This window comes from Burkholderia paludis (assembly GCF_000732615.1).
Classification (GTDB): domain Bacteria; phylum Pseudomonadota; class Gammaproteobacteria; order Burkholderiales; family Burkholderiaceae; genus Burkholderia; species Burkholderia paludis.
On the sequence record NZ_JPGL01000078.1, the window covers coordinates 1 to 46,010 of the forward strand.

A 46,010-nucleotide genomic window follows, 5' to 3' on the forward strand; every position below is an offset into this window, starting at 1 on the left:
CTGACCATCTCGTGCAGCAGCGTCACCAGGATCCGGCAGCCCGACGCGCCGATCGGGTGACCGATCGCGATCGCCCCGCCGTTCACGTTCACCTTCGACGTGTCCCAGCCCATCTGCTTGTGCACCGCCAGCGCCTGCGCCGCGAATGCCTCGTTGATCTCCATCAGGTCCAGGTCGCCCGGCGTCCAGCCCGCGCGCTCCAGGCATCGCCGCGACGCCGGCACCGGGCCCATCCCCATCACGCTCGGATCCACGCCCGCGTTCGCGTACGCCTTGATCTTCGCCAGCGGCGTCAGCCCGAGAGCCGCCGCCTTCTGCGCCGACATCACCAGCACCGCCGCCGCGCCGTCGTTCAGCCCCGACGCATTCGCCGCCGTCACCGAGCCGTCCTTCGAGAACGCCGGCTTCAGCCCCGCCAGCGACTCCGCCGTCACGCCGTGACGCACGAACTCGTCGGTCGCGAACTGCAGCGGCTCGCCCTTGCGCTGCGGGATCGACACCGGCACGATCTCCGCGTCGAAGCGGCCGGCCTTCTGCGCGGCTTCCGCCTTGTTCTGCGACAGCGCCGCGAACGCGTCCTGCTCCTCGCGCGTGATCCCGTACTCCTTCGCCACGTTCTCCGCCGTGACGCCCATGTGGTACTGGTTGTACACGTCCCACAGGCCGTCGACGATCATCGAGTCGACCAGCTTCGCGTCGCCCATCCGGAACCCGTCGCGCGAGCCCGGCAGCACGTGCGGCGCGGCGCTCATGTTCTCCTGCCCGCCCGCAATCACGATCTCCGCGTCGCCCGCGACGATCGCGTTCGCCGCCAGCATCACGGCCTTCAGGCCCGAGCCGCACACCTTGTTGATCGTCATGCCCGGCACCGCCGTCGGCAGCCCGGCCTTGATCAGCGACTGCCGCGCCGGGTTCTGCCCGGAACCGGCCGTCAGCACCTGCCCCAGAATCACTTCGCTGACCTGCTCGGGCTTCACGCCCGCGCGCTCCAGCACCGCGCGAATCACCGTCGCGCCCAGCTCCGGCGCCGCAATCTTCGCAAGCGAGCCGCCGAATTTGCCGACCGCGGTCCGCGCGGCCGATACGATCACTACGTCCGTCATTTCCCTTTCCTCCAGGCCCGCACGACACGGCGCATCGTTACCGGCCCTGTTAAAAAAACTGCGGTGCGCCGGACAGCGTGCGCCGCTGCCCGGTTTTCGTCAATCGCGCTGCAACACGTAGCGTCCCGGCGCCGGCTCGATCGCCGGAAACTGCGCGGAGCCGGGCCCGGCGGGCGGCGCCACCTTGCGGCCGCCGTACTGGTCGAGCCACTCGACCCAGGTCGTCCACCAGCTTCCCGGCTGCTCCGTCGCACCGGCGAACCAGTCGTCCGCCGATTCGGGCAGATCGGTGTCGTTGACCCAGAAGCTGCGCTTCTTCTTCGCCGGCGGATTGATCACGCCCGCGATGTGCCCCGACGCGCCGAGCACGAACTTCAACGGGCCCGACAGGATCGACGTCGACGCATAGGCCGTCTGCCACGGCACGATGTGATCCTCGCGCGAGCCGTAAATGAAGGTCGGCACGTCGATCAGCGACAGGTCGACCGGCTCGCCGCACACGGTCAGCGCGCCCGGCTCGCGCAGCTTGTTCTCGAGATAGGTATGGCGCAGGTACCACGCGTACATCGGGCCCGGCAGGCTCGTCGAGTCGCTGTTCCAGTACAGCAGGTCGAACGGCGCCGGCGTACGGCCCTTCAGGTAGTTGTCGACGACATAGTTCCACACGAGGTCGTTCGGCCGCAGGAACGAGAACGTGTTCGCGAACTCGACGCCGCGCATCAGCCCCGGCTGCGCGCCGCTCTTGCCGCCGATGGTCTGCTCGCGCATCTGCACGTGCGTCTCGTCGACGAACACGTCGAGAATGCCCGTGTCGGCGAAGTCGAGCATCGCGGTGAGCAGCGTCATCGATGCGGCCGGATGTTCGCCACGCGCGGCAAGCACCGCAAGCGCGGTCGCGAGCATCGTGCCGCCGACGCAGAAGCCGAGCGTGTTGATCTGCTCGCGGCCGCTGACCTGCTGCACGGCGTCGATCGCCGCGAGCAGCCCTTCGTTCATGTAGTCGTCCCACGTCTTGTGCGCGACCGAGGCGTCCGCATTGCGCCACGACACCAGGAACACCTGATGACCGTTCGACAGCGCGTGCGCGACGAGCGAATTCTCGGGCTGCAGGTCGAGGATGTAGAACTTGTTGATGCACGGCGGGACGATCAGCAGCGGCCGCTCGAACACCGGGTCCGTTTTCGGCGTGTACTGGATCAGCTGGATCAGGTCGTTCTCGTAGACGACCGCGCCTTCGGTACACCCGAGGTTCTTGCCGACCACGAACTGCGTTTCGTCGGTCTGCGAAATCTTGCCGCGCTGCAAGTCGCCGAGCAGGTTCATCATCCCCTGCCGCAGGCTTTCGCCCTGCGTCTCGAGAATCGATTTCTGCGCGTCGGGATTGAGTGCGAGGAAGTTGCTCGGCGCGGTGGCCGCCGTCCATTGCTGGACCGTGAAACGGATGCGTTCGCGCGTCTTGGGGTCGGTCTGAAGCGCGTCGGCCAGCTCCTGCAGGTACCGCGCGTTGAGCAGGTACCAGGCGGCCGCGAACGCGTGGGCGGGCGACGCCTTCCACGCATCGCCGCTGAAGCGGCGGTCCTTCAGCTCCGGGGCCTCGAGCTTCGCGGCAGCCGCCTGCTGCATCAGCGTCATGCAGTCGCGTGCGTAACCGGCCTGCAGCGTCTGCAGCCGCTCGGGCGGAATCGCGGCGGCCGGCAGCTTCAGCCCGGCGAACGGCGACGCCATCGCGCCGAGATCGGGCATCGACGGCACCTGAAACGGAAACGATGTCGGGAACTGGAATGTCGCGAACGGGTTCACGGTGGCCGACGCGGTCGCGGCGCGCGCCGGATCCGCAAAACCGCGCCACGCGTTCAACCACGATTCGAACATCTGCTGCATCGGCTGGGCGGCCGGGTCGAAACCGATACTGCCCGTGGGAGTGCCCGCCTGCGCGGACGTCGACGATTTTTTCGATGCTGTCATTACCTGCCTTACCGGTGATTCGTGAGCGTCTATCGTGAAATCCTGCTCGCGCGCGGCGTGCCGGCTGCGAGCCGGGCCGTCATGCTCTGGAGAGGCGTCTCCAGATTCTGCCGCAGTGCGGTATTTTTATCATTATCGTTTTCCCCATGTGAAGCGCCATATCAAACCGCAGAACATTTCCGCACGGAGATAATCCTCGCGAAACAGACGGGACAAGGGTTCCGGCGAAACATAAAACATTTTGATTGACTTGACTTCGCGATTTTCCATTCAGTCGCGCATGCCGCGCGGCATGCGCGCCTCAATATCGAGATAAGGTGATTTTGCGACGCAATAAAACGTCGTGCGCATGCGCATCATCGTCAATCGGCCAGCCAGATCGCCGCCGCCATGCGGCCCGTCACGCGGTCGCGCCGGTACGAATAGAAGCGCGCCTGCCCGGCGACCGTGCAGGCCGTCCCGCCGCTCACGCGCACGACGCCCGCACGCGCGAGACGCAGGCGCGCGAGCGCGGGGAGATCCGCGAGAAACTTGCCCGGCGCGCCGTCGATCGCGACGAATGCAAGCCGGGTTTCATCATGCTCCGACTGCGGGGCCGTGTCGAGGAACGCGTCGCGCACGTCGGCGCCGACCTCGAACGCCTGCGGACCGATCGCCGGCCCGAGGTACGCGTGAAGCGCGTCCGTCGCGCCGCCCGCGAGCGCCGCGACACGCGCCGCGGCCTGCTCGACGATGCCGGCCGCGAGCCCGCGCCAGCCCGCATGCGCGGCGCCGACCGCCCGCCCTTGCGTGTCGCACAGCAGCACGGGCAGGCAATCCGCGACCATCACGACGCAGACGGCGCCCTCCCGGTCGGTGACGCTCGCATCGGCCTGCACCGGCGCCGCGGCGGCGGGCGCCGCCGCGATCACCTCGTCCGCGCGCACGATCCGCACGCCGTGCACCTGGTCGAGCCAGGCGGCGCTCGACTGGCCCGTCAGCGCGAGCAGGCGCGCGCGATTCTCGGCGACATGGGCGGGATCGTCACCGGTGTGCAGGCCGAGATTCATCCCGCCCGGCCGCGCCCCGCCATCCTGCCAGCGCCCATACGGGCCTTCGCTCACGCCGCCGTCGCGCGTCGTGATCAGCGCGCGCACGCGCGGCGACACCTGCCAGTCGGGCTGCACGCAGTCCTGCCACGCCAACGGCGTCAGGTTCGTCATCGGCACTCACTCCTCCTCATCGTCGTCCGGGTACGGCGCATCGTCGTGATACTCGCCGCCGAAATCGTCATCGTCGTAGACACCGTCGTCGTCGTCGAATTCCTCGTCGCCTTCTCCGAACCCGAGTGCCGCGATGAGCGCATTCATGTCGTCCGGCAGCGGGCAGCGCCATTGCATCGCCTTGCCCGTGACGGGGTGCACGAGACCGAGCCGCCATGCATGCAGCGCCTGCCGCGCGAAACCGCCCGGCAGCGGCGCGACCGAGCGCTTGCCGCGCGCGCGCCCGTACACGGGGTCGCCGAGCAGCGGATGCCCGGCGTGCGCGCAGTGCACCCGAATCTGGTGCGTGCGGCCGGTTTCGAGGTCGCACTGGATCGCCGAAACCGGCTGACGTTGCCACAGGCATGTGTCAACCGTACGGAAATGCGTGCGCGCGGGCTTGCCAGACGCGCCCGTGACGACGGCCATGCGCGTGCGTTCGCGCGGATCGCGGCCGATCGGCGCGTCGATCGTGCCTTCCTCGGGCATCGTGCCCCACACGAGCGCGAAATAACGGCGCTTCACCGTGCGGGCCTGCAACTGGCGCACGAGATCCGTCTGCGCGGCCAGCGTGCGCGCCACCACCATCAGGCCGGAGGTTTCCTTGTCGAGCCGGTGGACGATCCCCGCGCGCGGCAGGCCGGCCGCCGCGTCGCCGTAGCGATGCAGGAGCCCGTTGAGGATCGTGCCGCTCCAGTTGCCGGCGGCCGGATGCACCACGAGGCCGGCCGGCTTGTTGATGACGACCAGCGCATCGTCCTCGTAGATCACGTCGAGCGGCACCGGCTCAGGCGTGAACGCGAGCTGCTCGGGGAGCAGATCGGGCACGAGCTCGATCTTCGCGCCGAGCGGCACCGGCTGGCGGATCTTCGCCGGCGCGCCGTCGACGAGCACGCGCTGCGCCTCGATCCAGCTTTGCAGGCGGCTGCGCGAGAATTCGGGGAACAGCTGGGCGAGCGCCTTGTCGAGGCGCTCGCCCGCGAGCGACAGCGGCACTTCGACGACGCGCGGCGCGTCATCGCCGGCCGCGGACGGCACGACGGGCGCCTGCATTGCGTCGCCGGTCAGATCATCATCGAGGGAATCCCCCGACGCAGCGTCGGCGGGCCGATCGCTTGGGCTATAATCTTCGCGATTTGGTGTGCCCGGCTGGGCATTCTGCGAACTTGAACGGGTCATTTAGACTGGGTCACCGAGACTTGAAGCTAGGACATGCGAGCATGATGAATTCGACCAAACGCACGGCCAGAACCGTCGCCGCCCGGGCTGCGGCGGTAGCGGCCGCGGCCCTCATCGCCGGCTGCCACGGCTTGCCGCAGAAGCAGGACGAGACGGCTACCTGGTCGAACAACAAATTATACTCAGAGGCCCAGGACGCACTGTCCGGCGGCGACTGGGGCAAGTGCGCGAAATACTTCGAATCGCTGCAAGGCCGCGATCCGTTCGGTCACTTCGCGCAACAGGCGCAGATCAACGTCGCGTACTGCAACTGGAAGGACAACGAAGCGGCCGCCGCCGACCAGGCCGTCGATCGCTTCATCCAGCTCCACCCGGATCATCCGGATATCCCGTACGCGTACTACCTGAAGGGGATGATCCACTTCAACGACGATCTCGGCCTGTTCGGGCGCTTCTCCGGCCAGGACATGAGCGAGCGCGATCCGCAGGCACTGCGCGAATCGTACGATGCGTTCAAGGTCGTCGTCGACCGCTTCCCGAAGAGCAAGTATGCGCCCGACGCCGCCGCACGGATGCGCTACATCGTCAACGCGCTCGCATCGCACGAAGTGCACGCGGCCGACTACTATTACCGGCGCGGCGCGTACGTCGCGGCCATCAACCGCGCGCAGCTGGCGATCAAGGATTACAAGGGCGCACCGGCGATCGAGGACGCGCTGCACATCATGATCCTGTCGTACGGGAAGCTGAACCAGCCGCAACTCGCCGAGGACACGAAGCGCGTGCTCGCGGGCACGTTCCCGGACAGCCCCTACGTCACGGGCCACTCGCGCCCCGGCACCAAGAAGTCGTGGTGGCAGTTCTGACGCAAGAACCGCGCGGCGCCCGCCGCACGAACGAAAAACCCGGCCATCGAGCCGGGTTTTTTGTTGGCGCCGCATTCGGGCGGCGCCGGTGCGATCGCGCGACGATTGCCGCGCGCCGTCACACGCGCTTTGCCGATCGGTGCTCGTCGAAGAAATCCTGGACGACCGCGATTTCGCGGGTACGCTTGAACGGCGGCAGGCTCTGCCAGATCCGGCGCCCATAGGGCTTGTCGACCAGCCGCGTGTCGCAGATCATCAGCACGCCGCGATCCGTCTCCGCGCGGATCAACCGGCCCGCGCCCTGCTTCAGCGTGATCACGGCCTGCGGCAACTGGTGCACGGCGAACGGGCTCAGCCCCTTCTTGGTCAGCGCATCGAGCCGCGCGGCCAGCACCGGATCGTCCGGCGGCGCGAACGGCAGCTTGTCGATCACGACGAGCGACAGCGCGTCACCGCGCACGTCGACGCCTTCCCAGAAACTCTGGCTGCCGACCAGGATCGCATTCCCGTATGCACGGAAGCGATCGAGCAGTTCGGTGCGGCTCGCATCGCCCTGCACGAGCAGCGGCGTGTTCCAGCCGCGCGACTCGATCACGTCGCGCAGCTTCGATGCGATCCGGTCGACCGCGCGCAGCGTCGTGCACAGCATGAACACGCCGCCGCCGGACGCCTCGATCGCCGGCAGCGCCGCCTCGAAGACGGCATCGGTAAACGCCGGCGAAGACGGTTGCGGCAGGTTGCGCGGCACGTACAGCAGCCCCTGCGACTGGTAGTCGAACGGGCTCGCGAGCGTCATCGAGCGACGCGAGCTGAGCCCCATCTGCGCGGCATAGTGCGTGAAATCGCCGCGCACCGACAACGTCGCCGACGTGAACACCCACGCACGCGGCACGCCCGCCCGCTGCTTGGCGAAGATCGGCGCGACCGACAGCGGCGTTTCGTGCAGCTGCACGGTATGCGCGAACACCTCGACCCAGCGCACCTTTTCATTCGGGTCGCCGTCGGTCGCGGCCTTGTCGCCGGCCGCCGCCGCATCGGCCTTGGCGGCCGCATCCGCCGCGCCGGGCGCGACCCAGCCGGCCAACAGGTCCTGCAGCTCACGCGCGCGCCGCAGGCATGCGCCGAGCGATTCCGCCCGTTCGGCCTGGCTCGCGAGCGCCGATGCCAGCGCATCCAGCGCCACCTCGAGCGCATCGAGCGCGCCGAACATCGGGTGATCGTCGCCGAGCTGCGCGAGCGACATGCGGACGATCTGGTCGTTCGCGAACGCGAGGCGCAAGTCGCGCGCCGCGCGCTCGAGATCGCCGCCGAGCTTGACCCACTCGACCGCGTCGCGTGCTTGGCTCAGGCCTTCGGCCACCGTGTCGCGCGCGAGTTCGAGAATCTGTGTCGTCGACAGCGTCTCGCCGAAGAACAGCGTCGCGGTTTCCGGCAACTGGTGCGCTTCGTCGAAGATGACCGTGTTCGCGTTCGGCAGCAGCTCGGCCATCCCGGTGTCGCGCAGCATGATGTCCGCGAAGAACAGGTGATGGTTGACGACGACGACGTCGGCCTGCTGCGCCTCGCGCCGCGCCTGCATCACGAAACAGTCCTTGTAGTGCGGGCATTCCTGGCCGAGACAGTTGTCGCGCGTCGACGTGACCATCGACCACACGGGCGCGGTTTCCGGCACGCTTGCGAGCTCGGCCTTGTCGCCGCTCTTCGTGATCTTCGCGAAGCGGACGATTTCCTGCAGATAGGCGGTGTCCTGCCGTGACGGCAGCCGGCCGTTGTCGGCCGTGCGTTGCAGATAGTAGTGGCACAGGTAGTTGGCGCGCCCCTTCAGCATCGCGACCGACACCGGCACCGCGAGCGCGTTGCGCACGGTCGGAATGTCGCGCTGGAACAACTGATCCTGCAGGTGCTTCGTGCCGGTCGACACGATCACCTTGCCGCCCCACAGCATCGCGGGCACGAGATACGCATAGGTCTTGCCGGTACCCGTGCCGGCCTCGACGATCAGCGTGTTGTCGCCGGCATCGCCGTCGGGCCCGGCCGCCGCGGCGTCCGCCGCCGGTTCGGCCGTCTTGTCGCCGTCGCCGAGGCGTCGCGCCGGCCGCTTGCGGGTTTCGAAGATCTCGGGTTCGGGCATCCGGCGGGCGGACGCCTCCATCGCGGACGCGACGGCACGCGCCATCTCGATCTGCGACGTACGCGGCCGATAGCCGTCGAGCGCACGCGCCAGCAATCCGCCTTCGCCGAAGATCGTGTCGAGTTCGTCGACGCGCTTGCGGCTCAGCTCGAAGGTGCCTTCGCGCGCACGAACGCGCCCGGCGGACGATTCGTCGCGCCGGGCATCGGGGGTGGCTTCAAGCGGTGAATTCAAGGCAAGCGTTCCTGTGTCCAGCGCCCGGGCGGCGCCGGCGCTTGCCAGGCCGCGCTCAGGCGCGCTTATCCGGTTCCAGCTGCGATTGCAGCAAAATGATTTTGTCCTTGGCCGCCAGCTTTTCCTTCTTCAGCCGGTGCAGCGTGATGTCGTCGATGTCGGAGTGTCCTTCCTTCAGCTCGATCTCCCGAGCGAGCTGCTGGTGCTGCTCCTGCAATGCAGCCAAACGGTTGTGCAATTCCTGCTGCTGTTCCGTGTGACGGTTTTGCATATTTGCCTCCTCATCGAAGCAGCGCGACGACTGGCGTGCCGACGCGCCCGGGACTGATCCCGATCAATCCAACACGTTACTGCCCCTGCTGTTGCTGCTGCTTGGCCTTCTCGGCCGCTTCCTGCTGACGCCGCTCGACATCGGCCTTGTGCTCCGAGGCCGCCTTCTGCTTCTGCTCGTAGCGCGTGGCGTTATCCGCCCGCTCCTGCGCCTTCTGCGCCGCCTGCTGGTGCGCCTCGTCGAGCTTGTGCTGGAAATCGGCCTGCTTCTGGTCGTACGCCTGCTTGCTCGCTGCGCGCTGCGGCCCTTCCGCGCCGCGCTGCGCCTGCTTCAATGCATTCTGCTCCTGCTTGTCGCGGAACGCAGCCGCGTTTGCCGCCTCGTTCGCCGCGCGCTGCGGCGCATCCGCCGCATCCTGCGCCTGCTTCAGCGCCTGCTGCTGGTCGCGCTGCTGGGCGTGGATCGCCCGCTGCTCGTCGTTGAGCGCGAGCTGCTCCTGACGGATGCTCGCCCGCTCGTCGCGCATCTGGTCGCGCGCCTTGTCGAGACAGTGATTGACGAAGAACTTGCTGTAGCAATCGTGCTCGGCCACCGCATAACGATAATCGTTTTCCGCGGAGCGTTGATTGAGCACTTTTTGACGGGCATCAAAATCCGGTGCAGCCGAGGCTGCCGCGGGCGCGGCTGCGACGGCGCCCGGCACGGCTGCGCCCGATGCCTGCGCGAACGCGTCGGACGGCCCGGTGGACAAAGCGGCGGCGAGCGCTGCGCCGAGCGCGACGAGAGAAAGGCGGGAAGTTGGCAACGTCGTAGGAAAGCTGCGGGACATGTGTCAAATTCTATCACCCCCGGCTGGACGCTCCGCCATTTATGGCAAAATGCCCCGCTTCACTCACCCGCGGCATCTGGCCCGTCGGGCCCGCCACGCAGCCCGCCGCTCCGGGCCTGCCGGCCCGCGCCGCGATTTCAGCAGGCAGATCATCCACGACATGACGGAAACCGTAGCACTCAAGATCGTACAGCGCATCGCCACCGAACTGTCCGTCCAGCCGCGCCAGGTCGCGGCGGCAGTGCAACTCCTCGACGAAGGCTCGACCGTTCCGTTCATTGCCCGGTACCGCAAGGAAGTGACCGGCAACCTGGACGACACGCAGTTGCGCCAGCTCGAGGAACGCCTCCTGTATCTGCGCGAACTCGAGGACCGCCGCGCGACGATCCTGTCGAGCATCGACGAACAGGGCAAGCTGACCGACGAACTGCGCGCCGCGATCGACGCGGCCGACAGCAAGCAGGTGCTCGAAGACCTTTATCTGCCGTACAAGCCGAAGCGCCGCACGCGGGCGCAGATCGCCCGCGAAGCCGGCCTCGAGCCGCTCGCGCAGGCGCTGCTCGCGAACCCGCTGCTCGATCCGCAAGCCGAGGCGGCCGCGTACGTCGACGCCGACAAGGGCGTCGCCGACGTGAAGGCCGCGCTCGACGGCGCACGCGACATCCTGTCCGAACAGTTCGGCGAGACGGCCGAGCTGCTCGGCAAGCTGCGCGACTACCTGCACGCTCAAGGCGTCGTGTCGTCGGCCGTCGTCGAAGGCAAGGAAAACGAGGAAGGCGAGAAATTCCGCGACTATTACGACTACGCGGAAACGATCAAGACCGTGCCGTCGCACCGCGCGCTCGCACTGTTCCGCGGCCGCAACGCGGGCGTGCTGACTATCAAGCTCGGCCTCGGCGAGGAACTGGACGCGCAGGTGCCGCATCCGGGCGAGGCGATGATCGCGCGCCATTTCGGCATCGCGAACCAGAACCGTCCGGCCGACAAGTGGCTGTCCGACGTCTGCCGCTGGTGCTGGCGCGTGAAGGTGCAGCCGCACATCGAGAACGAGCTGCTCACGCAATTACGCGAAACGGCCGAAACGGAAGCGATCCGCGTGTTCGCGCGCAACCTGAACGACCTGCTGCTGGCGGCGCCGGCCGGCCCGAAGGCCGTGATCGGCCTCGATCCCGGCCTGCGCACGGGCGTGAAGGTCGCGGTTGTCGACCGCACCGGCAAGGTGCTCGCGACCGACACGATCTACCCGCACGAGCCGCGTCGCGACTGGGACGGCTCGATCGCGAAACTCGCGCGCATCGCCGCGCAGACGCAGGCCGAACTGATCAGTATCGGCAACGGCACCGCATCGCGCGAAACCGACAAGCTCGCGAGCGAACTGATCGCGAAGCATCCGGAGCTGCGCCTGCAGAAGATCGTCGTGTCGGAAGCCGGCGCATCGGTCTACTCGGCGTCCGAGCTCGCGGCGAAGGAATTCCCTGAACTCGACGTGTCGCTGCGCGGCGCCGTGTCGATCGCGCGCCGCCTGCAGGATCCGCTCGCCGAGCTCGTGAAGATCGAGCCGAAGGCGATCGGCGTCGGCCAGTACCAGCACGACGTGAACCAGCGCGAACTCGCCCGCTCGCTCGACGCCGTCGTCGAGGATTGCGTGAACGCGGTCGGCGTCGACGCGAACACCGCATCGGCCGCCTTGCTCGCGCGCGTGTCGGGCCTGAACGCGACGCTCGCACGCAACATCGTCGACTACCGCGACGCGAACGGCCCGTTCCCGTCGCGCGAACACCTGCGCAAGGTGCCGCGCCTCGGCGACAAGACCTTCGAACAGGCCGCCGGCTTCCTCCGCATCAACGGCGGCGAGAATCCGCTCGACCGCTCGTCGGTGCACCCGGAAGCCTATCCGGTCGTCGAACGGATGCTCGCGAGGATCAGCAAGCGCATCGACGACGTGCTCGGCAACCGCGAAGCGCTGTCGGGCCTGTCGCCGACGGAATTTGTCGACGAACGTTTCGGCCTGCCGACCGTGCGCGACATCCTCGCCGAACTGGAGAAGCCGGGTCGCGATCCGCGCCCCGAATTCAAGACCGCGACGTTCCGCGAAGGCGTCGAGAAGGTATCGGACCTCGTGCCGGGCATGACCCTCGAAGGCGTCGTGACGAACGTGGCCGCGTTCGGTGCGTTCGTGGACATCGGCGTCCATCAGGATGGCCTCGTGCACGTGTCCGCGATGTCGACGAAGTTCATCAAGGATCCGCACGAAGTCGTGAAAGCCGGCCAGGTCGTCAAGGTGAAGGTGCTCGACGTCGACGTGAAGCGCCAGCGCATCGCGCTGACGATGCGCCTCGACGACGAGGCCGCGGCGCCCGGCCTCTCGTCGCGCGGCGGCCAGGATCGCGGCAACGCGGGGCGCGGCGCCGCGCGCCCGCAGCGCTCGCGCGAGCCGGAGCCGGCCGGCGCGATGGCCGCGGCATTCGCGAAGCTGAAGCGCTGAGCACGCGAAAGCCGCCGACAGACAGGAAAGCCCGCCGAAAGGCGGGCTTTTTCGTTGCGGCGACGCCTCCGCCCGGCGCCCGGCGCCGACTGCATGCTCGCCGCCCGGTTGGCGGTGCCGCGGGTCAATCGCCGTCACTCCGATTGACTAAGCGAATAATCGCGATTTCGTCATTCCTTTTCTTGACGCGTTAAAACCGGCACATAAAATAAATTTTCGGGCGACCTTCCAAGCGTTTCGAATACGGACAGCAATCCTGCGCATCATTGCAGTTCCGTAAAGGGCCGCCCGGGTTGCCTGCGCGCCATCGAACCGCACAGGCATCCAGCCTTTCCGTTTCCTTATTTGCGATTTACTGCCGACCGCCGTCGTCCTGAAACCGGCCCACCCGCATTTCGAGCGCCGATAACGAAAGATCAATCGGGGAATCATGAAAACGGACGCCCTGAAAATCGAACTCGCCGCATTGCGTATCCCTGTTTTCGACGTGCCGTGGGCCGGTGCCTGTTCGCCGCACGCGCAACGGATCGAGACGCGCATGCTCGAATGGGCCGACGACCACGGCCTGCTCGTCAACGACATGTACCGCAAGCGCGTGATGCGGACACGCTACGGCTGGCTCGCCGCACGCTGCTACCCGAACGCCGACCCCGCGCTGCTGCAGGTGATCGCCGACTATTTCGTCTGGTATTTCCTCACCGACGACCTGTTCATCGACCGCGTCGAGACACTCGGCCCCGGCACGCTCACCCACCTCGTCGCGATCGTCGACGTACTCGACTACGACCAGACGGCGCGGCAACCGGTCTATGGCGAGCGCGCATGGCTCGACGTCTGCCGGCGCCTGCGGGCCCGGCTGTCGGCCGAGCACTTCGCGCGCTTCGCCCAGGGCATGCGCCTGTGGGCGACCACGGCCGGACTGCAGATTCTCAATCACATTCACGCGGAATCGGTCGGCATACCGCAGTACGAAACGATCCGGCGCCACACGAGCGGCATGAATCCGTGCCTCGCACTCGCGGACACCGCGAATTGCGGCGCGGTGCCGCCCGATACGTTTCATCGCCCGGACGTGCAGGAGCTGTGCCGGCATGCAAACCATATCGTCTGCTGGAGCAACGACATCCAGAGCCTCGGTATCGAGGCGCGCCAGCCGGGGCAATTCCGCAACATGGTGCTGATCCGCAGGCTGGAGGGCCATACGCTGCAGGAGGGCGTCGACTATACGGCCGCTCGCGTACGCGACGAGATCGGCGAATTCGTGCGCTGCGCGGATGCGCTGTCGCAACACGCCGACACGCGCGTACGCGGCCTCGTCGACGGCTGCCGGTACTGGATACGCGGTTATCTGGATTGGGTCGCGCGGGATACGCAGCGCTATGCGGCCGCGTACGCTGACGACGCGGACGATCGAGGACTGATCGCGCCGTCGGGGAGCGTGGCGCGCGACTGAGTCGCCCGCGCGCCACGCCCGGGATCAGATCTCGATCTTCGTGCCGAGTTCGACGACCCGGTTCGCCGGAATCGAGAAGAAATCGGTCGGCTTCGCAGCGTTCTGGTGCATCCATGCGAACACGCGCTCGCGCCAGATCGACATGCCGGGCAGGTGCGTCGGCACGACCGTTTCGCGCGCGAGGAAGAACGACGTATCCATCAGTTCGAACGTCATGTCGTGCGAGCGGCCGAATTCCTCAAGCACGGCCTTCACGTCCGGCGTCTCGTTGAAGCCGTATTCGGCCTTGACGATGTAAAGCCCGCCGCCCGCATCGCGCGAGGTCTGGCGCTTGTCGTCGCGCACATAGGGAATGTCGCGCGTGACGAACGTCAGGAAAATGGTCCGCTCGTGCAGCACCTTGTTGTGCTTCAGGTTGTGCAGCAGGCTCACCGGTACGAGCTTGTCGTTGCCGGTCAGATAGATCGCGGTGCCCGACACGCGATGTGGCGGATGCGCGAGCAGGCCCTGCAGGAACGGCTCGAGCGGAATCCCGTCGGCCGCCGTGCGTTCCTTGACGATGTGACGCCCCTTGTACCAGGTCATCAGCAGGAAGAACAGCAGCGCACCGATGCCGAGCGGCAGCCAGCCGCCCTGCGCGACCTTCAGCAGGTTCGCCCCGAAGAAGCCGAGATCGACCGCGAGGAACACGGCGATGATCGCGCCCACCAGCAGGCGGTTCCAGTTCCACACCTTCACCATCACGACCGCCGCCAGCACGGTCGTGATCACCATCGTCGCCGTCACCGCGATGCCGTACGCGGCCGCGAGGTTGTCCGAGCTCTTGAAGCCGACCACGATGCAGAGGATCACGAACAGCAGCAGCCAGTTCACGACCGGCACGTAGATCTGGCCGATCGCGAGCTCCGACGTATGCAGCACCTTCATGCGCGGCACATACCCGAGCTGGATGGCCTGCGACGTCAGCGAATACGCGCCCGAGATCACCGCCTGCGACGCGATCACGGTCGCGACCGTCGACAGCACGACGAGCGGCAGCAGCCCCCAGTCCGGCGCGAGCAGGAAGAACGGGTTCTCGATCGCCTTCGGATTCTGGATCAGCAGCGCGCCCTGGCCGAAGTAGTTCAGCACCAGCGACGGCATCACGAGCCCGTATGCGGCGAGCCGGATCGGCTTCGCGCCGAAGTGGCCCATGTCCGCATAGAGCGCTTCCGCGCCCGTCAGCACCAGCACGACCGAGCCGAGCACGACGTAGGCCTGCAGCACGTGCTCCGACATGAACGACGCGGCGTAATACGGGTTGATCGCGGCGATGATGCCCGGCACGCGCGCGATGTGGTACACGCCGAGCGCGGCGATCACGATGAACCACAGCACCATGATCGGGCCGAACAGCTTGCCGACCAGCGCGGTGCCGTGCCGCTGGATCCAGAACAGCGCGATCAGGATCACGATCGTGATCGGCATCACGAGGTGGGACAGGTGAGGCGTCGCGATCTCGAGGCCTTCGACGGCCGACATCACCGAGATCGCCGGCGTGATCACCGCGTCCCCGTAGAACATGCAGGCGCCGAAGATCCCGAGCGCCATCAGCGCCCCCGCGACGCGGCTCTTCGAGTCGAGCGGCCGCAACGACAGCGCCATCAGCGCGAGCACGCCGCCTTCGCCGTTGTTGTCCGCCCGCATCACGAACAGCAGGTACTTGATGCCGACCACCAGGATGATCGCCCAGAACAACAGCGAGATCACGCCGAGAATCGAACCTTCGGTGAGCGGAATGCCGTGTGAGGGGCTGAACGCCTCCTTCAGCGAATAGAGCGGGCTGGTGCCGATGTCGCCGAACACGACGCCGATGGCTGCTATCGCTAGCGCCCGCATCGAGTGCTGTTGCGTCGAATGCGGCGCGTGTGCGGCGTCGGTCGCTTGGATCGTGTCGTTCATAGAAGCGTAATAATCGGGTCCGGGTCGGACAAAACGAGCGCTATTCTACTCGCGCCCCCGTGAAACACCGCCCTGCGCTGTTGCCGTGGAACCACGCGATCCACGCTGCGCATGCAATCGGGCGCGAGCTGTGGCAGGGCTGCCATCATAGCCGGGGCGCCGCCGTCTGCCTATCGGATCCACGGCACTCCAAATGAAAAACGGCGCCGCAAGCGGCGCCGTTCCGGGCATGTCTTCGATCCGGCCGGACGCTTAAGCGCCCGAACCGTCGCGCTGCGCGCGACCGCGCTTGATCCATGCCTCCAGATTGTGCGGACGCACCGTGTCCCACTCCTCGAACGGCTGATGAATCCACGGATTCGTCGGCAGATACTGGGTGTGATAGTCGGGCTTGACCTTCGAGCACCCCTTGTACCAGAGCACCGCCGAACGCACGGCCGTCACGGCCGGATAGCGCTCCTTCAGATGCTCCTGCACACGCGCGAGCGTGACGCCCGAATCGACGAGATCGTCGACCAGCAGCACGTTGCCGCCCAGGTTGCCGCGCGTCATCGTGATGTACTGCGCGATGTCGAGATCGCCCTGCTCCGTGCCGGCCGCTTCGCGGTACGAACTCGTCGCGAGGATCGCCAGCGGCACGTCGTAGATACGCGACAGTTGATCGCCGACACGCAAGCCGCCGCGCGCGAGGCACAGGATCTGGTCGAACTTCCAGCCCGATGCATGCACCTGGAGCGCGAGCAGTTCGATCAGACGGTGATACTCGTCCCAGCCTACCCACAGATTCTTGTCGTCGTTGCGCGGATCGGTCATCAAGTCTGCCGCCGTCATCGTGATTTGCTGCGTCATCTGGGGTTACACCTTGAACGGATGGCGGAGCAGGATCGTCTCGTCGCGGTCCGGGCCCGTCGACACCATGTCTACCGGCACGCCAGCCACTTCCTGAACGCGGGTCAGGTAAGCCTGCGCGTTCGCGGGCAGTGCTTCCCACGTCTTGATGCCGACCGTGCTTTCCTTCCAGCCGACGAACGTTTCGTATACCGGCTCGCAACGGGCCACGTCGGCCGCACCGCGCGGCAGGATGTCCGCATCCTTGCCGTCGATCTTGTAGCCGACGCACAGCTTGACTTCATCGAGGCCGTCGAGCACGTCGAGCTTCGTCATGCACAGGCCCGACACGCCGTTGATCTGGATCGAGCGGCGCAGCGCGGCCGCGTCGAGCCAGCCGGTGCGGCGCGGACGGCCGGTGACCGAGCCGAATTCCTTGCCGACGTTGGCGAGCGTGACGCCGACCTGGTCCTGACGTTGCGGATTGTCCGCATCGTACAGTTCGCTCGGGAACGGGCCCGAGCCGACGCGCGTGCAATACGCCTTCGTGATCCCGAGGATGTAGTTGAGCTTCTGCGGACCGACGCCCGCGCCGGCCGACGCCGCGCCAGCAACGCAGTTGCTCGACGTGACGAACGGATAGGTGCCGTGATCGATGTCGAGCAGCGTGCCCTGCGCGCCTTCGAACAGCAGGTTCTGGCCCGCATTGTTCGCGTCGTACAGGCGGCGCGACACGTCGGCCACCATCGGCTTCAGGCGGTCGGCATAGCCGAGCATCGTGTCGAGCGTGGCCTGGAAATCGACGGCCGTGCCGCCCAGGTACTGGGTCAGCACGAAGTTGTGGAAATCGAGGTTTTCGCGCAGGCGGTCGGCGAAGGTCTTCGCGTCGAACAGGTCCTGCACGCGCAGCGCGCGGCGGCCAACCTTGTCTTCGTACGCGGGGCCGATGCCGCGGCCCGTCGTGCCGATCTTGCCCGCGCCCTTGCGCGCTTCGCGCGCCTGGTCGATCGCGATGTGATACGGCAGGATCAGCGTCGTCGCTTCGGAAATAAACAGGCGGTCGCGTACGTTCACGCCGGCCTCTTCCAGCTCGCCGATTTCCTTGAACAGTGCTTCGGGGGACAGGACGACGCCGTTGCCGATGTAGCAGGCGACGCCTTCACGCATGATGCCCGACGGAATGAGGCGCAAGATCGTTTTCTTGCCGCCGATGATGAGGGTGTGGCCGGCGTTGTGACCGCCCTGGAAACGCACGACGCCCTGAGCGTGGTCCGTCAGCCAGTCGACGATCTTGCCCTTGCCTTCATCACCCCATTGCGTTCCCACGACGACGACGTTGCGCCCGGGAGTCACGTTCACTGCGCTGGCAGACATGTTGATTCGTTAGCTGGTTAAAAACGTATTCTACCTATGTTCGCGGGCGATTCCGAATTTTTCCGTTTCGCTTCAACGATATGCACGCCGAAGCACACGCCGCGAACGCCTGTTTATCGGGGTTCGACCACCCATGTGCCCTGACGCTCGACGAGCGAACGGTCGCATGCGAATTCGTCGAGCACGTGGTCATGGCCGGGCAGCGCCTGAATCACGACTTCGCCCGCATCGCGCAGCGCCGCAACGGCCGCGCTCAGCGCGTCGTCCTGCGCCCACGGCGCGAGAATCGCCGTGCCGCGCGCCTCGACCGGCGAAATCCGCGCGAGTTCGCGCAGGTCGAGCGAGAAGCCCGTGGCCGGACGGGCCCGGCCGTAGGCCTGACCGACGTGGTCGTAACGGCCGCCGCGCGCGATCGCGTTCGGCACGCCGTCGATGTAGGCGCTGAACATCGCGCCGCTGTGATACGCGTAGCCGCGCAAATCGCCGAGATCGATCGCGACCTCGACACCCTTCGCCTGCGCGGCGAGTTGCGCCAGATCGTCGAGCGCCCGCGTGATTTCGGGCAGCACCGGCAACCGCGCACGCGCCTCGGCGAGCACGCTCGCGTCGCCGTAGAGATGCGGCAGCGCGCGCAGCGCGGCGCGCGTGTCGGCGCCGAGATCGTCGGTGAGTTCGTTCAGCAGCGGCACGTCCTTGCCTGACAGCGCGTCGTACAGCGACTCGCCGCGCTCGGCGGCCTGTGCGTCGCGCCCCAGCAGCGCCGCCAGCACGCCCGCATGCCCGAGGTCGAGACGGACGTTCGACAGGCCCGCGAGATGCAGCGCATCGAGCATCAGCTGCTGGATCTCGAGATCGGCTTCCAGCCCGGCATGCCCGTAGATTTCGGCGCCGATCTGGATCTGCTCGCGCGTCGCGTGCAGCCCGCGCGGGCGCGTATGCATCACGTGGCCCGCGTAGCAGAGCCGCGTCACGCCCTGGCGGTTCAACAGGTGCGCGTCGATTCGCGCGACCTGCGGCGTGATGTCCGCGCGCAGGCCCAGCGTACGCCCCGACAACTGGTCGACCAGCTTGAAGGTGCGCAGGCGCAGATCGGCGCCGCCGCTAGTCAGCAGCGACTCGAGATACTCGAGCAGCGGCGGCATCACCATTTCGTAGCCGTACGAACGGAAGCGGTCGAGCAGCCTGCGGCGCAGCTCCTCGATCTTGCGCGCTTCCGACGGCAGTACGTCGGCGATATTCTCGGGAAGTAACCAGGTCGACATCGGTACGGTCCTACGACGGGAAACGGCGCGCGACACGCGCGCCGCGATGTGAATCGGAAATTCTGGATCGGGCGGACAAACGGCGGGTGCGCCGTCTGGATCGAGCCCCAGGTCAGGTGGCGAGCAGCAGCAGCACGAGCCCGAGCACCATCACGATCAGCCCGCCGATCCGGATATGATGCGGCGGCCGCTCGGCTATTCTACGAAACGTGTCGCGCCAGGCGACGGGAAACACGAAGGGGAATGCACCCTCGATGATCAGCATCAGCGCTACTGCGAGCAACAACGAGCCAGCCAGGTCCATGCGAGCGACGGCGCCGCTCGACGCGGCGCCCCAAGGTCAATGTTTGCGGGGAGCAGGCGCCGCCGGTGCGGCACCGCCCGTCGGGCTGCGCATGAAGCGGAAGAACTCGCTGTCGGGGTCGACGACGATGATGTCGTTGCGCTTGAACGTGTTCCGGTAGGCCTGCAGGCTCGCGTAGAACTGATAGAACTGCGGATCGCGGCCGAACGCATCGGCGGCGATCGTCGCGGCCTTGGCGTCGCCCTCGCCCTTGATCGTCTGCGCGGACTTGTACGCGTTCGCGAGCACGGCCTGCTGTTCGCGCTCGGCGTCGGCCTTGATCTGCTCGACGTCGGCATCGCCTTGCGCACGCTCCTGCGCCGCCTGATCGCGCAGCGCGCCGATCATCCGCTGGTAGACGGCGTCCGTCTGCGCGGCCGGCAGATCGACCCGCGTCAGCTGGACGTCGACCACGTCGACGCCGAAACCGGACGCCTTCGCCTTCACGTCGTCGCGGGCCGCATCGGCGATCGCACGCTGGCCGCCGAGAGCGTCGTCGAGCGCGCGCGCGCCGAACGCATCGCCGAGCGCACTCTTCAGCGCGCCAGCCAGGCGATCGGTGGCAGCCGCCGGATCGCCGCCCGTCGCCGTGAAATACTTCACCGGATCGCTGATCCGGTACTTCACCGCGTAGGCAACGAGCAGGTCGTGCTTGTCCTGCGTGGCCAGTTGCAGCGGATCGGACGACTCGAGCGATTGCAGGCGCGTGTCGATCAGCGTGGCCGTCTGCAGCGGCGGCGGCAGTTTGAAATGAATGCCGGGGCCTGCCAGCTCGGGCTGCGCGCCGTCGCGCCCCGACAGCACGGCCGTATGGCGCGGATCGACGGTGATGATCGTCGAGGACGCCGCGAAAGCGACGATCACGATTGCGACGACGAGCGCAATGATTCGGTTCATGTTCTGCGCTCCCCGTTACTTCAGATCGTCTTCACGCGACCGGCTGCGAAACCCGTCGCGCGATCGCAGCATGTCATTGCCCGATGCCGCCGCGGCCGACGCCGCACTCGCGGGAGCGGCTGCGGCCGGCGCGACGGCCGCCGGTGCCGACGCCGCATCGGGCGCGGACGCGCCGGGAGACGCCGCGGCACTTTGTCGCCCCTGCTCGACGAGCTTGTCGAGCGGCAGATACACGACGCTGTTACCGCCCTTGTTGCCGACGAACACCTTCGTCGCGTTCGAATAGATTTCCTGCATCGTCTCGAGGTACATCCGCTCGCGGATCACCGCCGGCGCCTTCGAGTACTGCGCGTAGACCTGCTTGAAGCGGTCGGCATCGCCCTCGGCTTCCGTGACCACGCGATCGGCATAGGCCTTCGCTTCGTCGACGAGCTTCGCGGCATCGCCCTGCGCCTTCGGCAGCAGGTCGTTCGCGTACGCCTGCGCGGCGCGCTTCGCGGCCTCGCGCTCGTCGCGCGCCTTCGCAACCTCGCCGTAGGCGGCCTGGGTCTGCTCGGGCGCCGCCACGCTCTGCATCGTGACGGCCGTCACCTCGAGCCCCGACTGGTAGCGATCCAGATCGCGCTGGATCGCGGCGGAAAGCTGCCCGCGCAGTGCGTCGCGGTCCTGGTTCAGCACGTCGGCCGCGCTGCGCGTACCGACGATCGCACGCACCGCCGCCTGGGCGGCCTGCGAGACGCTGCGCTCGGGATCGACGCTACGGAACAGGTAGTCGGTCGCGGACCGGATCCGGTACTGGACGATGAAGCGCACATCCACGATATCCGCATCGCGCGTCAGCATCGCCGCTTCCTTCACGTTCGCGAGGCGCACGACGTTGTTGCGGCCGATCTCGATCGAGCGGACCTGCGACGTGTCGACGATCTCGTGCGACGCGAACGGATACGGCGCGCGCCAGTGGACACCCTGGCCGACCGTGCCCGACAGCTTGCCGAGCTGCAGCACGACGCCGGTCTGGCCGTCCTGCACGACGAACAGCCCGCTGCCCGCGTAGACCGCGACCAGCACGCCGATCACGATGCCGACGCCGACCCGCGCCGCGCGCCCGTTGTCGGGACGGAAGCCGTTGCCGCCCTTGCCGCCGAAAAGGCCATTCAGGCGCCGGTTGAAATTGCGCCACATCTCGTCGAGATCGGGCGGACCATCGCCGTCGCCGCCTTGCGGACGTTTCGATTCGTTCGCACGGGGACGGGATCCGTCTTTGCCATTGCCTTCGCCGCGTCCCCAACGGGGATCATTGATCGACAGCAAGGCGCGCATCCGCCGCCAGGTACTCCGCTCGTTGTATTCGTTCACCAGAGTTTGTTCACCAGATTAGACGCCGGCGAACCGGCCGGGACCGGTTAGCGCCCGTGTTCGGAAATCGTGTGGTCTTCGTGTGGTTCAGCGGGTACGCCGTCGAGCGCGCCGTCGTCGGACGACGTCGCGCCGGAAAGGTGTTCCGCGGAGGCGATTTCGGCGATGGCGGCACGCAACGCGTCAAGACCCTGACCGGTGCGCGCGCTCAAAAAGACGCGCGAAATATTACCATACTCGTCCCGCTCGACCGCGTCGCCGCGGGCCGCCAGTTCGGGCACGGCGTCGATCTTGTTGAATACCAGCACCTGCCGGATGGTGTCCGCGCCGATCTCGTGCAACACGCCGTTGACCTGCTCGATCTGCTCGAGCCTGACCGCGCTCGACGCATCGACCACGTGCAGCAGCAGATCCGCGTGGATCGTTTCCTCGAGGGTCGCGCGAAACGCGGCGACGAGCTGGTGAGGCAACTCGCGGATGAACCCCACGGTATCCGACACGACGATCTGGCCGACCTCGTCGCCGAGGTACACGCGCCGCGACGTCGTATCGAGCGTTGCGAACAGCTGGTCGGCCGCGTAGGCCTGCGCTTTCGTCAGCGCATTGAACAGCGTCGACTTGCCCGCGTTCGTATAGCCGACGAGCGACACCGACATCGTGCCGCTGCGCGCGCGCTGCCGGCGCTGCGTGCTGTGTTGCCGGCGCAGCCGGTCGAGCCGCGACTTCAGCATCTTGATGCGCTCGCCGATCAGCCGGCGGTCGGTTTCGAGCTGGGTTTCGCCGGGGCCGCGCAGGCCGATACCGCCCTTTTGCCGTTCGAGGTGGGTCCACGCGCGAATGAGCCGCGTCGACAGGTATTGCAGCTGCGCGAGCTCGACCTGCAGCTTGCCTTCGTGGCTGCGGGCGCGCTGCGCGAAGATGTCGAGGATGAGGCTCGTACGATCGATCACGCGCCTGTTAAGTGCCTGCTCCAGATTGCGTTGCTGGGCCGGCGCCAGTGCGTGGTTGAAAATGACGATTTCGACGTTGTGCGCGTCGCAGGCAAGCCGTAGTTCCTCGGCTTTGCCACTGCCGATGAACATCTTGGCATCGGGACTGGAGCGACGACCCGTGAGGGTGACGGCGGGACGGGCCCCCGCGCTGGAGGCGAGAAGACTGAGTTCTTCAAGACTGGCTTCGAAATCGGTCTTGCCGAAATCGATGCCGACGAGCGCTGCGTTGATCAAATTATCGGGTGTCAAGATAAGGCGGCTGGCATCGGTCGCTCGCGGCGACCGGATGCCGGCCGCTGCAATGGGTTAGGACGAGGCTTCCGCGTCCGGGTGGAAATTCACCGGGCGCGCCGGCACGACCGTCGAGATGGCGTGCTTGTAGACCATCTGGGTCACCGTATTACGGAGCAACACGACGTACTGGTCGAACGATTCAATGTTCCCTTGAAGCTTGATGCCGTTGACGAGGTAGATCGAAACGGGAACGTGCTCTTTGCGCAGTGCGTTCAAAAACGGGTCTTGTAACAATTGCCCTTTGTTGCTCATGGCGTACTCCATCTTTTTTTGCAGGTTGATCTGGATTGGCGGCGAAGAAAAAGAGATCCGGCGCCAATCGCTACACTATAGCCGATTTTGCCTGCCCCGCCCGGCACGCAGGCCTTGCGGCCTATACGTTGCGGGGCGCGTGCGGCAGGCGCGTCAGCCCTTGTCCGCGTACGGGTTGTTCGACGAACGGAACTCTATGCGCAATGGAGTCCCGGTCAGCGAGAAAGTTTCGCGGAACCGGTTTTCCAGGTAGCGCTTGTACGTTTCCGTCACGGCGTCGAGTGCGTTGCCGTGGATGACGATGATCGGCGGATTCTGGCCGCCCTGGTGCGCATAGCGCAGCTTCGGACGCACCGGGCCGCGACGGCGCGGCTGCTGGAACTCGACGGCCTCGATCAGCGCGCGCGTGAGCTTCGGCGTCGGCAGCTTCGTCATCGCCGCCGCGTAGGCGTCGTCGACCGAGCGCATCAGCGCGCCGATGCCCGTTTTCTTCGCGGCCGAGATGAAGTGCGATTTCGCGAAGTCGAGGAACTTCAGCTTGCGGGTCAAATCTGCTTTCGCGCGATCGCGCGCATGCTCGTCGAGCCCGTCCCACTTGTTGACGCCGATCACGAGCGCGCGGCCCTGCTCGACGACGAAGCCAGCGATGTGCGCGTCCTGGTCGGAAATATCCTGCTGCGCATCCAGCAGCAGAATGACGACGTTCGCGTCGGAGATCGACTGCAGCGTCTTCACGACCGAGAACTTCTCGATCGCCTCGAACACCTTGCCGCGACGCCGCAGGCCGGCCGTGTCGATCAGCGTGTATTTCTTGCCGTTACGCTCGAAGTCGACGTAGATCGAATCGCGCGTCGTGCCGGGCATGTCGAACGCGATCACGCGATCCTCGCCGATCAGCGCGTTCACGAGCGTCGACTTGCCGACGTTCGGGCGGCCGACGATCGCGATCTTGATGCCGCGCGACGGGTCGTTCTCGTCCTCTTCCTCGGGACGATCCGCGTAGGCCACCGCCAGCGCCTCGTTGATCATGTCGGTCACGCCGTCGCCGTGCGCGGCCGAGATCGCGCGCGGGTCGCCGAGGCCGAGCTCGTAGAAGTCGGCCGCGACCGACGTGTACTTCATCCCCTCGGCCTTGTTGACGACGAGGAAGATCGGCCGGCCGGTCTTGCGCAGGTAGTCGGCGATCGACTTGTCCTGCGGGGCGAGCCCGTTGCGGCCGTCGACGATGAACACGACGATGTCGGCTTCCTCGACCGCCTGTCGCGTCTGGCGCGCCATCTCGTGCAGGATGCCGTCCTTCGCGACGGGCTCGAAGCCGCCGGTATCGACGACCAGGTACGGGCGCTCGCCGACGCGCCCCTCGCCGTAATGGCGATCGCGCGTCAGGCCCGGCAAGTCGGCGACCAGCGCATCGCGCGAGCGCGTGAGCCGGTTGAACAGCGTGGATTTCCCCACATTGGGGCGCCCAACGAGGGCAATGACCGGTTTCATCTGTGTTTTCTACGGTGATGCGCAGCAGCGGGAGGCCCGCTGCTGCGGGCGGCTGCGCTGAATGAAAATATCACGAATTCGCGCCGCGCCGGATGCGCGCGCCGGGCGCGCGTTGCGCGCCGTCGTCTTTCGTCTCGAACTGCCTTTCAAATACCGAGCGGCCGGGGACACCGGCCGCCTTCATGTCGCACGGCCCGCACGCGCGGGACCCGCCCGCCGTGCCGCAGCCGCGCATGTTTCCTGCGCGTCAGCGCGGACGGAATCCGTACAGGCCGCCGTCCTTCGTCTGCACGACGAGCGTATTGCCCGCCAGGACCGGCGCCGCCGTGATCGCGCTGCCGTCGGTCGTCATCCGTGCGATGAAGCTGCCGTCTTCGCGCGACAGGAAGTGCACGAAGCCCTTGTAATCGCCCATCACGACCGCATGCCCGAGCAGGTACGGCACGCTGACGTCACGACTCTTCAGCTTGTCGTTGCGCCACAGCTGGTTGCCCGACGCGGCGTCGTACGCCGTGATGACCGACCAGTCGTCGCCGCCGGCGACCACCGAATCGTCCTGTGCGAGGCCGCTACGGCTCGAGAACGACTTTTCCCACAGCGGGCGGCCCGAATTCGCGTCGAAGCAGCCGAGTTGCCCCTGGAACGTCACCGCGCAGGTTTCCGCGCCCACGAGGGTCGGCGGGCCGCTGACGTCGTTGATGCGCTCGACCTCGGTCACGCCCTTCGGGAACGACACCGGCGTCTGCCAGAACGGCTCGCCCGTCTGCACGTTGATCGCGACGAGGCCGCCGCCCGGGAAGCCCGCCAGCACCGCCGCGTCGCCCGCGAACGTCATGCCGGCCGACACGCGCAGGTTCAACGGCACCGCGCGGTTGCGGTAGTTCCACTTCTGCTCGCCCGTCTGCGCATTGAACGCGATCACCTGGCCGTCGATCGTACGCACGACCACGAGGCCGTTGCCGACGAGCGGCGGCGAGAAGATCTCGCCCTGCACGCTGGTCTTCCAGAGCTGCTTGCCGTCCGGGCCCAGCACGAATACGCCACCCTTCAGCGCGCCGACCGCGGTGAGGTTGCCGTCGCTGCCGACACCGGCCGACAGGTCGGAATCGAGCTTCGAGCGCCAGACCGTCTGGCCCGTCTTCGCGTCGATCTTCTCGACCGAACCGTTTTCGCCCGCCGCATAGACGGCGTCGCCCACGGCCACCGGCGAGAACAGGTAGCGTCCGCCCTTGCCGACACTCGCCTTCCAGACCTGTTGCACGTCCATCACGGGCTTGAACTCGGTGAGCGGCGTCGGCACGCGGCGCGCATCCTTCGACGACGAGCAGGCCGCCAATGCCAGGACAGCCGCCGCGCAGGCAACGGGCACAGCGTAACGTTTCAGCAAATTCATCGGTTAGCGAAGCAGAGTTAAGAGGTTGAGGGGGCCGGGATTCAGCCGCCGAGCGCGTCCAGCTTGAACTGCACGAGCTGGCGCGCGGACTGGTCGTCCTTCGACAGGCCGTCGAGCGCGAGCTTGTAAGCGGCGCGTGCATCGTCGGTCTTGCCTTGCGCGGCCAGCAGATCGCCGCGGCGATCGGCCACGAGGCCCTTGAATGCGTCGAGCGGCGTACCGGACAGCAGCGCGAGGCCCGCATCGTACGCCTTCTCGTCGAGCAGCAGCGACGCGAGACGCAGCTTCGCGATCTGCTTGTACTCGTCATCCTTGGCGTGATCGACGGCCCATTGCAGCTGCGCCTTCGCGCCGGCCGTGTCGCCGGCCGCGTACAGCGTCTTCGCGGCCGCGAGCGCGCTCATCTGCGCATACGGCGTGCTGCCGAACTTGTCTTCCATGTCGCCGGCCGCGCGAGCGATCGTGACCTTGTCGTTCGCGGCGGCGGCCTTCTGGACCTGCTCGTACAGCCCGGATGCCTCGGCGGCCTGACGGCGCTGCCAGTAGTTCCAGCCGTTGAAACCGGCCGCGACGACCAGCGCCGCGAGCACGATCCACGTGGTGAGGTTGCCCCAGCGGGCCCACCATGCCTTGAGACTTTCAATCGATTCTTGTTCGTCGTGATAACTCATCGGCGAGCGATTCCTTCCTGTTCAGGCGTTTCTTGTCGAGCGGATGTCAGCGCGATCAGTCGTCGCCGTCTTCGGCGGATGCAACCATCGCATTGATTAGGAATTCGGTCAAGCTTTCGACCGGTACGGTCTGCTGAACGTTCTTTTCCCCGTCGTCGCCCGTCCCGCGCAGCGCTTTCACGCCCACCGTGCCGTTCGCGATCTCTTCTTCGCCGAAGATCACCGCGAACGCGGCGCCGCTCGCATCGGCCCGCTTCATCTGCGACTTGAAGCTCGCCGTCGCGCCGTCGGCGCTGCAGTGGAAGATCACGTCGAGGCCCGTGTCGCGCAGGCGCTCGGCCGCGATGAACGCCTGCTCTCGCGCGGTCTCGCCCTGGTGCACGACGTATACGTCCACGCCTTCCTGCTCGGGCGCGAGATCCTCTTCCTTCAGGAGTTCGAGGATGCGCTCGATGCCCATCGCCCAGCCGCATGCGGCGGTCGGCTTGCCGCCGAGCTGCTCGATCAGCGGGTCGTAGCGGCCGCCGGCCGCGACCGTGCCTTGCGCGCCGAGCTTGTCGGTCACCCACTCGAACACGGTCAGGTTGTAATAGTCGAGGCCGCGCACGAGACGCGGGTTGATCTTGAACGGAATGTTGTTCGCGAGCAGCAGGCGTTGCAGCCCTTCGAAGTGCGCGCGCGATTCGTCGCCGAGGAAGTCGATCAGCTTCGGCGCGTTCTGCGCGATTTCCTGCAGCGCGGGATTCTTCGTGTCGAGCACGCGCAGCGGGTTCGTATACAGGCGGCGCTTCGCATCCTCGTCGAGCACGTCGGCGAACTGTTCGAGATACTTGATCAGTTCGACGCGGTGCGCGGCACGTTCCTCGGCAAGGCCGAGCGAATTGATCTCGAGCTTGATGCCGGTCAGGCCGAGGTCGTCCCACAGGCGCTGGCACATCATGATGATCTCGGCATCCGCATCGGGACCCGCGAAGCCGAGCGCCTCGACGCCGACCTGGTGGAACTGGCGGTAGCGGCCGCGCTGCGGACGCTCGTGACGGAACATCGGGCCGATGTACCACAGGCGCTTCGGGCCGTCGTACAGCATGTTGTGCTCGATCGACGCACGCACGACGGCCGCGGTGTTCTCCGGACGCATCGTCAGGTGCTCACCGTTCAGCGCGTCGGTGAAGCTGTACATCTCTTTCTCGACGATGTCGGTGACTTCGCCGATGCCGCGCGTGAACAGCTGCGTGTGCTCGACGATCGGCGTACGGATGTTCTGGTAGCCGTATGCGCGCAGCAGCGATTTCACGGTGGCTTCGAAGAACTCCCAGAGGCCGGCATCCTGCGGGAGGATGTCGTTCATGCCCTTGACGCCGGTGAGCTTCTCGATCTTGCGTTTCTGTTCAGTCATCGTGTGTGTGGACGAATTAGTTCGCAGCCGCTTCCGCGCGGCCATAGTTGCGTACGACGTAGTCGCTGACGATCTGCTGGAATTCCTCGGCGATCCGCTCGCCGCGCAGCGTCTTGACCTTCTCGCCGTCGATGAAGACGGGGGCAGCCGGGTTCTCGCCCGAGCCCGGCAGGCTGATGCCGATGTTCGCGTGCTTCGATTCGCCCGGGCCGTTGACGATGCAGCCCATCACCGCGACGTTCATCGTCTCGACGCCCGGATATTCCTTGCGCCAGACCGGCATCTGCTCGCGCAGGTAGGTCTGGATCTGCATCGCCAGTTCCTGGAACAGCGTGCTCGTCGTACGGCCGCAGCCCGGGCACGCGATCACCATCGGCGCGAACGAGCGCAGGCCCATCGTCTGGAGGATTTCCTGGCCGACGATCACTTCGCCGGTGCGCGACGCGCCCGGTTCCGGCGTCAGCGAAATGCGGATCGTGTCGCCGATCCCTTCCTGCAGCAGCACGCCGAGCGCGGCCGTCGAGGCGACGATGCCCTTCGAGCCCATGCCGGCCTCGGTCAGCCCGAGGTGCAGCGCGAAACCGCAGCGGCGGCTGAGTTCGCGGTACACGGCGATCAGGTCCTGCACGCCGCTGACCTTGCACGACAGCACGATGCGGTCACGGCCGAGACCCAGTTCGACCGCCCGTTCGGCCGAGCCGATCGCCGACTGGATCAGCGCCTCGTACATCACGCTCTGTGCGTCCCACGGCTGCGCACGCGCGCCGTTCTCGTCCATCATGCGTGCGAGCAGGTCCTGGTCGAGGCTGCCCCAGTTCACGCCGATCCGCACCGGCTTGTCGTACCTGGCAGCGGCCTCGATCATCTGCGCGAACTGCGTGTCGCGCTTCGCGCCCTGGCCGACGTTGCCGGGATTGATCCGGTATTTCGACAGCGACTCCGCGCAACCCGGGTAGTCGCGCAGCAGCAGGTGGCCGTTGTAGTGGAAATCGCCGACGAGCGGCACGGTCACTCCCATCCGGTCGAGCTGCTCGCGGATCGCCGGCACGGCGGCCGCTGCCTCGGGCGTGTTCACCGTGATGCGCACCAGTTCGGAGCCCGCGTTCGCGAGTTCCTTGATCTGGATTGCCGTGCCGATCGCGTCGGCCGTATCGGTATTCGTCATCGACTGCACGCGCACCGGCGCGTCGCCGCCGATCGTCACGAGCTGCCCGCCCCAGCGGACATTCACCGCATGCGATACGCGGCGCGGCTGATGCCCGCCGAACACCGGCTCGGTTGAACAAATCTGACTGCTGCGTGGGGATTGAGCTTCGGATTGCATCGATAGATCCATTTACGCGGAATACGCCGCTACGCGGCGCATGAATTGAAAAAGCGCCGTGTCGTCGCGGCCTGCCGTTATCGACGACAGGCCTTCGCCATGGCGCTTGACGTCAGGGCAACGTGAACCGCGCCACGTTACCCCGCGCTGCCGAATATTTTGCCGGATCGACAGGTTTCCCGTCGAACGCAACCGCGTCGAGGCCTGCCTTGTTGCCGATCGTGACCTTGAACGGCCCTTCGCCGGCAACCTGCTTCGTCTCGCCGGCCTTCACCAGCGACGAGAACAGCTCCTTGCCGTTCTTGTCGCGCACGCTGAACCAGCAATCCTGCTTGACCTTCAGCTCGACCACCGACTGGCCCGCCGCCACCGCGACGCTCGCCGGCTCGGCCGGAGCGGCGGCACTCGCCGCCGTCGTTGCCACGAGAGGCTGCGATGCAGCAGCCGGCGCGACCGGAGCCGCCGGCGCCGGAACGGCCGATGCGACCACCGGAGCAGGCGCTACGGACGCAGCAACCGGGGCCGGAACCTCACTGGCAACCACGGCCGACGCGCCGTTCGAGGCTGCCTCGTCACCGGACGAAGCGGCCGCCACCGGCGCGCTCGCGGCCGACGCATGTTCCGCGTCGCCGCCCCTGAAACGCGCGAGCAGGCCCGACGAATCGCCGCCAGTGTGCCACATCAGTACGGCAACCACCGCGACGACGACGATCGCCGTGCCCCACAGCCACGGATGGTGCCGCGACGAGCCGCCCAGCGGAATCGACACGCGGCCGCGCGGCAGATCCGTCCCCGACGACGCAGGCATCGACAGGTCGACCTCCGGCACCCCGCGCTCGCGGCGCAACGCCTGCGCGAACGGTTCCGGATCGACGCCGAGCATCTTCGCGTAGCTGCGCACCACGCCGAGCGCGAAGGTCACGCCGGGCAAATGGCTGATGTCGCCGGCCTCGAGCGCCCGAAGCTTCTGCGGTGCGACCTTGAGTCGCGCCGACACGTCGTCGACCGTCCAGCCCTTCGTCTCCCGAAGCTGCGCCAGCCGGCTGCCGACCGCCGCCAGCGATTCCAGTCCCGCCGGTGCCGGCTTCGCGGCATTCGTCTCTGCGCCGTTAGACGGCTGCGGCTCACTCATCCTTGTCCTCGCGTCGATTCTTCTTGCTGGCGGCCGCCGCCGGCTCCCGCCGGCCAGCACCCGCAACTGTCCATACCATGCGCGACGCCGAGGCGCCGCGACCGATCGCTATTCGCGTGTTGTACCGCCAAAAGGTTCGAACCTCCGAGGCCGGACGCACCCGGCGCGCCCCGGCCAGGCACCCCGTCAAACGGCTCGAACTTCGATGATTTTCCCTGCTGCGCCCGTCCGTTCCGCGAGGCGCGTGCGATCCTTCACCGCGCCGGCCAGCTGGCCGCACGCGGCATCGATATCGTCGCCGCGCGTCTTGCGCACGGTCGTGACGACACCCGCGTCGATGAGGACCTGTGCGAAGCGCTTGATCTGCTCCGGCTTCGAGCGGATGAGGCCCGACTCCGGAAACGGATTGAACGGGATCAGGTTGAACTTGCACGGCACGTCGCGCGTGACGGCCAGCAGTTCTCGCGCATGCGCTTCGGTGTCGTTGACGCCGTCCAGCATGCAGTATTCGAACGTAATGAAGTCGCGCGGCGCGACCGTCAGGTAACGCTGGCATGCCGCCATCAGCTCGCGCAGCGGATACTTCTTGTTGAGCGGCACCAGCTCGTCGCGCAGCGCATCGTTCGGCGCGTGCAGCGAAACGGCCAGCGCAACCGGCAACTCGGCGCCGAGGCGGTCCATCATCGGCACCACGCCCGACGTCGACAGCGTGACGCGGCGGCGCGACAGGCCGTACGCGTTGTCGTCCAGCATCAGCCGCATCGCGGGCACGACCGCGCTGTAATTCAGCAGCGGCTCGCCCATGCCCATCATCACCACGTTGGTGACGACCCGTTCGGCCTTGCCGTTGGGGCCGGGCGCGCGACCCAGCGACGCGCGCAACGCAAATTCGGCCATCCGCAGCTGGCCGATGATTTCGGCTGTCGACAGGTTGCGGGAAAAACCCTGCTTGCCCGTCGAACAGAAGCGGCAGTTGACCGCGCACCCCGCCTGCGACGACACGCACAGCGTGCCGCGCGTCTCTTCCGGGATGAACACGGTTTCGACCGCATTGCCGTTTCCGACGTCGATCAGCCACTTGCGCGTGCCGTCGGCGGAAACGTGATCGCTGGCGATCTCGGGCATTCCGATCGAGGCGCGGCCCTTGAGTTTTTCCCTCAAGGACTTCGCGAGATCGGTCATGCCGTCGAAATCGCCGGCGTTGTACTGGTGGATCCAGCGCTGCAACTGCTTGGCGCGGAACGGCTTCTCGCCGAGGCTGCCGCAGTACGCGACAAGACCCTCGGCATCGAAGTCGAGAAGATTGACGGAAGTTTCGCTCGTCATGATGTGCTGCCTTGCCGCTTGCGCTGAATCCTGCCTACCTGCTGTCAGCCAGGGCTTAACGCGAGTAAACGTTCATTTCCGGGAAGAAGAACGCGACTTCGACCGCCGCGGTTTCCGCTGCGTCCGAGCCGTGCACCGCGTTCGCGTCGATGCTGTCGGCGAAATCGGCACGGATCGTGCCCTTTTCCGCCTTCTTCGGATCCGTTGCGCCCATCAGGTCGCGGTTCTTCAGGATCGCGCCTTCGCCTTCCAGAACCTGGATCATCACCGGGCCGGAGATCATGAAATCGACGAGATCCTTGAAGAACGGACGTGCTGCGTGAACCGCGTAGAACTTCTCTGCGTCGGCACGCGACAGGTGCGCCATGCGCGATGCGATGATCTTCAGGCCGGCGCCTTCGAAACGGCTGTAGATCTGGCCGATCACGTTCTTTGCCACCGCATCCGGCTTGATGATCGACAGGGTGCGCTCGATTGCCATAAAAACTCCAAAAAATTAAGAAGTTACAGGTTCAAATGAATCCGCTATTGTAGCACGATCCCGTGTATCATTGCGATTGAACCCTTACACGCATGAAAGGTTCAGAATCCATATGTTTTTGCGTCGTCCGGCCATTGAAACCTCCCGGCGCGGAACGTATCTTAGCCATAGCTGCTCCGGTTTGCTGCGCCGCACACCGCGTGTGCCGAACCGGCCCCGGACGCCCATGCGTTCAATGTTAGGAGAAACCATGAACGACTATCCGTACAATTTCGGCCGCGGCGGTTCCGTCAGCACCGCCGAGGTTCGCAACCGCGTGCTGCGGAACACGTACTGGCTGCTCGCGCTGTCGATGGTGCCGACCGTGCTGGGCGCCTGGGTCGGCGTCGCGACGGGCTTCTCGCTGTTCGCGGCCACCAGCCCGATGATGAGCCTGCTCGCGTTCTTCGCGATCGCATTCGGTTTCATGTTCGCCATCGAGCGGACCAAGAACAGCGCGGCCGGCGTGTTCGTGCTGCTCGGCTTCACGTTCTTCATGGGCCTGATGCTGTCGCGCCTGCTGAGCTTCATCCTCGGCCTCTCGAACGGCCCGTCGCTGATCATGCTCGCGTTCGGCGGCACCGGCATCATCTTCGCCGCGATGGCGACGATCGCCACCGTCAGCAAGCGCGACTTCTCGGGGCTCGGCAAATGGCTGTTCATGGGCGTGATCGTGATCCTGCTGGCCTCGGTCGCGAACATCTTCCTGCAGCTCCCGGCGCTGATGCTCACCGTCTCCGTGCTCGCGATCGCGATCTTCTCCGCGTACATGCTGTTCGACGTCCAGCGCGTCGTGAACGGCGGCGAGACGAACTACATCTCGGCGACGCTCGCGATCTACCTCGACCTGTACAACGTGTTCACGAACCTGCTCGCGCTGCTCGGCATCTTCGGCGGCAACCGCAACTGACGCGCACCCCGCCCCATGAAAAAACCGGCCCTCGGGCCGGTTTTTTTACGTCCGCCGCATCGCTCAATCGCGCTCGAACAGCGCAATCGATTCGACATGCGATGTATTCGGGAACATGTTCACGACCCCGGCGCCCTTCAGGCGGTAGCCGGCCTCGTGCACGAGCAGGCCCGCGTCGCGCGCCAGCGTCGACGGGTTGCACGACACGTATACGATGCGCTTCGGCAACGGGCCCTCGCCGCTCTGCGCGATCTCGGCCAGCGCCTTCGATACCGCCAGCGCCCCCTCGCGCGGCGGGTCGATCAGGAACTTGTCGAATGCGCCCAGCGCGCGGATGTCGTCGCCCGTCACTTCGAACAGGTTCCGGCATGCGAACGTCGTGTGGCCGTCGACGCCGTTCTCTCGCGCGTTCGCCAGCGCGCGCGTCGTCAGCGTCTCGCTGCCCTCGATGCCCATCACCTCGCGCGACAGCCGCGCGAGCGGCAGCGTGAAGTTGCCGATCCCGCAGAACAGGTCGAGCACGCGATCGTCGCGCGACGGCGCGAGCAGGCGCAGTGCCCGGCCCACCAGCACGCGATTGATCTGATGATTGACCTGCGTGAAGTCGGTTGGCTTGAACGGCATGCGGATGCCGAACTCCGGCAGCGTGTAGTCGAGCGCCACGTCGAGCGGATAGAACGGCGTCACCGTATCGGGGCCCTTCGGCTGCAGCCAGAATTGCACCTTGTGTTCGTCCGCGAACGCGCGCAGCAGCGCTTCGTCGTCCGCGTTGATCGGCTCCAGCACGCGAAGCACGAGCGCGGTGACCGCCGAGCCGACCGCGAGCTCGATCTGCGGCATCCGATCGCGGATCGACAGCCCCTCGACGAGCCGGCGCAGCGGCACCAGCATCGCCGACACATGCGGCGGCAGCACTTCGCAGCTCGTCATGTCGGCCACGTAGCTGCTCTTCTTTTCGTGGAACCCGACCAGCACGCCGCCCTTCTTCGCCACGTTGCGCACGGTCAGCCGCGCACGATAACGATAGCCCCACGACGGGCCGTGGATCGGCGCGAACATCGTTTCCGCCCGCAGCTTCGCCAGATGCCACAGGTTGTCCTCAAGCACGCGCTGCTTGACCGCCACCTGCGCGCGCATGTCGAGATGCTGCATCGAGCAGCCGCCGCAGGTGCCGAAGAACGCGCATTTCGGCTTCGTGCGCATCACGCTCGGGCGCAGAATGTCGACAACCGTCGCCTGCTCGTAGCTCGGCTTGCGGCGGTAGCTCGAATAGGTCACGCGCTCGCCCGGCAGCGCGCCCTCGACGAAGATGACCTTGCCCGGCTCGCCGTCCTCGGTGATCGTGCGGCCGACACCGCGCGCTTCCATGTCGAGCGATTCGATCTCGAGAACCGGGGCGGGCCCGGGCGCGACGGGCGCGTTTTTCGATTTGCGCGCAGAAGTGGGGACGGCTTCGGACACCTGCTTTTCCTGACAAACGTTGAAGAAGGCGAGATTGTAGACGACGAAGGCCCGCATCGCCCGCTTTGCATGGCGCAAGCGTCGATACGCGAGCCCGCACGGCCCCGCAACGCGCCGGAACGGGCGAACCGGCGCCCCGCAACCGGGCGAACCGTGGAGCCGACCGCCTCCCCGGCCCGGCATGCGCCCGGCAGGAGATACGACCATGCAACTGATCGACTGGAATATCCAATGGGGCCGGAACGCGGACGGCGTCGTCGACCTTCCACGCACCGTCGCGGCCATCCGCCGGCTCGGCGACTTCGACGTACTGTGCCTGCAGGAGGTCACGCGCGGCTTCGGCTCGCTGCCCGGGCGGCCCGGCCCCGACCAGTTCGCCGAGCTGGCGGCGCTGCTGCCCGGCCATACGATCGTCGAAGCGATCGGCGCCGACCTGCCGCCCGTCGAAACGGGTGCGCCGCGCCGCCAGTTCGGCAATGCCATCGCGACCCGGCTGCCGGTCGGGCGCGTACTGCGCCAGTTGCTGCCGTGGCCGGCCGATGCCGGCGTGCCGTCGATGCCGCGCGTCGCGCTCGACGTCGAGTTGCAGGCGCCCTTCGGCGCGCTGCGCGTGGTCACTACCCACCTGGAATATTATTCGGCGCGCCAGCGGCTCGCACAGGTCGATGCACTGCGCAACCGGCATCGCGAGGCCTGCGCACACGCAGCCCGACCGGCGCCCGCCGAAACCGCCGAGGGGCCCTTCAGCGCGACCGGCCAGCCGCGCGACGCGATCGTCTGCGGCGACTTCAACAGCGCGTTCGGCAGCGAAGCCTACCGCCGCCTCCTGGAGCCGATCGCGGATGCGCCGAGTTTCGTCGACGCCTGGCTTGCGCGGCACCCCGGCCACCAGCCGCCGCCGACGGCCGGCGTCCACGACACGGCGCAATGGACGGAGGGGCCGCTCGCGTGCGACTTCGTGTTCGTCACCGAGACGCTGCTGCCGCGCGTGATGCGCTGCGAAATCGACGGCGACGTGCGCGCGTCGGATCACCAGCCGATACTGCTCGAACTCGCCTGATCGCGCCGATGCCGACGCGACCGGCCCGCGTTACGCTTCGAACGCGGCGAGGTACTCGGCCCAGTGCGGCGCGAGTTCCTGGGCAAGCGAGTTCTTCACCAGCAGGATCTCGTCCGCGTATTCGCTCGGGGTCAGGCCGCCGCGCATCAGCTGGAATCGGCAATACAGCAGGTAGGTATTGACGACGTCGGTTTCGCAATAGTTGCGGATTTCCTCGATCCGCCCGCCCTGGAACGCAGGCCACACCTGGCTGCCGTCCATCCCGAGCTTGCCGGGGAAGCCGCACATCTTCGCGAGCGCGTCGAGCGGCGCATTCGCGCGCGCCTGATACATCGCCAGCACGTCCATCAGGTCGGTATGCCGCGAGTGATAGCGCGAGATGTAGTTGTTCCACTTGAATTCGCGGTCGTCCTCGCCGAGATCCCAGTAGCGGGTCGCGGGAATGCCGTGCACGAGCGCGCGGTAATGGAGCACCGGCAGATCGAAACCGCCGCCGTTCCACGAGACGAGCTGCGGCGTGTATTTCTCGATCACGCGGTAGAACGACTGAATCAGCGTCGCTTCGTTGTCCTGCGGCGTGCCGAGCGAGCGCACGCGAAAACCGTTGTTGTCGCGGAACACGCACGAGATCGCCGCGATGCGCTGCAGGTGGTGCGGCAGGAAATCGCCGCCGGTCTTCTCGCGGCGCGCGGCAAACGCGTGCTCGGCTACTGCGGCGTCGTCGAGCGTCGCGGGCAGGTCTTCCAGACGGCGAATGCCGTCGACATCGGGAATCGTCTCGATGTCAAAAACAAGAATCGGAGTCATCGGTTACAGAACGGCGTCCTTGCGCACGCCGTTGGAGGCGAAGAACCGCTTGAGGCGCACCAGCGCTTCCTGCTGGATCTGGCGCACGCGCTCACGCGTGAGCCCCATCTCGTCGGCCAGCTCCTCGAGCGTCGCCGGTTCGATGTGGTTCAGGCCGAAGCGGCGCTCGATCACGTGCCGATGCTTGTCGGACAGCCGCGACAGCCATGCACGCGTCAGCGTCTCGAGCTCGCGGTGCTGGACCTCGGCGTCGGGCGACTGGCTCTGGTCGTCGGGCAGCAGGTCGAGCAGGCTGCTCGCGGGATCGAGGTCGAGCGGCGCATCGAGCGACGCCGTGTGCTCGTTGAGCGCGAGGATATCGGTGACTTCCTCGGCGGTCTTGCCGGTGAGATAGGCGATGTCGTCGATGCTGGCTTCGCGGCGTTCGGCCGCCTCGCCCGTCGACATCGAATTTTTTTCGAGATGGCGCTTCGCGCGCAGCACCTGGTTCAGTTCGCGGATCACGTGCACGGGCAGGCGCACCGTACGGGCCTGGTTCATGATCGCCCGCTCGATGCTCTGCCGGATCCACCACGTCGCGTAGGTCGAGAAACGGAAGCCGCGCGTCGGGTCGAATTTCTCGATCGCGTGCATCAGGCCGAGATTGCCCTCCTCGATCAGGTCGAGCAGCGGCACGCCGCGGTTCAGATACCCCTTGGCGATGCTGACGACGAGACGCAGGTTGCGCTCGATCATCACCTGCCGCGCCTCGAATTCGCCGGCCTTCGCGAGCCGGGAATAGCGCTGCTCTTCCTCGACGGTCAGCAGCGGCTTCACGCTGATGCGGTTCAGGTAATGCTGGATCGTGTCGGCCGTGAGTTCGGCCTGCAGCAGCGTGCGGAAATCGTCGACATCGGGCGCTGCTTCGGAGCGCCCTTCCCGCTCGTCGTCACCGCCGTCCGCCTCGGCGTCGCGCGCCTCGATATCGCGTTCGTTTTCCGCGACGTCATCGTCGTCTTCCGTCGAAGCACCCTCTCGCCCCACCGATGCTTGCGTGGCACGACTGATCTTCTCAGATTCGGCTTGCGGCTCGTGGCGCTTCGATTTCGGCATGGTCGTCTCGGTTATTGAGGCGGCAAATACTTCAGCGGATCGACAGGTTTACCCTGCCGGCGAACCTCGAAATGCAGCATCACGCGGTCGGAATCGCTGTTCCCCATCTCGGCGATCTTCTGCCCCTTCGTTACCGCGTCCCCCTCTTTTACCATCAAAGCGCGATTGTGTGCATATGCCGTGAGGTAAGTTGCATCGTGCTTGATGATAATGAGGTTGCCGTAGCCGCGCAGCCCGTTGCCGGAGTAGACGACGCGGCCGTCGGCCGCCGCCTTCACGGCTTCGCCGGCCGTGCCGCCGATATTGACGCCCTTGTTTTTCGCATCGTCGAACCCGTTCAGCACGGGGCCGCGCGCGGGCCACGCGAACGTCACGGGGCCGCTCGGCGCGGCTGCCGTATCGCTCGAGGCGGCTGCCGCGGCAGGCGGCGTCACGGCTGCGGACGACGTGCCGGCGGCCGGCGTCGCCGGGCCGCTGCTGAGCGGCGCGGTGGCCACGGCGGCGGCGCCGATCGGTGCGGCGACCTGCGTGCCGGCAACCGCGGCGCCGGCTTGCGGCGAAACGCGCAGCAGCTGGTCGACTTCGATCTGGTTCGGGTTCGCCAGGTTGTTCCACGCGGCGATGTCGCGATAGTTCTGCCCGTTTTCGAGTGCGATCCGGTACAGCGTGTCGCCCGGCTTCACCCGGTAGTAACCCGGCGGCGCCGGCGGAAGCGGTGCCGCGGGTTGCGCGGCGGCGGTCGTGCCGAGCGAACCGGAGCGATCGACGACGGGCGCGTTGTCGAGCCGCGTCGCACAGGCGGCCAGTAGCGTGGAGAACGCGGCTACACAGATCGCGCGCTGGGCGAGCGTGAGCGGTTCCCTGGAACGGTTGTTTTGCATCGCGCGCAACATACTCATCGGTTTCAAATTACTCCGGATTTTAAAGGGACAAAGAAAACGCGATCAAGCCGCGACTCCCGCCATTGCGCGTGCGCGACGCGCTCGACGAGCGTGAGCACCTGGTGCTGCCCGCTCTGCGCGCCGACCGGCGCGACGAGCCGCCCGCCGATCGCGAGCTGCTCGAGCAGCGCCTGCGGCACGTCGAGCCCCGCCGCCGCGATCACGATCGCGTCGAACGGGGCGGCGGACGGCAGGCCGACACGCCCGTCGCCGTAGTGCAGACGGATGTTCGGCACGCGCAGCGGCCGCAGGTTCAGCTTCGCGCGCTCGTAGAGCGGCTTGATGCGTTCAATCGAATACACGTCGCGTGCCACGTGGCTCAGCACGGCGGCCTGATAGCCGCAACCCGTGCCGATCTCGAGCACGCGCTCGAGCGTACGGCCGGCCATCGCGAGCTCGATCATGCGCGCAACAACCGACGGTTTTGAAATGGTCTGCTGGTGGCCGATCGGCAACGCGGAATCCTCATAGGCCTGCGTTGCGAGCCCCGGATCCACGAACAGGTGGCGCGGCACGGCGGCCATCGCTTCCAGCACGCGCGCATCGGTCACGCCGTTCGCACGCAGCCGTTCGACCATCCGTTCGCGCACGCGTTCCGACGTGAGCGCGAACGCGCCGGCCTGCGCGACGTTCGGCGCAGCCGGCTTCGGCAATGCGGGCTTCAGCGCGGTCGGCTTCGGTGCGGTCGCGGGCTTCGCGCCGGCGGAACCGGGCGGCGCCGTTCGCACCGCGACGGGCTTCACCGCAACCGGTTTCAGCACGGCCGCGGGCTTGTCGGCGGCCTTCGGCGCCGCGACCGCCGCATGGCGCTCGCCGGCACGCCGCTCCGACTTCCGCGGCGCTCGCTTGAGATCTTCGAGCGCGAGCGGGAACCGCTTCGCGCGCTCGCCGCTCATGAAACCCGTCCTCCGGCGCGCGCCCATTCGCGTGTCGCTGGCAACATCTCCGTATGCGTGAGATCGAGCTGCAGCGGCGTGATCGACACGAAACCGTTTGCCACCGCGTGGAAATCGGTGCCGTCGCTCGCATCCAGCGCCGCCCCCGCCGCGCCGATCCAGTAGATCGGTTCGCCGCGCGGGTCGGTCTGGCGAATCACCGGCTGCGACGGATGACGCTTGCCGAGGCGCGTGACTTTCCAGCCTTTCAGCTCGCCGTAAGGCAGGTTCGGAATATTGACGTTCAGCAGCGGCTGGCCCGGCAGCGGATGCGCGAGGTAGTGCTCGACGATTTCCGCGGCGACGCGCGCGGCATCCGCCAGATGGGCCCAGCCCTTGTCGACCAGCGAGAATGCGACGGCCGGCACGCCGAACATGATGCCTTCGGTGGCGGCGGCGACCGTCCCCGAATAGAGCGTGTCTTCGCCCATGTTCTGGCCGTTGTTGATCCCGGAAACGACGAGGTCCGGCCTGGCATCGGCCATCCCCGTCAACGCGACGTGCACCGAATCGGTCGGCGTGCCGTTCACGTAGAAGAAACCCGTACCCGCCGCGCGCTGCACCGACAGCGGCCGCGACAAAGTGAGGGAATTCGACGCGCCGCTGCAGTTCTGCTCGGGCGCGATCACGGTGAGTTCGGCCAGCGGCCGCAGCGCTTCGCTGAGCGCGGCGAGACCGGGGGCGAGATAGCCGTCGTCGTTGCTGAGTAGGATTCGCATCCGGCGATTGTAACCGAGGAAAGATGGCGCGAGAGCGACAGTCCGGCGGCCGCGGGCGGCAGGTGCGCACCCGCATGCACGACGCGCCGCCGCATGCGTCGGCGGCGTACCGCGCGCTCAGGAAGGTGTCGGGCCGCCCCGGGTTTTCCGCTCCGCGGAGCGCCCTCTTTGAGGACGGCTCCGTCGGGCGCCCCGGCACGGCGCAACGTGCCCGCGGGCGCTCAGATCGCGCCCGAGTCGCGCAGCGCGGCGATCGCCTGCGTGTCGTAGCCGAGGCCGCGCAGCACCTCGTCCGTATGCTCGCCGAGTTCGGGCCCGAGCCAGCGCGTCTCGCCCGGCGTATCGGACAGCTTCGGCGTCACGTTCGGCAGCGGGATATCGGTGCCGTCGGCCAGCTTGAAGCGCTGGATCATCTGCCGCGCGACGAACTGCGGATCCGTGAACATGTCGGCGGCGCTGTAGATCCGCCCGGCCGGCACGTCGGCCGCATTGAGCACGGCGAGCGCTTCGTCGATCGTGCGCGGCGCGAGCCACGCGGCGATCGCGTCGTCGATCTCCCGGGTCCGCGGTACGCGCCCGTCGTTTTGCGCGAGCGCGGGATCGTCGGCGAGGTCGTCGCGTTCGATCGCCTTCATCAGCCGCTTGAAGATCGGGTCGCTGTTGCCGCCGATCACGACGCTGCCGTCGCGGCACGCGTAGGTATTCGACGGCACGATGCCCGGCAGCGACGCGCCGGTGCGCTCGCGCACCATCCCGTACACGCCGTACTCGGGCACCACGCTTTCCATCATGTTGAAGACGGCCTCGTACAGTGCGACGTCGACCACCTGGCCCGCCCCGCCGTTGACCTTGCGGTGATGGAGCGCCATCAGCGCGCCGATCACGCCGTGCAGCGCCGCGATCGAATCGCCGATCGAGATGCCGATGCGCGGCGGCGGCAAGTCGGGATAGCCGGTGATGTGGCGCAGCCCGCCCATCGATTCGGCGATCGCGCCGAAACCGGGCCGGTCGCGGTACGGGCCCGTCTGCCCGTAGCCGGACAGACGCACCATCACGAGGCCCGGATTCTCGGCCGACAGCACGTCGTAGCCGAGCCCGAGCTTCTCGAGCAGGCCCGGACGGAAATTCTCGATCACGATGTCGGCCTCGCGCGCAAGCTGCCGCGCGATCGCCTTGCCGGCGTCGGCTTTCAGGTTGAGGGTGACCGATTTCTTGTTGCGCGCCTGGACGGACCACCACAGCGACGTGCCGCCCTGCTCCGGATGGAGCTTGCGCCACTTGCGCAGCGGGTCGCCGCCGTTCGGATCCTCGATCTTGATCACTTCCGCGCCGAATTCGGCGAACAGCCGCGACGCGAACGGCCCCGCGATCAGCGTTCCGAATTCGAGCACTTTGACGCCCGCGAGCGGGCCCTGGCTGGTGCTCATGTGTCTCCCTGGCATGAGGAACGGCGCCGCCTGCCGGCGGCGCCCGGCTTACATCGTGCGGCGGTCGAGCATCGCGCGGGCGATGGTGCCCGCGTCGACGTATTCGAGCTCGCCGCCCACCGGCACGCCGCGCGCGAGGCGCGTGACGGCCAGCCCGCGCGCCTTCAGCGTCTGGCCGAGGTAATGCGCGGTTGCCTCGCCCTCGTTCGTGAAGTTGGTCGCGAGCACGACCTCCTTGACGACCCCGTCGGACGCGCGCCGCACGAGGCGGTCGAAATGGATTTCCTTCGGGCCGATGCCGTCGAGCGGGCTCAACCGCCCCATCAGCACGAAATACAGCCCGCGGTACGTCATCGTCTGCTCGAGCATGATCTGGTCGGCCGGCGTCTCGACGACGCACAGCAGCGTCGGATCACGCTCCTCGTCGCTGCAGACCTCGCAGATCTGCGCTTCGGTGAACGTGTTGCACTTTTCGCAGTGCTGCAGGTGCTCGGTCGCGAACAGCAGCGACCGGCCGAGCTTCTCCGCGCCCTCCCGGTCGTGCTGCATCAGGTGGACCGCCATGCGCTGGGCGGATTTCGGCCCGACGCCGGGCAGCACGCGCAGTGCTTCGACGAGAGCGGACAGGGCGGACGGCTGTTTCATACGGCAGCAAGGAGTGGCACGTGCGCCGCGCTCAGAACGGCAGCTTGAAGCCCGGGGGCAGCGGCAGGCCCGACGTCATGCCGCTCATCTTTTCCTGCGACGTCGCTTCGGCCTTGCGCACGGCGTCGTTGAACGCTGCCGCGACGAGATCCTCGAGCATGTCCTTGTCGTCCGCGAGCAGGCTCGGGTCGATCGACACGCGGCGCACTTCGTTACGGCACGTCATCGTCACCTTGACGAGGCCCGCCCCCGACTGCCCTTCTACCTCGATCAGCGCAAGCTGCTCCTGCATCTTCTTCATGTTTTCCTGCATTTGCTGCGCTTGCTTCATCAATCCGGCGAGGTTGCCTTTCAACATGGGAATACTCCTTCTTGATCGTGTGAAAACCGGCACGCGGCGCGTGCCGGCCAAAGTGTGCGGGCGTGATTGTGCCTGTCGCGGTGCGGTCGGTTCAATGCAGTGTCGGCGACGAACCGTCCGACGCCGGATCGGCGAGCGGGCGCACCGACCCCTCGACGATGCGCGCACCGAAGTCGCGCACGAGCTGCCGGACGAACGGATCGCCGTGAATCTCCTGCTCGGCCTCACGCTGGCGTGCCGCACGTGCCGCCGCATCGAGCGCCGCCGCCGTGCGCCGGGCAGGCCCGACCTCGACCGCCACCTCGATCGGCTTGCCGAGCGCATCGGCCAGCGCGGCCTTCAGCTTCGCCACCTGCGCGGCGTCCGCATACTGCGGCACCGGCACGGAAAGTTTCAGCGTCGTCGCATCGACGGCTGTCAGTTCGCTGTTGAATGCGAGCTGGTATGCGACGCCCTTGAGCGGCAGCCGCGCGGCCAGCGCGGGCCATTCGCCGTCGAAGCCGACCGGGTCGAGCGCGATCGCGGGCGGCAACGGACGCGTGTCGACCGGCGCGGCCGGGCGGGTTTCCGCCGGCATCGACGTCACGCGCCCGTCGTCGGGACCGCTGTCGAACACGGGCACGAAGCCGTCGTCGGGCGGCCCGCCGAACATCTCGTCGGCGCTGAGCGGCACGTAGTCGTCCGGCGGAATGTCTTCCCACGGCGGCGAGGCCTGACGTGAATCGGCCGCCTGCGGCGCACGGGCGGCCGCGCGCGGCGCGGGCACCGGTACCGCGGGGCGCGGCGCGACCGGCTTCTCGGCGGCCGGCTTCGCGGCGGCGCTAGCGCGCCCGCGGTCGGACGACACGCGCATCCCCGCATTGCGCAGCACGTCGAGCGCGGCGGCAGCGCCGCCGGAGCGTGCTGCGGGACGCGCGGCAGGCTCGGGCGACGCCGCGCGCGGCGCCGGATCGGACGGCGCGGCAGGTTCGTCGCTTCGCTGCTCGACGGCGACAGGCGGCCCGGGTTCAGCGTGGGCGGATTCTTCACGGGCGAGTGCCGGAGGATCGCCGGCAGGCGTCGCCTGCACCGCCGCAACCACCTTCGGTTGCGGCGTTTCGATAACGTGCGCGTCCACCGGAGCCGGCGCGGATGCCTCGGCGACGACCGGCTTCACGGCCGGACGCCCCGTTTCATCGCTATCCGGCGTCGGCGCCGGGCGCGCCACCGGAGCAACGGGCGCCGCCGGGGCCGCAGCCTGCGGCCGCACCGCGTCGGCCGGCGCCGGTTTCGCCACGGCGGCCGGTGCCGCCGCAACGCGCGGGCCGGGCACCGCACGCGGCACGGACGGCTGGCCGACCGGCGCACCGCCGGCGGCAACGGCCGGCTCGAACGCGAGCATCCGCAGCAGCGTCATCGTGAAACCGGCGTACTCGTCCGGCGCCAGGCCGAGCTCTGCGCGCCCGACCGTCGCAATCTGATAGAACAACTGGACCTGCTCGGGGCTCAGCGTCTCCGCGAAGCGGCGCAGATCGGACGCTTCCGGCCATTCGTCGAGCACCGAACCCGGCGCGAACTGCGCCCACGCGATCCGGTGCAGCAGGCTGGCAAGATCCTGCAGCGCGGTCGAGAACGACAGGCTGCGCAGCGACATCTCGTCGGCGATCGCGAGGATTTCCGGGCCGCTGCCGGCCGCGAGCGCATCGAGCAGACGCACCATGTAAGTCTGGTCGAGCGCGCCGAGCATGCCGGACACGGCCGATTCGGTCACTTCGTTCGCCGAATAGGCGATCGCCTGGTCGGTCAGCGACAACGCGTCGCGCATGCTGCCCTGAGCGGCCCGGGCGAGCAGGCGCAGCGCCTGCGGCTCGAACGCGATCCGCTCTTCGCCCAGGATCCGTTCGAGATGCGACACGATGTGCCCGGCCGGCATCTGTTTCAGGTTGAACTGCAGGCAGCGCGACAGCACGGTGACGGGAATCTTCTGCGGATCGGTCGTCGCGAGAATGAACTTGACGTGCGGCGGCGGCTCTTCGAGCGTCTTCAGCATCGCGTTGAACGCATGATTCGTCAGCATGTGCACTTCGTCGATCATGTAGACCTTGAAGCGCGCATCGACGGGCGCATACACCGCGCGCTCGAGCAGCGCCGCCATTTCATCGACGCCGCGATTACTCGCGGCATCCATCTCGACGTAATCGACGAAGCGCCCTTCGTCGATCTCTCGACAGGCGCGACACACGCCGCAAGGCTGCGACGTGATGCCGGTTTCACAGTTGAGCGCCTTGGCGAAGATCCGCGACAGCGTCGTCTTGCCGACACCGCGGGTTCCGGTAAACAGATAGGCGTGATGGAGACGCCCGCCGTCGAGCGCGTGCGTGAGCGCCCTGACGACGTGCTCCTGGCCGACGAGCGAAGCGAAATCCTTCGGACGCCACTTGCGTGCGAGAACTTGATAGGTCATCGGGAAATTGTATCAGTAACGCTGCGTCGCGCCGACACGCGAAACGGTGCGGAATACGGGCAAGAGGCAGGCAAAACGGAGTGTGGCGCGGAAATAAAAAACGCCCGGCGAACGGGGCGAGAAGGAAGGTGACGAGCCCAACCCTCGGCACTGGCGGAAAACGATTGTGGCTGCTTCGTTCCCGACCTGACCAGGTTCACCGCCCCACCATGCGAGGAGGCCCGTCACGGCATATTCTATCACCGCTTCCGGATGAAAGCGACCAATTTGTTCGCACCAAAGCGAAACACGGGAGAAACCGGCGCGCGTCCGGCCGCGCGAATCGCATCGACACCCGCCCCCTTGTAAATTGCGCGCCGGCCACCATCTGCAGGGCACGGCGGTCGAACGCCGCGTCGTACCCCTACTCGCGAAGCGGCTACTATCGCCACCCGCAGCAGATAGCAATTTAGGCTAATATGACGCCCGAACGACCCGCAAGCCGCGGCATGCAGCGCCTGCGCCCCTCCTTTCCGGGGAGCGGAGTGACCTGCCGCGGCGGCCGGCCCCCAACGGCGGGCCGGCCCGCCGCCGCGCGCAAGCAGGCAGTCCCCGAACCGTAAGAGGTATTGACCCAATGAGCGAACAGATCAAACACAACCCAGCCAACGGTTGGAGAAG

Annotated in this window: 39 protein-coding genes and 1 other RNA gene; 5 read left to right on the forward strand and 35 right to left on the reverse strand. The window is 67.0% G+C overall.

Annotated features, from left to right (window positions below):
• The 4 genes from GQ56_RS0134280 to GQ56_RS0134300 form a co-directional block, all read right to left on the reverse strand.
• The coding region (locus tag GQ56_RS0134280; RefSeq protein WP_031402946.1) for an acetyl-CoA C-acetyltransferase at nt 1-1,103 on the reverse strand (1,103 nt) is incomplete at its 3' end.
• 99 nt (nt 1,104-1,202) lie between these two features.
• Entirely contained in the window at nt 1,203-3,068 is a 1,866-nt protein-coding gene (gene phaC / locus GQ56_RS0134285) for a class I poly(R)-hydroxyalkanoic acid synthase (protein ID WP_034200609.1), read from the reverse strand.
• 362 nt (nt 3,069-3,430) lie between these two features.
• Nucleotides 3,431-4,270 (reverse strand): peptidoglycan editing factor PgeF, encoded by an 840-nt coding sequence (gene pgeF / locus GQ56_RS0134295; protein ID WP_031402948.1) that lies wholly within the window; start codon nt 4,268-4,270, stop codon nt 3,431-3,433.
• 6 nt (nt 4,271-4,276) lie between these two features.
• Nucleotides 4,277-5,488: an RluA family pseudouridine synthase gene (locus GQ56_RS0134300; RefSeq protein ID WP_043301724.1), complete on the reverse strand. Its 1,212-nt coding sequence runs from the start codon at nt 5,486-5,488 to the stop codon at nt 4,277-4,279.
• Nucleotides 5,489-5,529: 41 nt separating this feature from the next.
• On the opposite strand from GQ56_RS0134300, the gene GQ56_RS0134305 reads away from it, so the two are divergent.
• On the forward strand, nt 5,530-6,354 hold the full coding sequence (locus tag GQ56_RS0134305) for an outer membrane protein assembly factor BamD (protein WP_031402950.1): 825 nt from the start codon (nt 5,530-5,532) through the stop codon (nt 6,352-6,354).
• Nucleotides 6,355-6,472: 118 nt separating this feature from the next.
• Here the strand turns inward: GQ56_RS0134305 and GQ56_RS0134310 are convergent, their stop codons facing one another.
• From GQ56_RS0134310 to GQ56_RS0134320, 3 genes are all read right to left on the reverse strand, one after another.
• Entirely contained in the window at nt 6,473-8,719 is a 2,247-nt protein-coding gene (locus GQ56_RS0134310) for an ATP-dependent DNA helicase (RefSeq protein WP_031402951.1), read from the reverse strand.
• Nucleotides 8,720-8,774: 55 nt separating this feature from the next.
• Nucleotides 8,775-8,990 carry a YdcH family protein gene (locus tag GQ56_RS0134315; protein WP_006478692.1) on the reverse strand — a complete coding sequence of 72 codons (216 nt, stop codon included), beginning with the start codon at nt 8,988-8,990 and terminating at the stop codon, nt 8,775-8,777.
• A gap of 76 nt (nt 8,991-9,066) precedes the next feature.
• Nucleotides 9,067-9,819, reverse strand: a complete 753-nt coding sequence (locus GQ56_RS0134320; protein ID WP_031402952.1) for a hypothetical protein — start codon at nt 9,817-9,819, stop codon at nt 9,067-9,069.
• A gap of 160 nt (nt 9,820-9,979) precedes the next feature.
• On the opposite strand from GQ56_RS0134320, the gene GQ56_RS0134325 reads away from it, so the two are divergent.
• The gene (locus GQ56_RS0134325) at nt 9,980-12,304 is read left to right on the forward strand and encodes a Tex family protein (protein ID WP_031402953.1); all 2,325 of its coding nucleotides are present in this window, start codon (nt 9,980-9,982) and stop codon (nt 12,302-12,304) included.
• Between the two features lie 430 nt (nt 12,305-12,734).
• Nucleotides 12,735-13,757, forward strand: coding sequence for a terpene synthase family protein (locus GQ56_RS0134330; RefSeq protein WP_034199434.1), 1,023 nt, complete (start codon nt 12,735-12,737; stop codon nt 13,755-13,757).
• A gap of 24 nt (nt 13,758-13,781) precedes the next feature.
• On the opposite strand, the gene GQ56_RS0134335 is transcribed toward GQ56_RS0134330, so the two are convergent.
• The 17 genes from GQ56_RS0134335 to ndk form a co-directional block, all read right to left on the reverse strand.
• Nucleotides 13,782-15,698, reverse strand: coding sequence for a potassium transporter Kup (locus GQ56_RS0134335; protein WP_031402955.1), 1,917 nt, complete (start codon nt 15,696-15,698; stop codon nt 13,782-13,784).
• Between the two features lie 252 nt (nt 15,699-15,950).
• A complete protein-coding gene (locus tag GQ56_RS0134340) occupies nt 15,951-16,547 on the reverse strand; it encodes a phosphoribosyltransferase (protein WP_031402956.1) in 597 nt (198 codons plus the stop codon).
• Between the two features lie 6 nt (nt 16,548-16,553).
• A complete protein-coding gene (locus GQ56_RS0134345) occupies nt 16,554-17,900 on the reverse strand; it encodes an adenylosuccinate synthase (protein WP_031402957.1) in 1,347 nt (448 codons plus the stop codon).
• Between the two features lie 113 nt (nt 17,901-18,013).
• A complete protein-coding gene (locus tag GQ56_RS0134350; RefSeq protein ID WP_031402958.1) occupies nt 18,014-19,162 on the reverse strand; it encodes an ATP phosphoribosyltransferase regulatory subunit in 1,149 nt (382 codons plus the stop codon).
• Between the two features lie 112 nt (nt 19,163-19,274).
• Entirely contained in the window at nt 19,275-19,466 is a 192-nt protein-coding gene (locus GQ56_RS0134355) for a DUF2065 domain-containing protein (protein ID WP_006478685.1), read from the reverse strand.
• Between the two features lie 36 nt (nt 19,467-19,502).
• Nucleotides 19,503-20,402 carry a protease modulator HflC gene (gene hflC, locus GQ56_RS0134360; RefSeq protein WP_031402959.1) on the reverse strand — a complete coding sequence of 300 codons (900 nt, stop codon included), beginning with the start codon at nt 20,400-20,402 and terminating at the stop codon, nt 19,503-19,505.
• A 15-nt stretch (nt 20,403-20,417) separates the two neighbouring features.
• Nucleotides 20,418-21,758, reverse strand: coding sequence for an FtsH protease activity modulator HflK (gene hflK / locus GQ56_RS0134365; RefSeq protein ID WP_031402960.1), 1,341 nt, complete (start codon nt 21,756-21,758; stop codon nt 20,418-20,420).
• Nucleotides 21,759-21,805: 47 nt separating this feature from the next.
• Nucleotides 21,806-22,984: a GTPase HflX gene (gene hflX, locus GQ56_RS0134370; RefSeq protein ID WP_031402961.1), complete on the reverse strand. Its 1,179-nt coding sequence runs from the start codon at nt 22,982-22,984 to the stop codon at nt 21,806-21,808.
• Between the two features lie 72 nt (nt 22,985-23,056).
• A complete protein-coding gene (gene hfq, locus GQ56_RS0134375) occupies nt 23,057-23,296 on the reverse strand; it encodes an RNA chaperone Hfq (RefSeq protein WP_006399927.1) in 240 nt (79 codons plus the stop codon).
• Nucleotides 23,297-23,449: 153 nt separating this feature from the next.
• On the reverse strand, nt 23,450-24,787 hold the full coding sequence (der, locus tag GQ56_RS0134380; RefSeq protein WP_031402962.1) for a ribosome biogenesis GTPase Der: 1,338 nt from the start codon (nt 24,785-24,787) through the stop codon (nt 23,450-23,452).
• 247 nt (nt 24,788-25,034) lie between these two features.
• Nucleotides 25,035-26,180, reverse strand: coding sequence for an outer membrane protein assembly factor BamB (gene bamB / locus GQ56_RS0134390; RefSeq protein WP_031402963.1), 1,146 nt, complete (start codon nt 26,178-26,180; stop codon nt 25,035-25,037).
• Between the two features lie 41 nt (nt 26,181-26,221).
• Nucleotides 26,222-26,851, reverse strand: coding sequence for a tetratricopeptide repeat protein (locus GQ56_RS0134395; RefSeq protein ID WP_031402964.1), 630 nt, complete (start codon nt 26,849-26,851; stop codon nt 26,222-26,224).
• A gap of 55 nt (nt 26,852-26,906) precedes the next feature.
• On the reverse strand, nt 26,907-28,247 hold the full coding sequence (gene hisS / locus GQ56_RS0134400; protein WP_031402965.1) for a histidine--tRNA ligase: 1,341 nt from the start codon (nt 28,245-28,247) through the stop codon (nt 26,907-26,909).
• Nucleotides 28,248-28,263: 16 nt separating this feature from the next.
• Nucleotides 28,264-29,571: a flavodoxin-dependent (E)-4-hydroxy-3-methylbut-2-enyl-diphosphate synthase gene (ispG, locus tag GQ56_RS0134405; protein WP_031402966.1), complete on the reverse strand. Its 1,308-nt coding sequence runs from the start codon at nt 29,569-29,571 to the stop codon at nt 28,264-28,266.
• Between the two features lie 112 nt (nt 29,572-29,683).
• On the reverse strand, nt 29,684-30,703 hold the full coding sequence (locus tag GQ56_RS0134410) for a helix-turn-helix domain-containing protein (RefSeq protein WP_031402967.1): 1,020 nt from the start codon (nt 30,701-30,703) through the stop codon (nt 29,684-29,686).
• Nucleotides 30,704-30,889: 186 nt separating this feature from the next.
• On the reverse strand, nt 30,890-32,029 hold the full coding sequence (gene rlmN / locus GQ56_RS0134415; RefSeq protein ID WP_031402968.1) for a 23S rRNA (adenine(2503)-C(2))-methyltransferase RlmN: 1,140 nt from the start codon (nt 32,027-32,029) through the stop codon (nt 30,890-30,892).
• A gap of 55 nt (nt 32,030-32,084) precedes the next feature.
• On the reverse strand, nt 32,085-32,510 hold the full coding sequence (gene ndk, locus GQ56_RS0134420) for a nucleoside-diphosphate kinase (protein ID WP_017332230.1): 426 nt from the start codon (nt 32,508-32,510) through the stop codon (nt 32,085-32,087).
• A gap of 250 nt (nt 32,511-32,760) precedes the next feature.
• Here ndk and GQ56_RS0134425 point away from each other — a divergent pair, with 250 nt between their 5' ends.
• Complete coding sequence (locus GQ56_RS0134425; protein WP_031402969.1) at nt 32,761-33,459, forward strand: Bax inhibitor-1/YccA family protein; 699 nt, start codon at nt 32,761-32,763, stop codon at nt 33,457-33,459.
• A 63-nt stretch (nt 33,460-33,522) separates the two neighbouring features.
• Here the strand turns inward: GQ56_RS0134425 and rlmD are convergent, their stop codons facing one another.
• On the reverse strand, nt 33,523-34,920 hold the full coding sequence (rlmD, locus tag GQ56_RS0134430) for a 23S rRNA (uracil(1939)-C(5))-methyltransferase RlmD (RefSeq protein WP_081895013.1): 1,398 nt from the start codon (nt 34,918-34,920) through the stop codon (nt 33,523-33,525).
• A gap of 205 nt (nt 34,921-35,125) precedes the next feature.
• Here rlmD and GQ56_RS0134435 point away from each other — a divergent pair, with 205 nt between their 5' ends.
• Entirely contained in the window at nt 35,126-35,980 is an 855-nt protein-coding gene (locus tag GQ56_RS0134435; RefSeq protein WP_031402971.1) for an endonuclease/exonuclease/phosphatase family protein, read from the forward strand.
• A 30-nt stretch (nt 35,981-36,010) separates the two neighbouring features.
• Here the strand turns inward: GQ56_RS0134435 and GQ56_RS0134440 are convergent, their stop codons facing one another.
• The 10 genes from GQ56_RS0134440 to ffs all read right to left on the reverse strand — a co-directional run bounded on the left by GQ56_RS0134440 (nt 36,011) and on the right by ffs (nt 45,576).
• The gene (locus tag GQ56_RS0134440; protein ID WP_031402972.1) at nt 36,011-36,787 is read right to left on the reverse strand and encodes a 3'-5' exonuclease; all 777 of its coding nucleotides are present in this window, start codon (nt 36,785-36,787) and stop codon (nt 36,011-36,013) included.
• A gap of 3 nt (nt 36,788-36,790) precedes the next feature.
• Entirely contained in the window at nt 36,791-37,879 is a 1,089-nt protein-coding gene (gene rpoS / locus GQ56_RS0134445) for an RNA polymerase sigma factor RpoS (protein ID WP_031402973.1), read from the reverse strand.
• An 11-nt stretch (nt 37,880-37,890) separates the two neighbouring features.
• Entirely contained in the window at nt 37,891-38,778 is an 888-nt protein-coding gene (locus GQ56_RS0134450; RefSeq protein WP_031402974.1) for a peptidoglycan DD-metalloendopeptidase family protein, read from the reverse strand.
• Between the two features lie 5 nt (nt 38,779-38,783).
• Nucleotides 38,784-39,716 carry a protein-L-isoaspartate(D-aspartate) O-methyltransferase gene (locus GQ56_RS0134455; RefSeq protein ID WP_031402975.1) on the reverse strand — a complete coding sequence of 311 codons (933 nt, stop codon included), beginning with the start codon at nt 39,714-39,716 and terminating at the stop codon, nt 38,784-38,786.
• Nucleotides 39,713-40,474: a 5'/3'-nucleotidase SurE gene (gene surE, locus GQ56_RS0134460; RefSeq protein ID WP_031402976.1), complete on the reverse strand. Its 762-nt coding sequence runs from the start codon at nt 40,472-40,474 to the stop codon at nt 39,713-39,715. The genes GQ56_RS0134455 and surE overlap by 4 nt, the downstream gene beginning before the upstream one ends.
• 221 nt (nt 40,475-40,695) lie before the next feature.
• Entirely contained in the window at nt 40,696-41,901 is a 1,206-nt protein-coding gene (locus tag GQ56_RS0134465) for a CaiB/BaiF CoA transferase family protein (RefSeq protein WP_031402977.1), read from the reverse strand.
• Nucleotides 41,902-41,949: 48 nt separating this feature from the next.
• Nucleotides 41,950-42,546, reverse strand: coding sequence for a recombination mediator RecR (gene recR / locus GQ56_RS0134470; RefSeq protein WP_031402978.1), 597 nt, complete (start codon nt 42,544-42,546; stop codon nt 41,950-41,952).
• 31 nt (nt 42,547-42,577) lie between these two features.
• The gene (locus tag GQ56_RS0134475; protein ID WP_006482124.1) at nt 42,578-42,904 is read right to left on the reverse strand and encodes a YbaB/EbfC family nucleoid-associated protein; all 327 of its coding nucleotides are present in this window, start codon (nt 42,902-42,904) and stop codon (nt 42,578-42,580) included.
• A 94-nt stretch (nt 42,905-42,998) separates the two neighbouring features.
• Nucleotides 42,999-45,350 (reverse strand): DNA polymerase III subunit gamma/tau, encoded by a 2,352-nt coding sequence (locus tag GQ56_RS0134480; RefSeq protein ID WP_031402979.1) that lies wholly within the window; start codon nt 45,348-45,350, stop codon nt 42,999-43,001.
• A gap of 127 nt (nt 45,351-45,477) precedes the next feature.
• Nucleotides 45,478-45,576: signal recognition particle sRNA small type (gene ffs / locus GQ56_RS40425), an RNA gene on the reverse strand.
• Between the last annotated feature and the right edge of the window lie 434 nt (nt 45,577-46,010).

Coding starts and splice junctions, on each gene's coding strand:
- hflC (WP_031402959.1), bottom strand. CDS start 20,402: ATGAACCGAATCATTGCGCTCGTCGTCGCAATCGTGATCGTCGCTTTC.
- GQ56_RS0134330 (WP_034199434.1), top strand. CDS start 12,735: ATGAAAACGGACGCCCTGAAAATCGAACTCGCCGCATTGCGTATCCCT.
- ispG (WP_031402966.1), bottom strand. CDS start 29,571: ATGCAATCCGAAGCTCAATCCCCACGCAGCAGTCAGATTTGTTCAACC.
- der (WP_031402962.1), bottom strand. CDS start 24,787: ATGAAACCGGTCATTGCCCTCGTTGGGCGCCCCAATGTGGGGAAATCC.
- GQ56_RS0134315 (WP_006478692.1), bottom strand. CDS start 8,990: ATGCAAAACCGTCACACGGAACAGCAGCAGGAATTGCACAACCGTTTG.
- GQ56_RS0134465 (WP_031402977.1), bottom strand. CDS start 41,901: ATGAGCACCAGCCAGGGCCCGCTCGCGGGCGTCAAAGTGCTCGAATTC.
- GQ56_RS0134355 (WP_006478685.1), bottom strand. CDS start 19,466: ATGGACCTGGCTGGCTCGTTGTTGCTCGCAGTAGCGCTGATGCTGATC.
- rpoS (WP_031402973.1), bottom strand. CDS start 37,879: ATGCCGAAATCGAAGCGCCACGAGCCGCAAGCCGAATCTGAGAAGATC.
- GQ56_RS0134350 (WP_031402958.1), bottom strand. CDS start 19,162: ATGTCGACCTGGTTACTTCCCGAGAATATCGCCGACGTACTGCCGTCG.
- GQ56_RS0134410 (WP_031402967.1), bottom strand. CDS start 30,703: ATGAGTGAGCCGCAGCCGTCTAACGGCGCAGAGACGAATGCCGCGAAG.
- bamB (WP_031402963.1), bottom strand. CDS start 26,180: ATGAATTTGCTGAAACGTTACGCTGTGCCCGTTGCCTGCGCGGCGGCT.
- hisS (WP_031402965.1), bottom strand. CDS start 28,247: ATGACTGAACAGAAACGCAAGATCGAGAAGCTCACCGGCGTCAAGGGC.
- hfq (WP_006399927.1), bottom strand. CDS start 23,296: ATGAGCAACAAAGGGCAATTGTTACAAGACCCGTTTTTGAACGCACTG.
- GQ56_RS0134305 (WP_031402950.1), top strand. CDS start 5,530: ATGATGAATTCGACCAAACGCACGGCCAGAACCGTCGCCGCCCGGGCT.
- GQ56_RS0134345 (WP_031402957.1), bottom strand. CDS start 17,900: ATGTCTGCCAGCGCAGTGAACGTGACTCCCGGGCGCAACGTCGTCGTC.
- GQ56_RS0134435 (WP_031402971.1), top strand. CDS start 35,126: ATGCAACTGATCGACTGGAATATCCAATGGGGCCGGAACGCGGACGGC.
- GQ56_RS0134335 (WP_031402955.1), bottom strand. CDS start 15,698: ATGAACGACACGATCCAAGCGACCGACGCCGCACACGCGCCGCATTCG.
- GQ56_RS0134325 (WP_031402953.1), top strand. CDS start 9,980: ATGACGGAAACCGTAGCACTCAAGATCGTACAGCGCATCGCCACCGAA.
- recR (WP_031402978.1), bottom strand. CDS start 42,546: ATGAAACAGCCGTCCGCCCTGTCCGCTCTCGTCGAAGCACTGCGCGTG.
- GQ56_RS0134455 (WP_031402975.1), bottom strand. CDS start 39,716: ATGAGCGGCGAGCGCGCGAAGCGGTTCCCGCTCGCGCTCGAAGATCTC.
- GQ56_RS0134425 (WP_031402969.1), top strand. CDS start 32,761: ATGAACGACTATCCGTACAATTTCGGCCGCGGCGGTTCCGTCAGCACC.
- GQ56_RS0134395 (WP_031402964.1), bottom strand. CDS start 26,851: ATGAGTTATCACGACGAACAAGAATCGATTGAAAGTCTCAAGGCATGG.
- GQ56_RS0134480 (WP_031402979.1), bottom strand. CDS start 45,350: ATGACCTATCAAGTTCTCGCACGCAAGTGGCGTCCGAAGGATTTCGCT.
- GQ56_RS0134300 (WP_043301724.1), bottom strand. CDS start 5,488: ATGACCCGTTCAAGTTCGCAGAATGCCCAGCCGGGCACACCAAATCGC.
- GQ56_RS0134450 (WP_031402974.1), bottom strand. CDS start 38,778: ATGAGTATGTTGCGCGCGATGCAAAACAACCGTTCCAGGGAACCGCTC.
- pgeF (WP_031402948.1), bottom strand. CDS start 4,270: ATGACGAACCTGACGCCGTTGGCGTGGCAGGACTGCGTGCAGCCCGAC.
- GQ56_RS0134320 (WP_031402952.1), bottom strand. CDS start 9,819: ATGTCCCGCAGCTTTCCTACGACGTTGCCAACTTCCCGCCTTTCTCTC.
- ndk (WP_017332230.1), bottom strand. CDS start 32,510: ATGGCAATCGAGCGCACCCTGTCGATCATCAAGCCGGATGCGGTGGCA.
- GQ56_RS0134475 (WP_006482124.1), bottom strand. CDS start 42,904: ATGTTGAAAGGCAACCTCGCCGGATTGATGAAGCAAGCGCAGCAAATG.
- phaC (WP_034200609.1), bottom strand. CDS start 3,068: ATGACAGCATCGAAAAAATCGTCGACGTCCGCGCAGGCGGGCACTCCC.
- rlmN (WP_031402968.1), bottom strand. CDS start 32,029: ATGACGAGCGAAACTTCCGTCAATCTTCTCGACTTCGATGCCGAGGGT.
- GQ56_RS0134340 (WP_031402956.1), bottom strand. CDS start 16,547: ATGACGCAGCAAATCACGATGACGGCGGCAGACTTGATGACCGATCCG.
- GQ56_RS0134440 (WP_031402972.1), bottom strand. CDS start 36,787: ATGACTCCGATTCTTGTTTTTGACATCGAGACGATTCCCGATGTCGAC.
- surE (WP_031402976.1), bottom strand. CDS start 40,474: ATGCGAATCCTACTCAGCAACGACGACGGCTATCTCGCCCCCGGTCTC.